Source organism: Roseobacter sp., from assembly GCF_024639605.1.
In the GTDB taxonomy this organism is placed as follows: domain Bacteria; phylum Pseudomonadota; class Alphaproteobacteria; order Rhodobacterales; family Rhodobacteraceae; genus Roseobacter.
On record NZ_JAHEHZ010000013.1, the window covers coordinates 1 to 41,819 of the forward strand.

The 41,819-nt window shown below is 59.1% G+C and carries 42 protein-coding genes and 1 pseudogene; 16 read left to right on the plus strand and 27 right to left on the minus strand.

Annotated features, from left to right (window positions below; translation table 11 throughout):
• Nucleotides 1–124: 124 nt before the first annotated feature.
• From Q0M35_RS03075 to Q0M35_RS03100, 6 genes are read right to left on the minus strand one after another with little or no spacing between them, the layout of a single operon-like run.
• Nucleotides 125–895, minus strand: a complete 771-nt coding sequence (locus Q0M35_RS03075; RefSeq protein WP_295312064.1) for an N-formylglutamate amidohydrolase — start codon at nt 893–895, stop codon at nt 125–127.
• A 45-nt stretch (nt 896–940) separates the two neighbouring features.
• Nucleotides 941–1,828 (minus strand): branched-chain amino acid ABC transporter permease, encoded by an 888-nt coding sequence (locus tag Q0M35_RS03080; protein WP_295312066.1) that lies wholly within the window; start codon nt 1,826–1,828, stop codon nt 941–943.
• 3 nt (nt 1,829–1,831) lie between these two features.
• A complete protein-coding gene (locus tag Q0M35_RS03085) occupies nt 1,832–2,545 on the minus strand; it encodes an ABC transporter ATP-binding protein (protein ID WP_295312068.1) in 714 nt (237 codons plus the stop codon).
• Nucleotides 2,546–2,555: 10 nt separating this feature from the next.
• Nucleotides 2,556–3,707 (minus strand): ABC transporter substrate-binding protein, encoded by a 1,152-nt coding sequence (locus Q0M35_RS03090; protein WP_295312070.1) that lies wholly within the window; start codon nt 3,705–3,707, stop codon nt 2,556–2,558.
• A complete protein-coding gene (locus Q0M35_RS03095; protein ID WP_295312072.1) occupies nt 3,704–5,584 on the minus strand; it encodes a branched-chain amino acid ABC transporter ATP-binding protein/permease in 1,881 nt (626 codons plus the stop codon). Before Q0M35_RS03095 ends, Q0M35_RS03090 begins: the two co-directional genes overlap by 4 nt.
• Before the next feature lie 34 nt (nt 5,585–5,618).
• Nucleotides 5,619–6,272: an isochorismatase family cysteine hydrolase gene (locus tag Q0M35_RS03100; RefSeq protein WP_295312074.1), complete on the minus strand. Its 654-nt coding sequence runs from the start codon at nt 6,270–6,272 to the stop codon at nt 5,619–5,621.
• 197 nt (nt 6,273–6,469) lie between these two features.
• Here Q0M35_RS03100 and Q0M35_RS03105 point away from each other — a divergent pair, with 197 nt between their 5' ends.
• From Q0M35_RS03105 to Q0M35_RS03120, 4 genes are all read left to right on the plus strand, one after another.
• Nucleotides 6,470–7,318: a MurR/RpiR family transcriptional regulator gene (locus Q0M35_RS03105; protein WP_295312076.1), complete on the plus strand. Its 849-nt coding sequence runs from the start codon at nt 6,470–6,472 to the stop codon at nt 7,316–7,318.
• The gene (locus Q0M35_RS03110; protein ID WP_295312077.1) at nt 7,315–8,625 is read left to right on the plus strand and encodes a glutamine synthetase family protein; all 1,311 of its coding nucleotides are present in this window, start codon (nt 7,315–7,317) and stop codon (nt 8,623–8,625) included. The genes Q0M35_RS03105 and Q0M35_RS03110 overlap by 4 nt, the downstream gene beginning before the upstream one ends.
• A gap of 88 nt (nt 8,626–8,713) precedes the next feature.
• Nucleotides 8,714–9,697, plus strand: coding sequence for an acetamidase/formamidase family protein (locus tag Q0M35_RS03115; protein ID WP_295312080.1), 984 nt, complete (start codon nt 8,714–8,716; stop codon nt 9,695–9,697).
• Nucleotides 9,698–9,709: 12 nt separating this feature from the next.
• Nucleotides 9,710–10,471: an SDR family oxidoreductase gene (locus tag Q0M35_RS03120; RefSeq protein WP_295312085.1), complete on the plus strand. Its 762-nt coding sequence runs from the start codon at nt 9,710–9,712 to the stop codon at nt 10,469–10,471.
• 238 nt (nt 10,472–10,709) lie between these two features.
• Here Q0M35_RS03120 and cls read toward each other — a convergent pair whose 3' ends face one another.
• Together cls and Q0M35_RS03130 are read right to left on the minus strand one after the other, a co-directional pair.
• Nucleotides 10,710–12,143: a cardiolipin synthase gene (gene cls, locus Q0M35_RS03125; protein WP_295312087.1), complete on the minus strand. Its 1,434-nt coding sequence runs from the start codon at nt 12,141–12,143 to the stop codon at nt 10,710–10,712.
• A complete protein-coding gene (locus tag Q0M35_RS03130; RefSeq protein ID WP_295312100.1) occupies nt 12,137–12,823 on the minus strand; it encodes an endonuclease/exonuclease/phosphatase family protein in 687 nt (228 codons plus the stop codon). Before Q0M35_RS03130 ends, cls begins: the two co-directional genes overlap by 7 nt.
• Before the next feature lie 310 nt (nt 12,824–13,133).
• Between Q0M35_RS03130 and Q0M35_RS03135 the strand changes: the two genes are divergently transcribed.
• The 3 genes from Q0M35_RS03135 to Q0M35_RS03145 all read left to right on the plus strand — a co-directional run bounded on the left by Q0M35_RS03135 (nt 13,134) and on the right by Q0M35_RS03145 (nt 16,219).
• Nucleotides 13,134–14,045, plus strand: coding sequence for an MBL fold metallo-hydrolase (locus Q0M35_RS03135; RefSeq protein ID WP_295312103.1), 912 nt, complete (start codon nt 13,134–13,136; stop codon nt 14,043–14,045).
• Nucleotides 14,045–14,992: an MBL fold metallo-hydrolase gene (locus tag Q0M35_RS03140; RefSeq protein WP_295312105.1), complete on the plus strand. Its 948-nt coding sequence runs from the start codon at nt 14,045–14,047 to the stop codon at nt 14,990–14,992. The genes Q0M35_RS03135 and Q0M35_RS03140 overlap by 1 nt, the downstream gene beginning before the upstream one ends.
• 180 nt (nt 14,993–15,172) lie before the next feature.
• A complete protein-coding gene (locus Q0M35_RS03145) occupies nt 15,173–16,219 on the plus strand; it encodes a YeeE/YedE family protein (RefSeq protein WP_295312107.1) in 1,047 nt (348 codons plus the stop codon).
• Between the two features lie 125 nt (nt 16,220–16,344).
• Here Q0M35_RS03145 and hemA read toward each other — a convergent pair whose 3' ends face one another.
• From hemA to Q0M35_RS03200, 11 genes are all read right to left on the minus strand, one after another.
• Nucleotides 16,345–17,562 (minus strand): 5-aminolevulinate synthase, encoded by a 1,218-nt coding sequence (hemA, locus tag Q0M35_RS03150; protein WP_295312108.1) that lies wholly within the window; start codon nt 17,560–17,562, stop codon nt 16,345–16,347.
• Entirely contained in the window at nt 17,562–17,990 is a 429-nt protein-coding gene (locus Q0M35_RS03155; protein ID WP_295312110.1) for a DUF302 domain-containing protein, read from the minus strand. Before Q0M35_RS03155 ends, hemA begins: the two co-directional genes overlap by 1 nt.
• A gap of 129 nt (nt 17,991–18,119) precedes the next feature.
• Nucleotides 18,120–19,412: a c-type cytochrome gene (locus Q0M35_RS03160; RefSeq protein ID WP_295312112.1), complete on the minus strand. Its 1,293-nt coding sequence runs from the start codon at nt 19,410–19,412 to the stop codon at nt 18,120–18,122.
• Nucleotides 19,396–20,670 (minus strand): sulfite dehydrogenase, encoded by a 1,275-nt coding sequence (gene soxC / locus Q0M35_RS03165; RefSeq protein WP_295312114.1) that lies wholly within the window; start codon nt 20,668–20,670, stop codon nt 19,396–19,398. The genes Q0M35_RS03160 and soxC overlap by 17 nt, the downstream gene beginning before the upstream one ends.
• 18 nt (nt 20,671–20,688) lie before the next feature.
• Entirely contained in the window at nt 20,689–22,386 is a 1,698-nt protein-coding gene (gene soxB / locus Q0M35_RS03170) for a thiosulfohydrolase SoxB (RefSeq protein WP_295312116.1), read from the minus strand.
• Between the two features lie 87 nt (nt 22,387–22,473).
• The gene (gene soxA / locus Q0M35_RS03175; RefSeq protein WP_295312118.1) at nt 22,474–23,316 is read right to left on the minus strand and encodes a sulfur oxidation c-type cytochrome SoxA; all 843 of its coding nucleotides are present in this window, start codon (nt 23,314–23,316) and stop codon (nt 22,474–22,476) included.
• A 40-nt stretch (nt 23,317–23,356) separates the two neighbouring features.
• On the minus strand, nt 23,357–23,686 hold the full coding sequence (gene soxZ, locus Q0M35_RS03180) for a thiosulfate oxidation carrier complex protein SoxZ (RefSeq protein ID WP_295312121.1): 330 nt from the start codon (nt 23,684–23,686) through the stop codon (nt 23,357–23,359).
• A 25-nt stretch (nt 23,687–23,711) separates the two neighbouring features.
• Nucleotides 23,712–24,134 carry a thiosulfate oxidation carrier protein SoxY gene (gene soxY, locus Q0M35_RS03185; protein WP_295312123.1) on the minus strand — a complete coding sequence of 141 codons (423 nt, stop codon included), beginning with the start codon at nt 24,132–24,134 and terminating at the stop codon, nt 23,712–23,714.
• A gap of 24 nt (nt 24,135–24,158) precedes the next feature.
• Nucleotides 24,159–24,635 carry a sulfur oxidation c-type cytochrome SoxX gene (soxX, locus tag Q0M35_RS03190; RefSeq protein ID WP_295312125.1) on the minus strand — a complete coding sequence of 159 codons (477 nt, stop codon included), beginning with the start codon at nt 24,633–24,635 and terminating at the stop codon, nt 24,159–24,161.
• 158 nt (nt 24,636–24,793) lie between these two features.
• Nucleotides 24,794–25,372 (minus strand): thioredoxin family protein, encoded by a 579-nt coding sequence (locus Q0M35_RS03195; RefSeq protein WP_295312127.1) that lies wholly within the window; start codon nt 25,370–25,372, stop codon nt 24,794–24,796.
• An 18-nt stretch (nt 25,373–25,390) separates the two neighbouring features.
• Entirely contained in the window at nt 25,391–26,131 is a 741-nt protein-coding gene (locus Q0M35_RS03200; protein ID WP_295312128.1) for a cytochrome c biogenesis protein CcdA, read from the minus strand.
• A 157-nt stretch (nt 26,132–26,288) separates the two neighbouring features.
• Between Q0M35_RS03200 and Q0M35_RS03205 the strand changes: the two genes are divergently transcribed.
• The 4 genes and pseudogenes from Q0M35_RS03205 (at nt 26,289) to Q0M35_RS03220 (ending at nt 29,758) form a co-directional block, all read left to right on the plus strand.
• Complete coding sequence (locus tag Q0M35_RS03205; RefSeq protein WP_366519632.1) at nt 26,289–26,579, plus strand: hypothetical protein; 291 nt, start codon at nt 26,289–26,291, stop codon at nt 26,577–26,579.
• Nucleotides 26,580–26,660: 81 nt separating this feature from the next.
• Nucleotides 26,661–26,972: a metalloregulator ArsR/SmtB family transcription factor gene (locus Q0M35_RS03210; protein WP_295312158.1), complete on the plus strand. Its 312-nt coding sequence runs from the start codon at nt 26,661–26,663 to the stop codon at nt 26,970–26,972.
• 43 nt (nt 26,973–27,015) lie between these two features.
• A complete protein-coding gene (locus Q0M35_RS03215; protein ID WP_295312130.1) occupies nt 27,016–28,071 on the plus strand; it encodes a YeeE/YedE family protein in 1,056 nt (351 codons plus the stop codon).
• 157 nt (nt 28,072–28,228) lie between these two features.
• A pseudogene (locus Q0M35_RS03220) lies at nt 28,229–29,758 on the plus strand (fused MFS/spermidine synthase).
• Between the two features lie 90 nt (nt 29,759–29,848).
• Here the strand turns inward: Q0M35_RS03220 and Q0M35_RS03225 are convergent.
• From Q0M35_RS03225 to Q0M35_RS03245, 5 genes are all read right to left on the minus strand, one after another.
• On the minus strand, nt 29,849–30,157 hold the full coding sequence (locus Q0M35_RS03225; protein WP_295312131.1) for a hypothetical protein: 309 nt from the start codon (nt 30,155–30,157) through the stop codon (nt 29,849–29,851).
• 45 nt (nt 30,158–30,202) lie between these two features.
• Nucleotides 30,203–30,553 (minus strand): chaperone modulator CbpM, encoded by a 351-nt coding sequence (locus Q0M35_RS03230; RefSeq protein ID WP_295312133.1) that lies wholly within the window; start codon nt 30,551–30,553, stop codon nt 30,203–30,205.
• A complete protein-coding gene (locus tag Q0M35_RS03235; RefSeq protein ID WP_295312135.1) occupies nt 30,550–31,482 on the minus strand; it encodes a DnaJ C-terminal domain-containing protein in 933 nt (310 codons plus the stop codon). The genes Q0M35_RS03230 and Q0M35_RS03235 overlap by 4 nt, the downstream gene beginning before the upstream one ends.
• Nucleotides 31,483–31,574: 92 nt before the next feature.
• On the minus strand, nt 31,575–32,315 hold the full coding sequence (locus Q0M35_RS03240) for an STAS/SEC14 domain-containing protein (protein ID WP_295312137.1): 741 nt from the start codon (nt 32,313–32,315) through the stop codon (nt 31,575–31,577).
• Between the two features lie 63 nt (nt 32,316–32,378).
• Nucleotides 32,379–32,786 (minus strand): universal stress protein, encoded by a 408-nt coding sequence (locus Q0M35_RS03245; protein WP_295312139.1) that lies wholly within the window; start codon nt 32,784–32,786, stop codon nt 32,379–32,381.
• A gap of 460 nt (nt 32,787–33,246) precedes the next feature.
• On the opposite strand from Q0M35_RS03245, the gene Q0M35_RS03250 reads away from it, so the two are divergent.
• Entirely contained in the window at nt 33,247–34,893 is a 1,647-nt protein-coding gene (locus Q0M35_RS03250) for an alpha/beta fold hydrolase (protein WP_295312141.1), read from the plus strand.
• Between the two features lie 5 nt (nt 34,894–34,898).
• On the opposite strand, the gene Q0M35_RS03255 is transcribed toward Q0M35_RS03250, so the two are convergent.
• A complete protein-coding gene (locus Q0M35_RS03255; protein ID WP_295312143.1) occupies nt 34,899–35,243 on the minus strand; it encodes a phasin family protein in 345 nt (114 codons plus the stop codon).
• Nucleotides 35,244–35,373: 130 nt separating this feature from the next.
• On the opposite strand from Q0M35_RS03255, the gene Q0M35_RS03260 reads away from it, so the two are divergent.
• Nucleotides 35,374–37,950, plus strand: coding sequence for a cation-transporting P-type ATPase (locus Q0M35_RS03260; RefSeq protein WP_295312145.1), 2,577 nt, complete (start codon nt 35,374–35,376; stop codon nt 37,948–37,950).
• On the opposite strand, the gene Q0M35_RS03265 is transcribed toward Q0M35_RS03260, so the two are convergent.
• Entirely contained in the window at nt 37,938–38,975 is a 1,038-nt protein-coding gene (locus Q0M35_RS03265; RefSeq protein ID WP_295312147.1) for a hypothetical protein, read from the minus strand. The genes Q0M35_RS03260 and Q0M35_RS03265 overlap by 13 nt on opposite strands.
• An 81-nt stretch (nt 38,976–39,056) precedes the next feature.
• Here Q0M35_RS03265 and Q0M35_RS03270 point away from each other — a divergent pair, with 81 nt between their 5' ends.
• The 3 genes from Q0M35_RS03270 (at nt 39,057) to Q0M35_RS03280 (ending at nt 41,578) form a co-directional block, all read left to right on the plus strand.
• Complete coding sequence (locus tag Q0M35_RS03270) at nt 39,057–39,773, plus strand: VIT1/CCC1 transporter family protein (protein ID WP_295312148.1); 717 nt, start codon at nt 39,057–39,059, stop codon at nt 39,771–39,773.
• Between the two features lie 78 nt (nt 39,774–39,851).
• Nucleotides 39,852–41,003, plus strand: coding sequence for a site-2 protease family protein (locus Q0M35_RS03275; RefSeq protein WP_295312150.1), 1,152 nt, complete (start codon nt 39,852–39,854; stop codon nt 41,001–41,003).
• Nucleotides 41,000–41,578, plus strand: coding sequence for an NAD(P)H-dependent oxidoreductase (locus Q0M35_RS03280; protein WP_295312152.1), 579 nt, complete (start codon nt 41,000–41,002; stop codon nt 41,576–41,578). The genes Q0M35_RS03275 and Q0M35_RS03280 overlap by 4 nt, the downstream gene beginning before the upstream one ends.
• A gap of 19 nt (nt 41,579–41,597) precedes the next feature.
• Here Q0M35_RS03280 and Q0M35_RS03285 read toward each other — a convergent pair.
• The coding region (locus Q0M35_RS03285) for a hypothetical protein (protein ID WP_295312154.1) at nt 41,598–41,819 on the minus strand (222 nt) is incomplete at its 5' end.

A 41,819-nucleotide genomic window follows, 5' to 3' on the forward strand; every position in this document is an offset into this window, starting at 1 on the left:
CAAAGGACAATATTCTGAAAATCCGCCCGCCCCTGACGATCGAAGCCGATGATGTCGATATGATCGTCGAAACCCTCGATACAGTTCTGGCAGAAGTTGCACTCTGGCAAAGCTGAGCGCTCGCTCAGGTCCTGAGCACTTCGTCGATTGCACGGGCAAGCAGACCGGCCCACTCCGCGACCGCCTTTTCGCTGTGCAACTGGTCGTTACAGACCTCGATAAGGCAGTGACGGATGCCGCGCGGCTCGGCATGGTGCGGGATAAACCAGTCGCCGTCTTCCTCGATCTGATAGGGCTCATTGATGGCAAGGTTCAGGTCCGGGCGAGCGCGTTTCAACGCATCCGGAAAGACCCGCGCTGTTTCCAGGTCGCGACGGCAGAGAAACCCCGCATCCCATTCCCGCCGGTCGCCCCGGCACATCTGCCGGGTGAAACTGTGGACTGAAAACGCGGCACGGCGCGGGTTCTGCGCAAACCCTTCGGCGATTGCCTCGTTCAGCGGGTCAAAGATCAGCTTTTCCCGCTCCCTGCGCGCCGCAGGGCTGAGATTGCTGTTACCCGGAATGACGACATGATCGCTGATCTCGGGGACCGACCCCGGTGTGCCAGGCGGTCGGTTGCAGTCAATTACAAGGCGGCTGTAACGTTGCAGGATAAGCGGCGCGGAGAGTTTGGCCGCGAGAGACCGCGCAAGCCGCTCCGCGCCGATGTCCCATCCGATGTGAAGATCCACCGCCCCCTGCGGCAGCCCCAGCCCATCAAGCTTTGCCGGGATCGCCTTACCTGCATGTTCACACAGAAGCAGAACGGGGGCCGTGCTCTCGCGGTTCACCCATTCCACGGGCGGCGGGTCACTTGGTGTCAGCAGCATTTTTCCACAATTCAGGTCATTCATTTGATTGTCCCGCGCATGCCGTTGCAGACCCTGCGCGACGGCGCCTCACGACCGGTTGGCATTCTGAGCGGGCAGGAGCCCGTCGGGTCTCCAGAGCAACGCAGCAATCACCAGCGCCAGCACGATCGCATCGCGGTACGGAGAGAGCCCGTCAGGCAGAAACGCCTGGGTCAGCACTTCAAGCACGCCGATTACAAAACCGCCGAGCACCGCGCCTCCGAGGCTGCCCAGGCCGCCCAGAACCGTGGCAATGAAGGCCTTGAGCACCGGGAAGAACCCCATCATCGGATCGACCGATCCGCGCTGCGCTGTCCAGATCACCGCCGCGATACCCGCGAGCAGACCTGAGAGCGCAAAGGCCATCGCCACGACGCGGTTGGCCCGCACACCCAGCAGTTTCAGCATCTCCAGATCCTCGGCTGCGGCACGCATAGCCATGCCGGTCGCTGTACGGCGCAGGATCAGGGTCAGCCCGAGCAGCGAGACGAAGGCCACAATGATCGACACCGTCGGCACGACCCCGATGGTGGCCCCGCCGATCTCATAGGTGCCGGACCAGGCCGCGGGAAAGGAAATGGGTACGGGACGCGCAGAAATCGTGTTCTGAAACAGAACCTTGAGGATTTCGGAGACGGCAAAACTGGTGATCAGCAGGGTGACCACATCAGCCCCGCGCATCGCCCGGAAGGCTGTGCGTTCAAGCGTCAGCGCCATGACCACTGCCGCACCGATACCAATGGCCAGAGCCGCCACCGGCGACATGCCAAACGCCAGCGACAGGAAAATTCCATAGCCGCCAAAGGTCATGATATCGCCGTGGGCGAAATTAATCAGCCCCACGATGGAGAAGACGATGGCAAGGCCGAGGGCCAGCATCGCATAAACACCGCCGAGGCTGATTGCGTTGATTGATTGCTGGATGATCAGGTCCATGTCTCAGGCCGCCAGATAGGCTGCCTGGAGCAGCTTGTCATTTTTCAGGTCATCCGGCGCGCCGGCAGCCGCGACGGCACCGTTTGCAAGAATGACCGCATGATCTGCCACATCGAGCGCCAGAGTGGCGTTCTGCTCGACCAGCAGGATTGAAATACCTTCGTCGCGCAGTTCTTCGATGATGGCGAAAATCGCGTCGACCATCTGCGGGGCAAGCCCCAGCGAGGGCTCATCCATCAACAAGAGCCGCGGCCCGCTCATCAGCGCCCGCGCGACAGCCAGCATCTGCTGCTCACCGCCGGACAGAAGGCCCGCGAGTTGTTTGCGCCGTTCGCCAAGGATCGGAAAGCGCTGCATCATCGCGTTCTTGCGGTCGAGTGCTGTGGCAGTGTCAGCCACGACCGAACCTGCGAGTGTCAGGTTGTCCTCGACAGAGAGCGCAGAGAAAACGCGCCTGCCTTCGGGAGAGATGGCCACGCCCGCGCGCACAATGGCGTCGGGCGCAGCCCCTGTCATGTCCTGGCCGAAAATGGAAACCGACCCACCGGAGATCCGCAACGCACCGGCAATCGCCATCACCGTAGATGTCTTGCCGGCGCCGTTTGCCCCCAGAAGGGCTGTGACGCCGCCCACGGCCGCCGTCAGGTCCACGCCCCGCGTGGCCTGAACCGGTCCGTACCGGACGTCGAGCCCCCTGATGGTGAGTGCGGTTTCCATGCCCGCGTTCTTACGGCTTTGGCAGGGTTGCGGGATCGGCTTTGGTCCGTTTCACGAACTCCTTCTCGCCGTCGCCTGTAATCCGCGCCACAACCACGTCACGCAGCGGCATCCGGTCTGTTCCTTTGAATGTAAAATCAGACATGATGCCCTTGCCGTTCTCGATCTCTGCCATGGCTTCGGTCACCGCCACAGGATCTGTCGAACCGGCAGCCGCGACGGCCTGTTCAATCATGTTCACGATGTCACAGCCGTTGACGTAGTAGTTGTTGTCCGGTGTCGTGCCGGTCGCGGCTTTGAAATCGTCGATGAATTTGGCATAATCCGATCCTTCATCCGGGAAGCCGCCGGAGGTATGCACCACCCCGTCCACCACATCACCAAGGCCGCGGACCGTCGGCGTGTCGAGCACATCGCCGCCCATCACCTGCGTGTCGAGACCAGCACCACGCAGCGCTTTGATAAAGGCCGGGAAGTCCGGCTCCCAGGCCCATGTGACGATAACGTCAGGCTGCGGTTCAGCGGCCTTGATGGTTGTCACGATGGCGGAAAAATCGGGCTGGTTGAGAGAATAGTTCGACGTGCCGACGATGTTGCCACCCAGCGATTCAAAGACTTCACCGAAATACTCAGGCCCGCCCAGTGTGTAGGCACTGTCCGGCGATTTCACCAGATAAACGTTTTCCAGACCCTGATCACGGGCGTAGGCTGCCAGTACGGCACCCTGCTGGTTATCCGCCGGATAGCTGCCAAAAACATGCGGACCCACCTGCGTCAGCACCGGCGCTGTACCCGCAAATGTCATGGTCGGGATGCCATCTGCCATGGTGATCTGGGCCGCGGCGATCGTGGGGTCGGCGTCTGCCGAGGAGACGATGAACTGTGCGCCGTCATCCAGCATTTCCTGCACCACTTTCACGCCTTCGGCGATGTCGGAACGTGTGTCTTTGACGATGGTTTTCACCATGTATTCGCCGTTCAGACCGCCGGCTGCGTTTTTCTGGTCGACGCAGAACTGAAAGCCCGCATAAGCCGGTCCGTCGTAGGGGGCCAGATAGCCCGATTGCGCCGACATCACGCCGATCACATAGTCTTCGGCCTGTGCCGCCCCGGTGAGCACCAGTGCGCTTGTTGTGGTCAAAAGCAGTTTCTTGAAAGTCATGGTCTTACTCCTTGTTGCGGTAAAGTTTCTTCTTTGGTTGTTCTGGTTATGGCCGCCGCTGTGCGACCACGACCGATATAGGCCTCGATGACGGCCGGATCGGCGCGCACCTCGTCAGGGGCGCCTTCGGCGATCAGCGTGCCACGATGCATTACCACCGTCCAACCCGAGAGCCGGTTGACGAAGTGCAGGTCGTGATCGATGAGCAGGATACCGATGCCACGCTCGTCGCGGATCTGCATCAGCCGGTCGGCCAGATCATCGGTTTCGGCAGGGTTCATACCGGCTGCGGGCTCATCCAGCAGCAGGATGACCGGCTCCTGTGCAATAGCGCGGGCAATTTCGAGCCTTTTGCGGGCTCCGTAAGAAAGCGCATCCGCGCGCGTCGCGGCAAGATCTCCCAGATCAAAGGCCCGGAGTTCGCGCAGTGCTACAGCGGCGGCCTGTGCGCCGCGATGACCGGCGGCCAGGGCGGAGACAAGTACGTTTTCATAAACTGTCAGCCCCTGGAACAGGCGCAGGTTCTGAAAACTGCGCGAGATCCCGGCGCGGGCCACGTTTTCGGCAGACACCGTGCTCAGATCTCGTCCGGACAGAAGGGTTTTACCACCGTCGGCATGGTACTGGCGCGTAATAAGATTGACGAGCGTGGACTTTCCCGCGCCGTTCGGGCCGATCAGCCCGGTGACGCGACCTGTGGGAGCGGCAAACGTCATGTGGTCCACTGCTTTGACCCCGGCAAAGCTCTTGGAAAGCTGCTCTGCCTCAAGGATTTCTTCGGAGACACGCGCCGGCGCCCGGGCCGGGCTGGTCTCCCGTGAGATCCGCTCGAAGATGCGCGCACCAGCCCCTGGCCCGAGCTCGAACCGGCCCACCAGACCCGTGGGTCTCAGCCATATCACCAGCAGGATCGCCAGCCCCAGCGACACTGTGGTGAGGCCGAACACTTCCGGCAGGGCCACGCCGAATACCTCCACGCCACCCTCGAACTGTCGTACGCCGTCCTGAAGCAGCGTGATCCCGATCACCCCGGTGACCGCGCCGCCAACCGAGGCCATGCCCCCCACGATCATCATCGCCACATGGGCAAAGACCAGCGACAGGTAGAAAGAGGCCGGCGAAAACGCGCCCAGCATATGCCCGTAAAGAGCGCCGGCGACGGTGCACATAGCGCCCGAAAGGCACCAGCTGACGAAGCGCGTGCGCCGCGGATTGATCCCGAGGGCCGCCGCGGCGGCATCATCATCGCGCGCGGCCCTTGCGAACAGGCCTGCGGGGCTTTCGCGATACGCGCGCGCCAGAAGAATGAAGACGACCGCAGCTCCGAAGGCCAGCGACAGATCGACAACCCGTGGCACCCCGAAAAAGGTCTGGCTGCCGCGGGTGATCTCGCGGGCGCCGACGGCCACACCATGGGTGATGATCAGCAGGCCAAGCGATGCAATCGCGGCCGATGCCCCCATGAGCCGTGCTATGGCGGTGCCGCTGATGGCGGCAAAGACGAGGCCCGTAAGTGCCACAACAGGCAGGGCCGTCCAGAGCGACAGCTCGTGCCCGGCCAGAAACGCGGGCAGGTCCGGCAGCGACGTCCGCTGGATCCCCGCAGGCATTGTCAGAATGCCCGAGAGATACGCACCGATCGCCATGAAAGCCCCGTGGCCGAACGAGACGATGCCGGTGTTCCCGCAGAAGACGCCCAGCGCTACGACTGCCGCAACATTGACGCACATCTGCACTGCGATACGCTCTCCGGACCGTCCGAAGACCAGAGTCAGTACCGCCACGGCCACAGCCAGCACCACCAGGCAGACCAGCGTCCGCACCAAGTTCGCGGCACGCAGCCGCGCGGGAAACGTCAGAAGGTTTGCGTCACCCATGCGGCGGGCCTTGCTTTGACGTGCCTCGTGTCATCTAAGACAGCTCATCCAGTAACTCCTGCGTCGTGACCTGACGGCAGTAGCCTTTGATCGCGCGCAGAGACTGATCATGCCGTTCCTGTGAATAGGTCAGGCAGGCATCCGTGACCTGCGTCACCAGATAACCAAGATCACAGGCGTCGCGAATGGCACTTTCCACGCACTGATCGGTAATAAGACCGCTCAGCACGATCTGTTTTACGCCAAGGTTGCGCAGGATGTAGTCGATATGAGTTGAGACAAAGACCGACGAGGAACTCTTGGGCAAAACGATCTCGTCATCCCCGGGTGCAATGTCGTCGAGCACCTTACCGTCCCAGGATCCTTTGGGCACGTTGAAGCCGGAGATTTTGTAATCAAGGCTCCGGTCGCGGCCGTCTCTGGTCAGGCTTTCGATGGTCGTGTAGAGCACTTCAACCCCAGCCGCGCGGCATCCGGTTTGCAGCTTTTGCATGTTCGGGACCACGCGCGATTTCAGCTCTTCGAAAAACCAGCCGTATTTTTCGGTGAATTCCGCATCCGGCATGTCTTTGAATTCCGCTCCGTCGCGTCTGGCGCTGAAATTCTGAACATCAATGAAAAGAAGCGCCGATTGTTCGGGCACAAGCGGCACTTCCCGCGTCAGAACACTCTCCGGGATTGCTTTCATTTCCTGCGTATTCCTTATGAAGCGAATGGTTGCCGGATGAGGGGCAGCCGCGAAAGGATCACCCGCGCGAGCCCCCGCCCCTTCAGGAGGCACCCGCCTTCAGGAAACGAAATAAGAATTTCAGAGTCAACAATATTAGTTGACGTGAAAGCTGAGTTCACACAACCTTGCCCAAACACAAGGCACCCGGACCCCGCATGATCATCCGCGAACGCATCGAGAAAGCTGCTGACACTCTCACGATCCGCGAGCGCAAACTGGCCGCCACTATTCTGTCAGACTATCCGTTCTCCGGGCTTAACCCGATCCACGAGCTTGCCCGCCATTCGGAGGTATCGGCCCCGTCCATCTCCCGTTTCGTGACCAAGATCGGCCTTGAGGGGTATCAGGAATTTCAGCGCGAGCTGATCTCAGAGCTCAAGCAGGGCCTGCGCTCGCCGCTGGATCTGCATGCGCCGGACCGCCCTGTCGAGGGCGGGTTCCTGAAGGATTTCATTGCCAAATCCACCTCGCAAATGGCCATGGCCGCCGATGCCATCACAGAAGAGCAGTTTTTGCAGATCTGCACCCTGCTGACAGATCCGAAGCGGCGCATCTATGTGCTGGGCGGGCGTATCAGCGACACGATCGCCAGGCATCTGACCTTTCATCTGCGGCTCATTCGTAAGGATGTCACCCATCTGCCGACCGATCCGGAAATCTGGCCCGACTACCTGATGCGCATGCGACAGGGAGATATTCTCTATCTTGTGGACTTCCGGCGCTACGAAAAGCGGCTGGAACGCCTTGCGTGCAGCGCCGCGCGCAACAGGAACGCCCGGATCCTGCTGATGACGGACAAGTGGATTTCGCCTGTCGCGAAACACGCCCATGAAGTCCTGCCGGTGCCTATTGACAGCGGCACCCTGTGGGACACCTATTCCGCAGCTCTCGCGGTTACCGAAGCGATTGTGACGCAGATTGCCGAGCATGACTGGGACAAAGCACGCGCCCGTATGGAAGCGTGGGAGAAACTGAGACAGCCCTCAAAGGACGATCTGACATGACTGAGGTTCCGCTCATATTTGCCGCTGTCTGCGACATTGCCGGAAAGGTGCGGGGAAAGGCTTTCCCGGCCGACCAGCTGGAACGCCGCCTTAAGCGGGGGCTCGGCTGGACGCCCACGAATGTACAGATCACCTGTTTTGACCGGATCGCGGAGACCCCTTTCGGCGCTCTGGGAGATCTGCTTCTGATCCCGGACCGGGAGGCATCTGCCGATGTGACGCTGCCGGGAGGACGCACTGAGCGTTTTATCATGTCTGACATCACCACGCTCGAGGGCGCGCCCTGGGATTTTTGCATGCGCTCTGTGCTGAAATCCGCACTGGACCGGTTGCACAGAGTTGCGGGCGCAAATCTGGTCTGCGCCTTTGAACACGAGTTTCAGATCAAAAGCGAAGCGCCGGTGCCAAACCAGGCCTACACCCGTGAGGGGTTTGAGCTGCAGCGCGACCTGTGCGAAACACTGATGGCCGCACTGAAATCGGCCGGGCTGGAGCCTGACAGCATCATGAAGGAATACGGGCCCGATCAGTATGAGGTGGTCGTGGGACCGGCCCGGGGTGTCCGGGCCGCCGACGAAGCCGTCGTGCTGCGTGAACTCACCCGCTCTGCCGCGCGTGCGACGGGCACAGTGGCGACCTTCACACCGATCCGCGATCCGGCCAGTGTCGGCAACGGCGTGCATATCCACATGAGCTTTGTGGATGATAACGGCGCACCCCTTACCTATGACGAGGAAGGCCCCTGCGGAATGTCTGAAATGACCGGTGCTTTTGCAGCAGGTGTGCTGAAGTATCTGCCGGATATCGTCGCGCTGACCGCGCCGTCGGTGATTTCCTATGAGCGTCTGACCCCGCATCGCTGGTCCGCTGCCTATAATAATCTGGGGTTTCGCGACAGGGAGGCCTCGCTTCGGGTCTGTCCGGTGACGGCGAAAGACCCACAGTCAATCGCCCGTCAGTTCAATCTCGAATACCGCGCGGCGGATGCGGCAGCCTCGCCCTATCTGGCGCTTGCCGCGATCATTCATGCGGGCGCGCAGGGCGTTGAAGAAGGTCTGAAAGCGCCTGCACCGACCGAAGAAGATCTCTCGCTTCTGCCGCCCGACGAGCTGGACGCCAGAGGATACGTGCGCTTGCCGGAAACGCTTGAGGCGGCCCTGTCGGTTTTTGAAAAAAATCCGGTTGTGACGGGGTGGTTCCCGGATGCTTTCGCCGCTGTCTACTGCGCGCACAAAAAGGCCGAAATCACACACCTGGCGGAGATGGATACGCCGGCACGCTGCGCGGCCTATGAAAATACTTACTGAAAGGGCGCTGTGTCGCCTGCCCTGTGCTTTCGCCGCGGGAACACTAGCTCAGCACTGAAGTGACACCAGCCAGAGGAGGCAGAACGCCATGTCCTGGATTTCAACATCGTTTATGGGCCGCACGGCCGCTGCAAAGGGCGCCGCCGGAGCAAAACACCGGCTGAGCGAGGAGGACCAAGGTACTTTCCATTATGTCTACGGGCCCTATTCCGAGCCGGTACTGCGGATTTCTCCCGGAGATGTGGTCGAGGTGGAAACGCTGGATGCCTTCGGCGGTGCGATCACCAGCGAGGAAGATCTGCCCTCCGACGTGCTGAACATGCCCTTCGTCAATCCGCAGAACGGGCCCATTGCCGTCACCGGCGCGGAAAAAGGCGATGTGCTGGCCGTCCATATCCACTCGGTCCTGCCACGCGGGCCGCAACCTGCAGGCACCACAGCGCTGATTCCCAGCTTCGGCGCTCTGGTTGCTGATGCCAGTATGATGCTCAATCCGGCCATCACTGAGCGCGTCAAGAAGATGGATGTGACTGAAGATGGTGTCCGTTTCTCTGACCGCATCACGCTGCCGTTTGAACCTTTCATCGGGACCATGGGCATCAGTCCGGAGATCGAGGCCGTGTCCTCGCTGCAACCTGACTACTGGGGCGGTAATATGGACCTGCCCGATGTGGCCCCGGGTGCAGTGGTCTATTTCCCGGTGCAGCGGCAGGACGCGCATTTCTTTGTCGGTGACTGTCACGGACGCCAGGGTGATGGCGAGCTTTGCGGCGTGGCGGTTGAGATCCCGGCGACGGTCGTGCTGCAGATCGATCTGATCAAAGACTGGGCGATCCCCGGCGTACGGCTGGAAACCGAAGACTTTATCATGTCGGTCGGATCAGCCCGGCCGATGGAGGACGCTGCCCGCATGGCCTACCGTGATCTCGTCCGCTGGATGGTCGAAGACTACGGCTTTGAGGAGTCCGAGGCCTATTTTCTGGCGACACAGGCCGGGAAAATGCGCGTCGGCAATATGGTTGACCCCAAGTACACCCTCGGAGCGTCAATGTTGAAAAAATATCTGGTCTGAAGGAGTTACGTGATGGATCTGGGATTAAAGGAACGCCGCGTTCTGATCACCGGTGGCACCAAAGGCATCGGGCGCCACTGCGCTGAGATTTTCGCAAATGAGGGCGCGCATGTGGCGATCTGTGCACGCGATGCAGAAGCAGTCACAGACTGTGTCGATGCGCTGAAAAGCAAAGGCGTCACCGCATACGGCGCAGCCGTCGATGTTGCTGACAAGGCCGCGCTGGAGGCCTGGGTCGCGGATGCTGCCGGTGCCCTCGGTGGCATCGACATGATCGTGGCGAATGTCTCGGCGCTCGCCGTTGCTGATGACGAGGCCGCCTGGGAAGCTGGGTTCGCCGTGGACATGATGCATTCGGTACGGCTGGTGAATGCAGCGATGCCCTGGCTGGAGAAATCCGATGCGGCCTCGATCACGCTGATTTCATCTGTCTCCGGACGCGAGATCGACTTTACCGGGCCGGCCTACGGCGCGTTTAAGGCAGCCCTCGTGCACTATGCCCAGGGCCAGGCGATGAAACTGGCACCACAAGGCATCCGCGCCAACACGGTTTCGCCCGGCAATACGTACTTCGAAGGTGGCATCTGGCAGTCGATTGAGCAGAATAATCCTGAGCTTTTTGCCGAGGCCATGAGCCTGAACCCGATGGGGCGTATGGCGAGCCCGGAGGAGATTGCCCGTGGTGTGGTGTTTCTCGCAAGCCCCGCCTCAGCCTTCACCACGGGCACCAATCTGGTGATTGACGGCGCCCTGACAAAAGGGGTGCAGCTTTAATCTGCTCCCTGAACCGGCTGAACCGTCAACTGATATGATGGCGGGTCGTGGTACACATAACAGTTGACCAGGGCCGGCGACCCTGTTGTGAAACGCCCGGTTGCGCGTTGGTCTGTTGGGGCGGTGCGCCGGATCCATGTGATTTTTCCGGCAACTTCACCTGCTCTGTTTCAGTCTGCCCTGAGTGCTCCGGCATGCGCGCGGCCCTGTCTGTTCAGGCCGGCTCTTTTGCCGGGCATCACAGAATCGGTCCGACCGTCGCAATGACGTTGTTCCAGATCCGGCGCTGCGGTGACCAGGCAAGAACCTGCGACAGATCAACCTGCACTGCGCTGGAAATATATTCTGCCTGCCGCGCGCAGACGGCATCTGTGACAGTCTCATCCTGAAGTATGATGTTGTTTTCATAATTCAGATCAAAACTGCGCAGGTCGAGATTGGTCGATCCGATTACAGATACCTTCCGGTCCATGGTGAAGGTTTTGGCATGGAGCAGGCCTCCCTCGAACTCATAAATAATGCAACCTGCTTCCAGAAGACGGCGGTAATAGCTGCGGCTTGCTGCCGCGACAACCCAGCTGTCATTGCGCGCCGGGAAGATCAGGGTCACCCGAACACCGCGATGCGCAGCAGCGCAAAGCGATTCCAGCAAGGTCGCATCGGGTACAAAATAGGGGGTTGAGATTGTGATCCCGCTCCGGGCACAGGAAATCAGGCTGGAGAAAAGCTGTGGTGTTGCCCCACGGCGCATTGTCGGACCGTCGCCCACAACCAGCGCAGGGAACCCGCCTTTCCGCGCAGACTCCCCGTTTGGCAGTTTATCGAATTTCTCGCCCGTCGCCGCCGTCCAGTCGAGAATGAAAAGTAACTGGTTCTGCGCGACGACGGGCCCTTCAAAACGCAGCATAATATCGATCCACGGCGCAAACCTGGGCTTCACCCGGAACTCCGGATCGGCGGCATTCCGGCTGCCGCAATAGGTTATCCGGCCATCAATCACGGTTATCTTGCGGTGATTGCGCATGTCGAGGCGGCTGGTCAGGATCGTGCGAAGAGGATTGCTGAGCGACAGCGATACGCCTGTGTGCACGCCGGCTTCTGCCATCCGCTTCCACAATGGCGAGGCGACGAATTTGCGCGATCCCAGACCGTCGGCCAGCGCGCGACAGGTAACGCCGCGACCGCTTGCGCGGATGAGCGCCTCTGCAATGCGCGTCCCGGTCAGGTCATCAAGCCAGATGTAGGTTAGTATATGCACATGCTCTGTCGCGCCGTCGATATCCTGCACCATCCGGTCCAGCGTCTCGTCAGGCGTGCCCATCAGTTCCGCGCGATTATCCGGCACAGGATGCAGCCCGTTTATCGAAGCCGCGTATCTGAAGGCCGGCGTATATGCGGCCTCGATCAGGCCGGAACCGATTTCCGGGTCGCCCGGGACATCTCCGGCAAGCAGCCTGAGTTCTGCCAGGATCTTTTTGCGTTCGTTACTTGCCCGGTGCCCGATTTCGACCTCTCCGAACAGAAAATAAGTGGAACTGCCGACGTAGGGCACGACATTGATCACGATGAACCAGGCAAGCCTCGCCGGCGGTGACAGGTCATCACGCAGCAGAATCCGGATCGTGAATGCGACGACCAGCAAAGCATGGCCGGTGGTCAGTAAAATCAGCACGTTCTGCGGTCTCCCGGGATGTCAAAATCCAGAACGACCGGCAAATGATCGGAGGCACGGCGCGCTTTCAGCGATGTGTGGACGCCAAAGGTCAGGGCGGTCACGTCGCCGCATAAGACAAACCTGTCCAGCGCGGCCACACGACGGCTTGCGTGAAAGCTCAGACCAGGAGTTATCACTTCATGTCCGCCCACCGGCAGTTGCCGGCCCCAGTGGTTGAAATCCCCCGCGATGATGGTGGGAATGCCTGAGTTGCCGGCGTGGGCGCACAGGGCGTGCAGCTGTTGCTTTCTGATCCCTGTGGTCAGCGCCAGATGCGCGCCCACCACGGCAAAACCGTTGACATCAAAGTGTGCAGCAATCGCGCCGCGCGGCTCCCGTGCGGGCAGCGGAATGCGCTCCGTGCCCGGCGGCCGGAAACGGCCCGCCCTGTAGAGAATGGCATTGCCATGCCAGCCATGGCTCTGACCGGTCAGGGAATGTCTGGCAAGAATAAAACCGTGCTCATCACGCAGCCGGTCCAGCGGCAGGACGCCGGGGCGCTGGCCAAGGCGTTTATCCGCCTCCTGAAGCACCACGATATCCGCATCCATTTCCCCGATGACATCCACGATCCGGTGCGGATCACGGCGCCAGTCCAGTCCGACAGCTTTGCGAATGTTATAGCTTGCAATTCTCATCCGTGACCTGGTGCTCTGGTCCTTGTGTCCCTCGTCATTCTGGCAGGACGCGCGGGGACATGGAAGTGCTTCGCCGCAGCGCGCGGTAGGGTCGCCTGCGAAATCCTGCTGCCGGCCTTTGCGCAGCCGGGTTCTGACCTTGCACAGCCTTTTGCAGGAGAAAATCTGATGCCCGCACGGACGGCCACACCAGGCCCGGGGGCCAGGCGCGCGCTCCGGTCGCATGAGCCGTTCTGCAAGGGCATATTGCAGTTGCACCAGTCCGCATTTGCGTTCATATTCTAAAAAATGAATTTGTAAGGATGACGCTATGCTGACGCGCAGAGGTATAATGCGATCTGGTCTTTCATTGTCCGCTCTGGCGGCTTTTCCCGGTCTTGCCCGGTCGGACCTGAGCCTCGGGGAAGCGACGTTGACGACAGTCAGTGACGGAAACCTTGTGCTGCCCGGAGATTTCATATTCGGGCCGATGCCAAAGGATGAGCTGGCGGTTGTACTCCGCGATTTCGATGTGTCGCAGGAACGGCTGACACCTGAATGCAATGTGACCCTCTACCGCGACGGTGAAAATATCGTTCTCTTCGATGTGGGTGCCGGGCCCGACTTTATGCCGACGGCGGGCACTGTAACTGCGAGCCTTGATGCTCTGGGTCTTGCACCAGCGGATATCACCCATGTCGTTTTCACCCATGCCCATCCCGATCACATATGGGGGCTGCTGGACGATTTCGATGAGCCGCTGTTCTACGAAGCAACTTACATGATGGGCCGGGCCGAATGGGATTACTGGTGGAGCCCGGACACGGTGAACACAATACAGGAAGAGAGGGTCGCGATGGCCGTTGGCGCAAAGCGCCGGATGGAGGCCATCGAAGGGTCGGTGCAACTTTTCGGGGACGGCGAGGAAATACTGCCCGGGATCAGCTCTGTTCTCAGTGCGGGGCACACGCCCGGCCATATGGCCTTTGAGGTACGAAACGGGTCCGAAAGCGCAATGATCGTCGGCGATGCGATCGGCAACCACCATGTGGCCCTGCGGCGGCCGGAGTGGCTGAGCGGATCTGACCAGGACCCCGAAACGGCGGTCAGGGCACGAAAAATGCTGATCGACAGGATCGTCTCCGAACAGCTGCCGGTGATCGGCTTCCATCTGCCTGACGGCGGCATGGGCCGCATTGAGCAGGCACCGGACGGCTATACTTTCCTTTCCGGAGATATCTGATGCACAGGGTAATCGCTGCTTTCTTTGCTTTTCTCCCTGCCGTGCTGCAGGCGAGCGAGGATATTCCCGATCAGTACCCGGGCTCGCCGCTTTACGCCAAGCCCGTCGAGGTTATCCCGCATGTCTGGTCTGCCATTGGCGCCACCGCCCCGCCGACCTATGAAAACAGCGGTCACAACAATAACCTCAGCTTTATCGTCACCGGAGACGGTGTGATCGTTATCAACGGCGGTGCAGCCTATATTCTGGCAGAGGCTTTGCACCAGGAAATCCTGAAGGTGACCGACCAGCCCGTGAAACTGGTCATCGATGAAAACGGCCAGGGCCATGCCATGCTCGGCAATTCCTACTGGTCCGAACAGGGAGTGCCGATCCTGGCGCATGTCGATGCAGCACACGAAATCGAAGAGAACGGGCCACGCATCCTCGAGAGTATGAAACGGTATAACCAGGATAAAGCTGAAGGCACCTTTGTCGCCGCCCCCACCGAGACCTTTGAAGACAAGCGCATCATAGAGATGGGCGATTTCCGCATCGAAGTGCTGCACCTGGGACCGGCGCATGGACCAGGCGATACCCAGGTCTGGCTGCCGGAGCAGGGTCTTGTTATTGCCGGCGATATGGCCTTTCACGAGCGCATGCTGCCGATCTTTGATGACACCGTCGCGCTGGACTGGATCGAGACCTGGGAGTGCTGTTTCGAGGCGCTGAACGCGACCTATGTCATTCCAGGGCACGGACACCCCACCAATATGGCGCAGGTCAGGCGGTACACGCGGGATTATCTGGTCTATCTGCGCGAAAAAATCGGCGAGCACCTGGAAAACGGCGGTGACCTGAAAGACGCCTATTACGTCGATCAGACCCCTTTTGCCCATCTCGATACCTATGAGGAGCTGGCGACCCGAAACGCCGGCCGGATTTACGAACAGATGGAATTTGAGTAATCCTGAATTAGGAACGCTATAGCGAATTCCGGAAAGCCGGTGTTACTACGGCGTTGGCACAACCGCGCAACCGGAATTCTGTTCTCCCGCAGGAAGCATCGGCAGAACAATCTGACCGGCGGCCGCGCTTGACAATCAGCCTCAGAAGCCCAATTTCCAGCGCTCTGAGGAGTGCTGCTGATGCTGCTTGAATTATATGACCTGTCGCTGCCCGTTCACACATTGCACCTGCTGTTCGCTTTGGCGATCGGTGCAGTTTTCGGGGCCTGTGCTCAGATTTCACGCTTTTGTCTGAGACGTGCGGTCGCCGGTGAAGGCGGCCCGGATTCATCGGCGGCATCGGTCTGGATTTCAGCGCTCGCCGTGTCGGTCGGTGCGTTTGCTGCGGCCCGCTTCACCGGCTTTGTGGAGGTATCAGATCACCGGCTGATGTCCGCAAACATTCCGGTACTGGCAATCGTAACCGGCGGGGTGCTTTTCGGGGCCGGGATGGTACTGACGCGGGGCTGCGTATCACGCCTGACAGTGCTCAGCGGCACCGGAAACCTGCGCGCGGTGGTTGTTCTGGCGGTCTTTGCTCTTGTCGCGCATGCAACACTCAAGGGCGTGCTGGCGCCCCTGCGCACGGCACTGGGGTCGGTGTCTGTCGATCTGCCGGTTGGAACGCTTGCCTCCGCACCCGGCGTCGCGCCTGCGCTGAGCATTGGTCTGATGGGTCTCGCGCTTTACCTGGCCCGATCCAGCGGCACGCGCCCTCTTCACATCCTGCTCGGCGGCGTGATCGGGATGGTTTCGGTCGCCGGATGGATGACCACGAGCGTGCTGCTCTTTGATGAATTCGATCCGCTGCCCGCACAATCTGCTGCCTTTACACTGCCCTGGTCGGACACGCTTTTCTGGTTCATTGCCTCCTCTGCGATCCCTGCAGGCTTCGGCGCCGGGTTCATCGGTGGTGTGGTGCTGGGCAGCTTTTCAAGCGCCGCGTTGCGCGGTGAACTGGCCTTGCAAAGCTTCACCGCACCCTCAGAGACACTCCGTTACATCAGCGGTGGTGCCCTGATGGGACTTGGGGGCGTGCTCGCGGGCGGCTGCACTGTGGGTGCCGGTCTGAGCGGTGGGGCCATGCTGAGCGTTTCGGCCCTGCTGGCACTCGGATCAATCATCGCCGGTGCCGCTCTGACCCGGCAGTTCCCGGCATTCCGACGAGGCGCCCGGGCTCTTGCCTGATAACGCCCCGGCCATCATCAGATCTCTCCGAAACAGTGAGGCGGCGGGCCTGACGGACCGCTTATTCCGCGACCCTGAGACAAGGCCCGCTGATCACATCATCCCGGATCAGCGCCCATAGAAGGCTACTGGGCGGCCATCGGCCGTCTGGCGAGTGCACATTGCGTCCAGAGTTCGGCCAGGGCGGTCACAAGGTGGTCTGTGTCCGCATCGGAATGAACCGGTGATGGCGTGATCCTCAGCCGCTCGGTGCCTTCGGGTACAGTCGGATAATTAATCGGCTGGATATAAATCCCGTAATCACGCAGGAGAATGTCGGAGATGTATTTGCATTTCACCGGATCACCGACAACCACGGGAATGATATGGCTCTCGTTGTCGATATGCGGCAGACCGATATCGTCAAAGCGCGCGCGCAGATCCGCGACCTGTTGCTGGTGCGCGATCCGCTCTGAGCTGCTGCTCTTGAGATGACGCACTGCAGCTGCTGCACCCGCTGCGACGGCTGGTGGCAATGCGGTGGTAAAGATGAATCCGGACGCAAACGAACGGACAAAATCACACAACTCCGGAGAGGCGGCGATGTATCCGCCCATGACACCAAAGGCCTTTCCCAGCGTTCCCTCAATAACGGTCAGCCGGTCCGTTAATCCCTCACGCTCCGCAATACCGCCACCGCGCGGACCGTAAAGACCGACCGCGTGAACCTCGTCCAGATAGGTCATCGCGCCATAGCGGTCCGCCAGGTCACAGATCCCGGCAACCGGCGCAATGTCGCCATCCATCGAATAGACACTCTCGAACGCAATAAGTTTGGGCTGGTCGAGCGGCAACGCCTGCAGCTTTGCTTCGAGATCTGCAAGATCGTTGTGCTTCCAGATCACCTTCTGCGCACGGGAATGTCGGATACCTTCGATCATCGACGCGTGGTTTGATGCATCCGACAACACAACACAGTCCGGGATTTTCTGCGCAAGCGTTCCGAGAGCCGCCCAGTTCGACACATAACCCGAGGTGAAAAGCAGCGCAGATTCTTTCCCGTGCAGATCGGCGAGTTCGGCTTCCAGCAGCACATGGTCATGTGTGGTTCCTGAAATATTCCGGGTGCCACCGGCACCGGCGCCGGTGCGGTCCAGCGCCTCGTGCATGGCCGCAAGTACTGCAGGGTGCTGCCCCATGCCCAGATAATCGTTAGAGCACCAGACTGTCACATCGCCCGCACCGCCATGACAACGTGCTTTGGGGAAAGCCCCTCGATACCGTTCAAGTTCGGCAAATTCGCGATAGTTGCCGCTGTCTATGAGGTCTTCCAGACCCGCGCGGAAAAACTTCTGATAGTCCATCAGAAAGCGGCGGCCTCTGCGACCAGGTCCGCAAGGAACTCCTCGACCTTGTCCATGGATCCCTGAGGATAATCGCGGTGGCCGATGATGACCTCACCGTCCCGCGAAGCCACAAAGATGTTATAGGGACAATGCACGATGTTCATCGGATCGGCCTCCATGACTTCCCGCGACAGAACGGCAGAACAGAACAGAAAGACATCCGCCGCCTCAAAGATTACCGTATCGGATCCGAGATCTGCGCCGGTTCGCGCCAGCATTTCGCCCACGTGACTGACATGATCGATGACGAGCCCCTTTGCTACGATCGCGCTTTCAACGGCAAAAGTCGCATCTTCAAAGCTGCCATCATAAGGCGTGATCACTGCTTCCTGTGCGGTAGCGGTGCCCGCTGCGATGGCAAATAGTCCTGAAATCAGATGTTTCATATTTCCTCCCGGTAATGTGCCTGCCTGCAGCGTCAGCTCTGTGTTGCTGCCGGCCGGTCTGCAACGCCCGGCTTTCACATACTCCGGGCTCAGGCAGCCCTGACAGGCTGCCCGGATCTGCGCTTAATGCTATCCGTCAAAGCTTTTCAGGTACGCAATGACAGCTGCGATATCCGCATCATCTTTAAGGCCGGGAAAGCTCATCCGTGTGCCCGGCATATGCTCTTTGGGGTTTTCCAGAAACGCCACCATTTCTTCTTCGGTCCAGTTACGGCCTTCGGTGGCAGCTTCCTCAAAAGCGTCGGAATATTTGAAGCCGTCAACAGCGCCGAAGGTGCGACCAGTGACACCGGTCAGTAGCGGGCCGGAACGGTTTTTTGCCCCCTCCCCGATCTGGTGACAGGCTTTGCACTTCCGGAACACCCGCTCACCCGCTTCGATCATTGCATCGTCTGATGCCGAAGCTTCTGTTCCGGCGGTGGCATCCTGCGCGGGCTCTGCCGAAAAGACCGGGCCATCGCCGGTTGAGGCGTCGTTCATCACGGACTCGCCCCCGTCCTCGGGGGTCACATCAAGGAAAGTCGATCGCATCGTGATCGACACCGATTCCTTACAGTTCTCCATGCACGGATCCAGACGCCACGCGCTGTATTCCCGCTCAGGGCGGTCATCGACGACAAAGCCGTCGGCGTTGTACATCTCCACGTCGCCAAAATTCTCGTGGCTGAGTTCAAACTCTTCGTCGACGAGGTCATTTGAATAAAGAATATAGGCAACGATCGCATAGACATCATCATCGCTGAGCGTCTGCGCCTGACCAAACGGCATGGACCTGTGCACATAATCCCACACCGTTGAAAGATACGGCCAGTATGAGCCGACCGTCTTGACCGGATCCTTGCGGGCCAGTGTGTCAAAGCCGCCCGCGAGCACCGGCCAGTTGCCGACACCCTCGGCAAAATCACCGTGACAGGAAGCACAGGCCTCCGCGAATTTTTCCTCGCCGGTAAACACGTCGCCGCGGCCTTCGGGCAGACCGCGACCGTCAGGCAGCACATCCACGTCCCAGGCGGCGATCTCTTCATCAAGCGCGGTTCGGCCGAGGCCGTATCCGTCACCCCGTTGCGGGGCCGGTGCCGTCAGTGACAGACCGCCGGTTCCGCGTTCCGCCGTGGCGGCCTGAATTTCGCTGACCCTCGCCTCAAGGGCTGTGGCACGGGCAGTTTCGGCGTCCGCCTCCTCCCGGGCCGTCGCGGCGGCACCAGTGGCCTCGTCGATACGTGTTTCGATCTGCGCAATCCGACCCTGCAGAGCGGCGACTTCGGCGTCTTCGTAATTACGCGCTGAGAAGACGGCGACTGCCCCGAGCACAATTCCTGTGACACCCAGTGCGGGCAACAGAATTTCAGGAGACTTCGACATTTTCAGCAACCCCTTCTGCGTTCACATACCAGGTCTGGATGCAGTTGTTGTGATAAACTGAGTTCTCTCCGCGCTGCTCGCGCAGCTGCGTTTTTGTTGGCTGCACATATCCGGTCTCATCCATTGCGCGCGACTGAAGAAGCATCTCTTCGCCCGACCAGGTCGTATCAAGGTAGAAACGTGTGAGAGCCTTGCTATCGCCCTGCTTGCCCAATCGCGCTGTTTCCCATGACATGCCGCCGTCTTTGGAGACATCAACGCGTGTGATCTGTCCGTGTCCTGACCAGGCCAGACCCGAGATGACCATCGGCCCGTGCCCGTGTCCGATCGGCGATTGCGGGCTGGGTGATGTGATCACCGATTTTGCGTCCATCACCCAGGTCCATTTGCGGGCGATACCATCTTCGTAGACATCGGTATATTTTGACGTCTCTTCACGGCTGCCCACGGCCATATCGGTTACCTCTATGCGGCGCAGCCATTTGACCCACATGTTGCCTTCCCAGCCGGGTACAACAAGCCGTACCGGGTATCCGTGCTCCATGCGCAGGGCCTCGCCGTTGGCTTTGAAGGCGACCAGAACGTCATCCAGCGCCTTTTCCATCGGAATTGACCTGCCGTTAGAGGATGCATCCGCGCCCTCGACATACACCCATTTGTCCGCAAGATCACCCGCTGCCCCGAGCCCTGCCTCGTTCAGCAATGTGCGCAGGGGAACGCCGGTATATTCCATGTTGTGGATCATCCCGTGCGTGAACTGCACGCCGTTGAGCTGGGCACCTGCCCATTCCATACCGGTGTTTGCCGCGCACTCACAGAAGTACACGTGATTTTCGCGCGGAAATCTTTCTATGTCGCTGTAATCAAAAACCAGCGGGGTATCGACGAGACCGTTGATCATCAGCCGGTAGTCTTGCTTGCTCAGCTCAATTGCCCCCGAATGATGCCGCTCAAAGGCGCAGCCCTGCGGGGTGATCGTGCCGTCCAGCGCATGAATCGGGGTAAAGTTAATCGATGAGATCGGGGACGCCGTCAGCCACTCCACATTGCGTCGTACCACGTCTTCCTCAAACCGGATCGGCAGGCCATAGGGCGTTTCATCAACACCCGCGCCGGTGTAGATCGCCCAGTCCTGTGTCTCGGTGATCAGCGGATCCGCGCCGTTGGCACCGGCAGCACCCGCCAGCCCTCCGGCGGCCATTGCGGCACTGCCCCTCAGGAAAGCACGTCTGGATGTATTGGTCAGCTTACGGTTCATGCTCCAGGATCTCCTTTCTCAGATTCCGGTCACTTCGACGCTGTTGTTGGGCCCGACCACAACAGTTCCGAGCTTGCGGATATGGCTTTCCACAACGTCCCATATCTGTGGTCCTTCGGTATCTTCATTGACCGACGCCCAGCCCGAGACGACATAGGCGCGTTGCGGATCAATTGCCTCACCGGTGGAGAGCAGCGTCATATTGCTGATACGCTCACCCTGTGGCTTGCTCACATCAATGCTGTAGCCAAGACCGCCGGTTCGCACCATGTCACCCCCCTGCTGGTAGTAGGGATCGGGATTGAAGATATTATCGGCCACGTCTTCAAGAATGACCTTGAGGAATTCACCTGTCATCTCACTGCGGTAGGCTTTGCCGTACGACATGGATGTCACGTTCCAGATATCTTCTCTGGTGATCTCCTGTCCCGGGATAAGCGAGGGCCCCCAGCGCACACCGGGGCTCAGAGCGATCTCCGCATCCCGCTCCGAGAGCAGCGCATCACAAATCAGGTCATCCCAGCTGCCGTTGAAATTGCCCCGGCGGTAGAGAAGGCTGTCTGTCTTGCCGATCACTTCCGACATCTCCGCCTCATACGGCGCACGCTGCTCAGCAATGAGCGACGTGATCCCGGCATCGGGTTCGATAACATCCGAGAAAACAGGAATCAGTTTCGAGCGGTAGCCCATCATGCGTCCGTCGCGGATATCGAGATCAAGACGGGTCACGAATTTGCCGTTGGACCCGGACGGCAGGATGATTGTGTCTCCGACCACGACAGGCTCCGGCAGAGCGTCATGAGTATGCCCGGAGAGGATCACGTCAATGCCGGGCACGATGCCGGCCATCTTCTTATCCACATCAAACCCGTTATGGCTTAGCACAACAACGCATTCTGCGCCGGCGGCACGGACTTCATCAACCATGGCGGCCATGTTTTCGTCGCGGATGCCAAAGGAATATTCCGGAAACATCCACCCCGGATTGGCGATCGGCATATAGGGGAAGGCCTGCCCGATGACGGCGATCTTTGTCCCACCCCGCTCGAACATCTTATAAGGTTTGAAAAGCTCCGCGGGCTCGTCCCATTCGGCATCGAAAATGTTCTGCCCCAGGGCTGCAAAGGGCAGGCTTTCCACAATCTCCGCTACCCGGTCACTGCCGAGCGTGAATTCCCAGTGGAAGGTCATCGCGTCAGGACGCAGAGCGTTCATCACATTGACCATGTCCTGACCGGCGGTCTGATGGCAGGTGTAAGACCCGTGCCAGGTATCACCGCCATCCAGCAACAGGGCATCCGGTCTGTCTGCGCGGATTGAATTGATTACCGTCGCCACCCGGTCCAGCCCGCCGACCCTGCCATAGCCTTTCGCAAGGGCCGAGAAATCACCGGAAGACAGCGCGTAGTGAGACGGCGATCCGTCTTCGATCCCGTAGAGTCTGCGGAAATCAGCGCCGGTGACATGCGGGACCTCTCCCTTGTTTTCACCGACCCCGATGTTGACTGAGGGCTCGCGGAAATAGACCGGTTTCAGCTGCGCGTGGATATCTGTGACGTGGATCAAAGAAACGTTGCCAAAGGTTTCAAACGCCAGCAAATCGTCCTGCGTCAGCGCCTGCTGCGCCGCCAGTCGCGCCCAGTTGCCGAACCCGGAGCCGCCATAGAGTGCGGATGCCGCCATGCCAACCTGCAGGAAATCACGTCTTGAGATCATTTCGGATATCTTTCATTACATATGCGCATGTATGAATGTAATGCGCCGAAAAAGGGCCCTGCGCCGGAACGCAGGGCCTTGTTGCGATCAGTTGCGTACCGACGGGCCTTCAACGCTTAACCCGTTGCCGCGTGAAGCAACATAGAGCTCAAGCGCTACAAACTCGGGCGAGCCTGGCTTGAAGGTCTCGGCGCGGGTATCTCTCACGCAGCCCTTAAAGCGCGCATGTACCGCGTTCAGCTTGGTATTCTTCAGCCGGTACGTCGGAAACCCGTTGATCTGGCCCTGGCTGAGGTGATCTGCCCGGATCATATTGCCGTAGTTATCCTCGTGACAGTTTGCACAGGACATTTCCAGCTGGCCGAAACGCGTATAGTAGATGTCCTTACCCTGTTCCCAAGTGGACTGTGCTGGTCCGTCGATTGCAACATTTACCGGCATGCCGCGGGAAACGCTCGCGAGAAGCGCGATCATATTCGTCATATCGCCGCCGTCATACTTCCACGCTTCAGCTTCCATACGCTCTTCGCGGCAGTTATTGACCTGCTGTTCAAGTGTGACAACTTTACCGGCGGCATCGCTCCATTTGGGATAGACAGCTTTGATGCCCGCCATGCTTTCGACGCCTTCATGGCAGGAGGAACAGGACTTGTCTGCTGCGCCCTCCGGCGTTTCCCAGACCTCCTGTGCCGTTTCGACCCAGATCATCGACGGATTGTCAAAATCATCAATCTGAAAGGCCTGTGTCTCATCTGATCGGAACCGCCAGCCGGAATAGATCGTCTTTACGCCCTCCATATGCTCTGGAGCGGCCGTTTCTGTGACCATTTCGATTTCACCATTGACGACCAGTCTGTCATCATCCGGCTCTGCGCTTGCGCCAAAGGCTAACGCACTTATTGCCAACCCCAGTGCAACCTGGTTACGCATCCTGTCTTTTCTTCGCATGTTCCCTCCCTACGCTTCCGGCTTAAGAGACCGTTACAGCCTTAGTTTCTTCGTACACAGATCCATCATCATCATACCATTTGAAAAGAAATTCTCCGGTTTCAGGAACAATCGCTTCAAACTGGAAGTACGGGTTCGTCGAAATTGCAGGCTCGAGCGTCACATCAATGACGTTCTGGCCGTTAAATTCAGCAGTAAACCGGTTGATGATCGACCGCGGGATGACGTTGCCGTCACTGTCCTTGCGCTGACCGCTTTCCATCGTGTGACTGATCAGCGTTTTGATCTCGATGGTCTCGCCTGCAGAAGCCGTTTTCGGGACTTTGACGCGGGGTTTAACACCAGATGCCATTATTATCTCTCCTCGTCCGTTCGGATCAGCCGCCGCAGCCGCCGATTGTTACTTTGATATTAGCCGATGCCTTCTGGAACGAACCGTCTTCCATTTCAGCGATTGCAATCACGTTCTGCGTTCTTGCAAGTCTGATCCGTGTCGATGCCGTTCTGGACCCGCTCAGCGGCCCGAATTTGAATGTTGCGACATTCGGCACCGGGTTTCCGTCTGCAAAGAGCACGATGGACACAGCACCCGGAGCACTCACGCCGATCGGCACGGTGTTCCCGTTTTCGGCAATTTCAGGAGCATCCAGTGTGATGGCACCTTCGCCAAGTTCGGCACCGCCTGTGATTTTTGCGATTTCGTCATCGGTAAGCGACGCGAAGGCAGGAAGTGATCCCATTGCCAAGGCGGCCATACCGGCAGAGCTTGTAATCAGCAGATTACGTCGTGTCAGTTTCATTATGTTCTCCTCGAAAACACGAAGTTATTCTTCTTTGAGCGTCATCAGATATGCGACGACGTCTTCAATCTCTTGCCCTGTCAGCAAAGGCGTGACCTCGCCGCCGGGGTGAGCATCGCCGGTGTAGTCGTCGCCAAGCCGCGTGAAGCCTGAAACCTTGTAGAACGAAGGCATCATGGTCCCTTCAAACATCTGCTTGGCGTCCGCGACGATCCCGCGGAGTTCCTCCTCGGTCCACCTATCCGCAACTCCGTCCAGCGGCGGGCCGATTTCACCATGGAATGCCAGATGTTCGAGCTCAGTTACTGCATGACAGGCTATGCAGTTGCCGGACCCTTTGTTCATCAGTTCAGCACCAGAAACCGGATCGCCGGCAACACCTGTCAACGAAGCGGCAATAGCGCCATCTTCAAACTGAACCTGCTGAGGCGCGATACCCTCGGCGCAAGCAAGGGATGCTCCGAACACCACACTAGCAGAGATAATTGCGAAACGTATCATGAACCCTCCCGACTGACCGTTTCCGGTACACTAGCGCACACAATTGAAATAACGCAACATCAAATTCATTTTCGTGAATTTATTCGTACGCACCCGGCGCGCAAATCGCCTCACCGGATACAGTACAGCGCTTTGATTACAGTAACTTATCCGGGATATTATCGCGTATCGCCGTCATCACGCTCACGGATCATTCTTGCATGATAGCGCTGGAAATCTTCCTCCGAAGTATCGAGATAACGCTCTTCTTTTACCCAGGTCATCAGGTCGAGAGTCGTGCCGGCAGAAAAGGCGCCGGGCATGACGGCGACGGCCTGCTGTTGCGCTGACTTACTCTCGTCCAGCGTGGTATCCATAAAGATCATCGTCGGCGTGAAGAGCACACCCCATTTGCGCAGGACTTCTTTTTCTGAGAGTTCTTCGCCGTCGGTGTCCACCACTTCGGTGTCACCGTGCAGGTTCAGCTGCACCGTATAATAGTCTTCCTGCAGAAGCGTATTCACCCGAGGGTCGGGAAAGGTATTCTCATGCATATCGCGACAGTACAGGCAGCCGCGTTGCTCCACCAGAATCAACATCCGTTTGCCTTCCGCCTGCGCTTCGGCAAAGTCTTCCTGCAGATCCTTGAAGGTATCGCGCATCCAGTCCGCTTTATGCAGACCATCGTCGCCCATTTCGGCAGCATGGGCCGTCAGCGTCATGCCGGCCAGAGCCAGACCAAAGAGTATCGAACGCATAATTTTCCTCCTCCGGATTTATCCGATTGAACTGAACCACGGAATGTTTTCGAGCATCCATTGTGCGATGATATTAATCGTATCTGTCGCGATCAGAATGCCGAAAATGATCAGCAGAACGCCCATCAGCTTTTCGACAATGCCCAGATGGCGCCTGAACCGGCGCATCCAGGCCATGAAGGGACCGACAAAAAGAGCGGCCCCGATAAAAGGCAGTGTCATACCCAGACCGTACACAAAGAGCAGGATGGCCCCGTGGGAGGCAGTTTCCTGCCCGGCTGCGGTAAACAGGATCGCCGCCAGAACCGGACCCACGCAGGGCGTCCAGCCGAAAGCAAATGCCAGCCCGATCACATAGGCCCCGACCAGGCCGACCTGGCCTGAACCTGCGCCGTCGGCCCGGAACTGCCGGTAGAGAATTCCGATTTTCAGCACCCCCAGAAAGTGCAGTCCCATCGCAATGATTACCACAGCCGCAATCCAGCGCAGGATATCAAAATACTCGCGGACCATCTGCCCGAAGAGCGTGGCCGTGGCCCCGAGACCCATGAAAACGGTAATCACACCGAGGGCAAAACACACCGACGCCAGAACCGCCTGGCGACGCACCGCACCGGTGATGGGTGCATCTTCCGATATCTGGTTCATCCCGACACCGGCGAGGTAGCTCAGATAGAACGGCACCATCGGCAAAATGCAGGGTGATAAAAAAGACAGCAGACCCGCGAGTAAAGCGCCCAAAAATGTCACATCGAACATCCGATCGAGGCTCCCCGCTTGAAACATTCAAACATTAGATTATGATTGAAACACTCCAGGCGTCAATGCAGGGCTGCTCGTGTTCAATCTTAAATCCGCCGTTGTTTGTATTTTCATGTGTCTGCCCGGATCCGCCTGGGCGGAAACATATCTGCTTATGGCTGAGGAACAGGGCTGTTTCTGGTGTCAGAAGTGGGATGAGGAAATTGCCGCGATATATCCGAAGACAGCGGAAGGACGCACTGCACCTTTAAGGCGGTACGATCTGCATGCTGATACTCCCGAGGTGGAATTCGACAGACGTGTAAGCTTTACACCAACGTTTATTCTGGTCAGGAATGGTCAGGAAGCTGGGCGCATCGAAGGGCATCCGGGACCGGACTTTTTCTGGGGCCTGTTGCAGATATTGTTCAATGAGGCGGAAATTCCGCTCGACGGAACCGGATAATCAGACATGGCACCTCAGGCAGACGCGCAGTATGGTACCGGCGATGAGAGCACATCCCGTTTGCCGGTTTTTGACCCCGAGATGTGTGCGGAAGACATCGACAAAATGATGCAGAACGCGCAGCACGCTGCAAATTTTCTCAAGGCGATCAGCCATGAAGGGCGGTTGATGATATTGTGTCATCTGGCCACCGGCGAGAAATCTGTCACCGAACTTGAAGATCTTCTTGCCGCGCGTCAGGCCGCGGTATCTCAGCAGTTGTCGCGGCTGCGGCTTGAGGGTCTCGTGAAGCCGCGACGCGAGGGCAAGGCGATCTACTACAGCTTGACAGACGACAGGCCGAAGCAAATCATGGAAGTGGTATATGATCTCTTTTGCCGGGACGCAGACTGACCGTCCTGCGTCCACGTAAGCCGGTCCCGGGGAGGAAATCGGCATGCTGGATATTTTCGGAGAAGCCGGCTCTGCCGCGCTGATCGGTCTTCTGGGCGGTATCGCCCTTGGCCTTGCGGCCCGGATCGGGCGCTTTTGCACGCTGGGTGCAATCGAAGACGCTCTTTACGGATCTGATGACCGGCGGCTTCGCATGTGGGGTATTGCGATCGGTGTCGCCATTATCGGCACGCAGGTCGCGATCTCGCTGGAGTATCTTCAGGCAGCGCAGACAACTTATCTTGACCGCGTCTGGAATCCGGCGGGCACCATCATCGGCGGCCTGCTCTTCGGGTATGGAATGGCCCTGAGCGGAAACTGCGGGTACGGCGCGCTTGCGCGACTGGGCGGTGGTGATCTTCGCTCGTTTGTCATCGTGCTCGTAATGGGGCTGTCGGCCTATTTTGTTATGTCAGGACCGCTCGCACATGCCCGGGTATGGCTGTTCCCGGTTCAGGACGGGGCAACTGCGCCGCAGGGGTTCGGGCAGCTGGCAGAGCAGGTCCTGGGCGTCGATCCGGCTGTCAGCGGGCTGGTTCTGGGGGGCTGCGTTATTCTGCTCGCGCTAAGCAGCAAGGCGATGCGGGCCTCACCAAAGCACATTTTCTGGGGGGCCGTGGTGGGTCTTGCGATTGTCTCAGGATGGATCGGCACCTACTGGATTGCAAATGCCGGATTTGACGCGGAACCGGTCGAGACACATACCTTTGCAGCTCCTATCGGGGATACGATCTTTTACACGATGACAGCTTCCGGCACTGACCTGTCGTTCAGTGTGGGATCGGTACTCGGCGTTATTCTCGGTGCGGTTGCGGGGTCGTGGTCCAACGGGCATTTCCGCTGGGAAGCCTGCGATGACCCGCGCGAGCTGAAACGGCAGATCATGGGGGCCGCGCTGATGGGCCCGGGCGCGATACTTGCTGTCGGGTGCAGCATTGGTCAGGGAGTATCGGCCTTCAGCACCCTGGCCTACAGCGCACCGGTTGCTTTTGTTGCGATCTTTATTGGTGCCAGCCTGGGGCTGAAACAGCTGATCACAGGGTTCGCGCCGGCTGAATGATATAATCTGGCTCCGATGTGCGACCGCTCCGGCGGCACGGGATTATCAACCAGACGCCCGGTCTCAACATACCTTCTGCCGCGTGGCGACGGACTACTCATCGCGCAGAGCGACAACGAGGATTGACCATCCTGCCTGCAGGGCCAAAACTCGACGGATGAACACTGAAACGCCCGCTGAAGTGAACCCGCCCTTCTGGTTGCTGATCACGCTGCAAACCGGAATTTCCGCCGCAGGTCTTGTCGTCGAAATTGTCGCCGCCCGGATGATCGCGCCATATGTGGGGATGAGCCTTTACACCTGGACCGCCATAATTGCAGTGGTTCTGGCGGGCTTTTCGCTTGGTCACTGGTGGGGCGGCAGGCTGGCTGCATTTCCCACGCGCGCGGCCATGATGCGGATCGGATGGGTGCTCGCTGCAGCGGCGGTATTCACTGCCGGCGCCAGCCTGATCCTGCGCCTTGTGGCGCTGCCTGTTCTGCAATCCGTTGAAAACCCGCTGACGGCCATATCCTTCATTGCCATCGCCGCATTTTTTCTCCCGTCATTGTTTGCCGGCGTGCCGGCGCCGGTGCTTGCCGTTGTGGCGATGCGGGGGCGGCAGCGGTCGGAAGAGGCTCTGGGGGTGATGTTCGCCGCCGGCGCGATGGGTGCGATTGTCGGCACCCTGCTGGCGGGGTTTCTCTTTATCTCCTGGATCGGGTCAACGGCGACGCTGCAAATCATGGCGGGGTTTTACGCAGTATCCGCGCTGATTGTCATGCTCTCCGGACGGGGCGAAAAAGCGACCCGCGCCGGGGCCGCCGGCACCATTGCCCTCACCGGGTTACTGGCCTGGCACGCCCTCACGACAAACCCGGTCTGCACCGTTGAAAGCAGCTATTTCTGTATCCGGAGCGAGACCCTCTCTGCGGACGAGGAACCTCCTGTACGGGTCATGATCATCGACCATCTCGCGCATGGCATCTCTGCGCGCGACCATCCCGGGGTGATGTACACCGACCACACCGCGATGCTCGATGCGCTGCCCCGGATGAGGATGGGTGACCGGCCTTTCAGCTCTTTCCATATCGGTGGTGGCACATATTCGGTGCCGCGCGGGTGGGCGTCGCGCGGCCTCGATAACATCGTTGTGTCAGAGATCGACCCGGAAGTCACAAGAATGGCAACCGATGCCTTCTGGTTCGACCCCGGCACGGCCACTGTCCTGCACGAAGATGCCAGACGCGTGCTTTTAACCACGGAAAAAGAGTATGACGTGATCGTAGGCGATGCCTTTACCGATATTGCCGTACCCGCCCATCTCGTCACACTGGAATTCTTTCAGCTTGTCTCTCAACGACTGTCGGGGGGCGGGGTTTTCGCGATGAACGTGGTCGATAACGTGGACCGCCTCGCCGCTTTGTCTGCTGTTTACAAAACGCTTCTGCAGGTTTTTCCCAGCGTAGAAGTCTGGACCAAAGCGTAACCGCCGAGACCCGGGGAAAGAAGGGTCTTCGTGATACTCGCCGGACAATCCGACAGCCATGTGTCCGAGATCACAACCGGCACACCTGAGCCTGCAACTTTTGCGCCACTGGCGGACGCGTTTCTGAACGAAACTGTCGCGCGGACAAACGCGCCGTTGCTGACGGACGATTTTGCGCCCGTGGACCGGTTGATGGGGCTCGGCTCCGTGCTGGACTAGCCAGACTGCCTGCTGATCTGCAAAATCCTGCAGGGTGTCGTTCTGCGCCCAGCCGGTCCGGCGGGAGGCGTCGCAGCAAACCGGCGGTTTTTACATCTGCGCGGCGATAAAAAGTGTCGCGCGGGGCTGTTCAGAAGAACGCCGCCCGATCATCCGCTGGCGCGCCACCTTCAGTTTCAGATAAGCCACCTCGAGCTGCATTCTTGCACGTTCGCGCTTTTCATACAGTCTCCGGACACTTGAGCCGGGGTCTCCGATGACCCACCGCCCGGGCTTGCTCTCTGCCGGAAACCACGCCCTCACGTTACGGACCGCCATGACCCAGGCCTGATCGGCCGCCTGATACCGCAGGTAGGCGCGCTGCAGAACGCGTCGTCGCAGGGCTATATCGGAATGCATTTTTCCCTCCTTTGTCGTCGGCACTAAGATCAGATGCGGACTGCGTCAGCCGCCTCTTTCTTTCGTGGCACCGTGAATGTCCCAGAATGTCGCAACGACCGTCTGTCTGATCTCTTCGGGTTGCTGTTCGACAGCTTCAGACAGTGATTTCAGTTCTCGCCGGGTCTGGTGCAGACGGTCCAGCAACGGCAGGATCACAGGCAAAGCATCTGTCGGAAGCGACATGTCTTTTCTCAGATCACACAGAAGCCTGATGCGCGCGATATCGACGTCATCGAACACCGGCCCGCGCTCGCTCTGAGCCGGACGCACCCAGCCCTCCCGGACCCAGACACGCAACTCTCTCAGACTGAGACGCCTGACCTGTGCCACGACCGTTTTTTCGTCAAGGCTCATTTTGTCCTCCGCAGGTTCTTGCGCGGATCAAAGCCGCAGTGATCGCGCCATTGCCCCGCGAGCTCCTCCATCCGGGTGTCTGTTTTATCGGGCAACACGATCCGCAGACGCACAAACTGATCTCCCCGGCCACCTTTGCTTTTTGCTGTGCCCCTGCCTTTCAGACGGAGACGGTGACCGGAAGAAACCCCTTTGGGGATCGTCACGGACACAGGACCATCGATGGTTGGTACGCCGACCTTGCCGCCGAGGACCGCTTCATCGAAAGTGATGGGCAGTTCGACTTCGATGTTATCGCCGTCGCGCACGAATTCAGGATGCGCAAGCACAGAGACCGTTACGAACGCATCGCCCGCCGGACCCTGTCCGAAACCGGGAGACCCTTTGCCACGCAGGCGCAGCGTCTGCCCGTCCCTGATGCCCGGCGGGATCGATATCTCGATCCCCTTGCCGTCCGGCATTGTCACGTTGCGTTTCGCACCGCGGGCGGCATCAAGGAAATCCACATCTATATGATAGCGGACATCAGTACCACGCGCGTGAAACTCCCGCCGCCCTGCCCCGCGGCCGAAACCGTGACGTCCGAACAGCCCCGAAAACAGATCAGAGTCGGCATCAAATCCGCCGAGGTCCGCATCCGGGTCGTATCTGCGGCCACCCTCCTGTCCGGCATACTGGTGGTAATACTGCCTCTCCTGGCGCTCCTGGCCGCTGGCATCGATTTCACCCGCATCAAAGCGTCTGCGTTTTTCCGGATCACCCAGTAGATCATTCGCGGCGGCAACCGCCTGGAATTCAGCCTGCTTTTTCGCATCCCCCGGATGCAGATCCGGGTGCAGCTTTTTGGCGAGCCTGCGGTACGCCTTTTTGATGTCATCCTGTGTGGCAGTCTTAGCAACGCCAAGGATTTTATACGGATCGTCACTCATCTTTCAGGGTCCATCCAAATTGCTCAAACTCACCGCGCCGGGCAGAGAATGTGATCCGGCATGCGACGCTGTCCGGTGCTGCGGCTGCCGGATTATTCCGAAATCCAGGCCTTTGCCTCCTCCAGATCAGCGAGGTCAAAGACCATAACTTCGGTCGGCATCAGCATCCCGAAAAGCTTCGCGGAATGCCTGATCCATTCCTGATCGGTCACCAGCGCAAGTTTAGAAAACGTCGTCAGGTGTGAAAATCCGAATCTGAGATCATCCCACATCGCGCCGGGAGAATACCCGTCAAACCAGGTACCAAGAACGCAGATCATTTTCAGTTTGTCATGCCCTTTCGCACGCCGCTCAATCAGCGGAACAAGCATGCCGGAATAGTCCTGCGAGGTGATCAGCCCCCTGATATCAATGCCCACGACATCGCGCGGGAGACCTTCTAATTCGATGATGGCACCGGGGTGATCGTCTTCGGTCTGCGCCCAGGCGACCGCGTCATCTGTCGCGTCCTTGTTGAAACGCCGCACCTTCGCCTGAACAAAATGATCGACAAGAAGCCGTGCCAGCCACAGCAGTTTACTGTCGCTTACAATGGCAACCTTCCGGACGAGACTATGGTGTCCCTGCACAAATTTCAGGTGCTTTTTCAGCGCACTGAAATCCGCCCAGAAGGGCGCACTTTTCGTTTGCAGAACGAGGTTGGGGACCCGGTCGGTTTCATTGATGTAGTCATTGATCTTCCGGCTGAGCTCATCAATATCTTCAGCGCGCAGAAGTCCTTCCGGCGTGATCACCGCAATGTTCTCACGTGGACGGATGTCTGTCGTCAGCATACCGGTGTCTCCCTTTCGTCAACGGGTGGCTTTGCCGGAAAGACCGGCGACCGGGGCGGGCCCTTATCTAACCACATGCACAGCGCAGGACGCATGTCTCACGACATGTGATGCTGTTGATCCGAGAAAATAGTCCTTCACGCCCGGACGGTGAGAGGCGATTATAATGAGATCATTGCCGTACTGCCCCGCATAATCGAGTATTGTACGTCCCGGATGCCCTTCCAGAATGACGCCTTCGGCGCCCGTCAGATTCTGTGCCAGACGGTCCATTTTCTGATGCAGTGTGACACGCAGTTCTTTTTGCAGATCTTCCGTTATATAGGACTTTGCATAGCCGGGCAGACGCTCAATCACATGAAGCAAAGTGATTTTCGCGCCTGGCGTGGCAAGCAGGCCGGCCAGCTTTACAGGTGCGCTTTTGTCGTGGTCGTCATCGAATACGACCGGCACGAGGATGTTGTTATACATGATGTTTTCCTTCCCGATATTCGCCTGTTATTGCGCAAAAAACCGCCCCGGCATTGTTCCAGATCAATTCACCGGGCCGGGCACCTTCAGATCGTGCGGTTTTCGGGCCCTGATCGACCTGATTTCGGTGGCCGCGATGACGGGCACCGGGGATTGAGATTGATCAATGCCAGTCCGTCCGTGCCCTGGTACCCTTTTATCAGCGGGCGGCCCGGATATCTGCAACCACTCTGATTACCGGACGGTGTAAAATGCTGAAGGACTTGAGGGGGGGAGATCACGGTTCTCTCTCCGGGGAAAGGCTCTGCCTTCGCGAATAATTCTGCGTCGACCGCGCGAAAGGGGAGATTATGCGGGGCTCACAGCCCGCCGCAGAAAGCAGCGCACATGACGCTTCACATTGCAGGAAGGCCGGGGGACAGGATTTCACCGGCACAGGTTTCACCGAAAGGCTGAGAGTATGACAGACCCGGAACGAAAACGCCTTGATCCGGCGTGGCACTCGATGCTCGGCCAGATCACGGGCGGTATCTCTCCGGCCGCGCTGATCAATGCCGGTGTCGACTGGGCGCTGCACCTGGCCGCATCGCCGGACAAGCAATCGGATCTGCTCAGAGAGGCTCTGACCGGCCTTGCGGCGACAGACCCTGCCGAAGACCCGCGATTTTCGGACCCGGCCTGGACGAGATTTCCCGCAAACGCCATGGCACTGAACTATCTTGCGGCGCAAAACTGGTGGGACCTTGCCACGAGGGATGTCCGCGGCGTGGATCCTAAACATGCGAGTATCGTGAATTTTGCCACGCGGCAGTGGCTGGACATATTTTCTCCGGCGAATTTTGCGCTGACCAATCCACAGGTGCTGCAACGCACCTTCGAGGAGGCCGGACAGAACCTGATCCGGGGCGCGCGATACTGGATGGAAGACCTGAACCGCCTGATCTCGCATCATCCCCGCAGGCCGAGCACCTTCACAGTCGGAGAGGATCTGGCCACGACACCCGGAGACGTGGTGCTGCGCAACGACCTGATTGAGCTGATCCGGTACCGCCCGACGACAGCCAACGTACACGCCGAACCGATCCTGATCGTGCCTGCGTGGATTATGAAGTACTATATTCTGGACCTCACGCAGCAGCGTTCGCTGGTCGCTTATCTGCGCGATCAGGGGTTCGAGGTTTATATCATCTCCTGGAAAAACCCCGACGAAGAGGATGCCGCCCGGTCGATGCAGGACTACGTCGATCTGGGCATCAGGGCGGCGATTGAGACCATACGGTCCCGTGGAGCCTCTTCTCTTCATGCGGTCGGATACTGTCTGGGAGGCACGTTGCTGGCAATTGTGGCCTCCGCCATGGCGCGCGACGGCGACAAATCCCTGTGCTCTGTCAGCCTGCTGGCCTCACAGGTCGATTTCTCCGAACCGGGGGAACTTGGCCTGTTCATGAACGAAAGCCAGGTCACCTTTCTGGAAGACATGATGGCAACGCGCGGCTATCTCAGAGCGGATCAGATGGCCGGCGCGTTTCAGCTTTTGCGGTCAAACGATCTGATCTGGAGCCGCGTGATCCGGCATTATCTGCTGGGAGAGCGCACGCCTGATAACCCGCTGATGGCATGGAACGCGGATGCCACCCGCATGCCTGCGCAGATGCATTCAGAGTACCTGCGGCGCCTGTTTCTGCACAACGATCTGGCCAAGGGGCGGTTTATGGTGGACACCGCTTCGGTGGCGCTCACCGATATCCGCTGCCCGCTTTACTGCGTGGCGACCGAAGAGGATCATGTCTCGCCCTGGAAATCGGTCTACCGGCTTTTGCTGCTGACGGACACGGACGTTACTTTTGTGCTGACCAACGGCGGGCATAACGGCGGGATTCTGTCCGAGCCCGGTCAACCTGGCCGATATTTCCGGACAGGTCACAAAGCGGAAGGTGATCCCTACGTCACCGCCACAAACTGGCTCGATCGTCATGCACCGCAGGACGGGTCGTGGTGGGACAACTGGTCAGACTGGCTTCGCAATCACAGTCATGGACGGAAAAGCGCCCGTCCGTCGCCCGTGAAGGCTCTGGGCGCTGCACCGGGCCGCTATGTCTTCGGATAACCGGCTCAGTTCTTGTCTGAGCCGGCAGAAGCCAGGGCATCGTTACTCATCCGGACCAGTTTGCCGGTTTCCGCGCTGTACTGCTCCAGCGCCTTCTGAATGAATTCGGCCTGTATGTTCTGAAGCTCAGAGACGTTTTTGCAATGCAGGATCGCGTGTTGTGTTTTCACGTCCTCTTTGACCCGCTCCGCCATAAAACTCAGGACCTCGCTGCCGATATCCCCCAGTGCTTCCAGCCATGCCGTACTCAGACCGACCATATTTCCAAATCCGGCTTCCTGCAGCTCTGCAAGTTTCTGAAGTTGTGCGCCTTGCGGAAGGTCGGACTGATTTTCTGTCTTGCTTGCCATAATCTATGCTCCGGTTGCTGTTTGCGGCGCGATTATATCAGTTTGAATCCGCCCGATCTTGATATCGCTCAATCCGCAGTGCCGGCATGAACGGCTATCACGGGCGGGCATACAAAACCGGAGAAAGCTGGTGACGGCAAGTACGCGTGACAAGGGGCTTACTGATACTGAAGTCCTGACAGCCCGGCAGACATCAGGCTGGAACGAACTGCCGGCTGTGACACCGGTTAAGCCGGTCGTGGTCTTTTTGCGCCAGTTCACCAGCTTTCTGGTGGTCATCCTGATCATAGCAGCGGGTGTCGCTCTGGTGCTGGGAGAGGTGATTGACGCCATCACCATCGGGCTCGTCGTGATTCTGAATGCCGTTCTGGGCTTTGTGCAGGAATGGAAAGCAGAAACCGCGCTTACCGCATTGCGCAACATGCTGGCCCCGATGGCCATGGTTCTGCGCGACGGACAGGAAAAGATAATCCCTGCCCGCGAAATCGTACCCGGAGATATCCTCGTGCTGGCGCCGGGGGCGAAAATCGCAGCGGACGCGGTCGTCATCCGCAGCGCAGAGCTGACAGTTGACGAAAGCGTTCTGACCGGTGAATCCCTGCCCGTCGCAAAATCAGACGGGGCGACGACCGGCGAGGTTTTTGCCGGAACATCCGTCACGTCGGGGCGCGCAGAAGCCCGGGTGACAGCCACCGGCGCGCATACCGAATTCGGCCGGATCGCGCATCTGACCGGGTCAGTGGGTACCGGCGTTACAAACCTGCAATCCAAGCTGAGCGGTCTGGCGCGCCAGCTTGGCATTGCGGCGCTGCTTGTGGCCGCGACCGTAGCCGGACTGGGTATCGCACTCGGGCGTGACCTTGTGGAAATGGTCATGACCGGACTGTCGTTGTCGGTTGCCATGGTACCTGAGGGGTTGCCGGCGGTCGTGACCATCACGCTGGCTCTGGGCGCCACGGCAATGGTGCGACACAAGGCGCTCGCGCGGCGCCTGCAGGCGGTCGAGACACTTGGTGCGGCATCGGTCATCTGCACCGACAAAACCGGAACTCTTACCGAAAACAAAATGACCGCCACACTGATATGGACCGCTGATCGCAGCTATGACGTGACCGGCACCGGCTATGATCCTGCCGGCCACATCGCCTTTGGCGGTGCACGGGTGCGGGCCGGGGACGATCCGGTTCTTGCGGCTGTTCTGCAGGCCGGGCTCTTTTGCAGCCATGCACAGCTGCGCCGTGAAGGGGAAAGCTGGCACATGACCGGCGCCCCCACAGAGGGCGCACTGATCACGCTGGCTTACAAAGGATGGTGCGACCTGCCCGACGAACGCGGGCTGCTGGCCGAAATCCCTTTCAGCAGCGCGCGCAAACGGATGAGCGTGCTTTATCTGACCGGCGACGGGTATTGCGTGCTCACCAAAGGGGCTCCTGAACAGATCCTCGGGATCTGCACGGAGGTGATGACCGGGGCCGGTATCCGCCCGCTTGCGCCCGGGGACATCGAAGAGATAACCCGGGCCTACACCGAAATGGCCGGGAGAGGATTGCGGGTCATCGCACTCGCCCGCCGCCGCACCGACACCCCGCAGATCGTCGAAGAGAACCTTACATTTCTGGGACTGGTCGGCCTGATTGATCCGCCGCGCGCCGAAGTGCGGAGCGCGATTGCCTCGGCAAGGTCCGCCGGCATCCGCGTGATTATGATTACAGGAGACAGCCCGGTCACCGCCGCCGCCATCGCAGAACAGCTCTCCCTTACTGTGACGCAGGCGCTGACCGGGCAGGAGCTCGACGCGCTCGATGAGGCGGCTCTGCTGGAAACACTTTCAGGTGACGTGCTCTTTGCCCGCACGCGGCCCGAGCAGAAAATGCGGATCGTCGCAGCCCTGCAGTCACAGAACCAGATCGTTGCCATGACCGGTGACGGGGTCAATGACGCGCCCGCCCTCAAACAGGCGGATATCGGCGTGTCGATGGGCATCCGGGGTACGGATGTGGCGCGCGATGCCTCGGATCTGGTGCTGCTGGACGACAACTTTGCCACCATCGTCCGCGCCATCGGCGAGGGCCGTCGCCAGTTCGCCAACGTCCGCAAATTCGTACGCTACCTGCTGTCGTCAAATGCAGGCGAGGTGATCGCCCTGGTGGTCAATATCGCAATTGGCGGCCCGCTGGTATTTCTCGCCACCCAGATCCTCTGGATGAACCTTATCACCGACGGGGTGACAGCCGTGGCGCTGGGTCTGGAAAAGGCTGAACCGGATCACATGCAACACCCGCCGCGCGACAAAACTGATGCCATACTGGGCTACCGCGGCATTGCCACGATCATCGTGCTGGGCCTCTATACCGGACTGTCGAGCCTGTGGATTTTCTTTCACCTTATGGATCAGGGAGTGGATCTGGCGCGCACCACCGCCTTCACTGGCATGGTGGTTTTTGAAAAGGCGAGCGTATTTGCTTTTCGCTCACTGCGCCTGCCCGGATCGCGCATCGGCTGGTTCAGCAACCCGTTTTTGCTCTGTGCTCTTGCCCTGACACTGGGCGCGCAGGTGCTGGCGATCTACTGGCCGCCGCTGCAGACCCTGTTGCGCACCGTGCCGATCGGGCTTGCGGAATGGCAGTGGATTGCTCTGTTCGCGCTGCCGGTCCTCATCCTGCCCGAGGCTTTCAAACTGCTGCTCATGCGCGGTCAGCGCACGTAATAATAGGCGATCAGGCTGCAACCAAAGGTCAGCAGCACAAGGATCGAATCGAGGCCAACACTGCCAAACCCGGGCTTGCGCCGCACGATCAGACCGGAGAGAAAAATCGCCGTCACCGCGATGCCGAAAGCCAGCGACAGTGTCACCGTGCGCGAGACATCCTGCAGGATCGGGCCTGAGCGAAACAGGATATCGGCGGGAAATACCAGCACGAGCATAATCAGGTTGCTGCCGAAAATATTCGAAATTGCCATCGTATAGGCTCCGATGCGCACGGCCGTAATGCTGGTCGTCAATTCCGGCAGCGATGTCGCGCCGGCAAGCAGTGTCGCGCCGATGAACCCTTTGCCAAGCCCCGACTGCTCTGCAATCCGCTCCGCAAAGACCACCAGCAGCAGCCCGAAGATCAGGATCCCGGCACAGGCACCAACCGCCTGGCTGATAAGAAGCCGGTTACCCGTACCGGCCAGACCGGAGGGTGCGGGAAAGGGCAGCGGTTCCGGATCCGGAAGATCGACCGGAACCCAGTCGCTGGCCCCATCGTATTTGCGCAGCAACCAGATCGACCCGGCATAAACCACCGCAATCAGCACACTGCCCGGGCCGATCTGATAAAACGAAAACGTTTCGCCGAGGTTGATTACGATCAGTGTCACCGCAAGCAACATCACAAGAAGCGTGGCTTCGAGGGCATGATTGGCCTTGCGCGGATACCCGGTAATCGCCTGCTTTGCCCAGAAATCCGACATCGCGAGAATTGCGGTTTGCAGGGCAATCCCGCCAAAGAGGTTATTGAGCACCAGATCGCGGGATTGCTGCACGGCGGCAGTGAGCGTCGTGGCAACCTCCGGAAGGGACGTGGCAAGCGACAGCACCAGCAACCCCATAAGCGATTTGGCGAGCCGGTACCTGTCAGCCAGCGCGTCGGTCAGATACGCCAGCCGCGCCCCGGCCACCCAGACCACGCCTGCGCAGAGCGCAAAGCACAGGATGCTCAGCAGAAAGGAGGTGGCGGGAACCTGCATGACGGCCTTTTATCAGAGGCATGCCGGGATAATTTGACATGCCTCAATGCAGATCAGATGCGCGGGCGTCAGAGTGTTCAGATGACACCCGAACACGGACACAGCCCTCAGGAAGTCGCAGCCCGCCTGTCTGCAGGCAGCAACAACAATTATCTCAAAGATATGATCTATGGCGGGATTGATGGCGGGGTCACGACCTTTGCCATCGTTGCCGGTGTCGCGGGCGCCGGCCTCTCTCATGGTATCATCGTCACGCTGGGGATTGCCAACATTCTGGCCGATGGATTTTCGATGGCGGCCAGCAATTATGCCGGCACCAAGGCCGAAGCTGATGACCGCAAGCGGATTATCCGCATCGAAGAACGCCATATTGAACAGCACCGGGAGGGAGAGCTGGAGGAACTGCGCCAGATCCTGGCACAGCGCGGATTGTCGGGTCAGGTCCTTGACGAGGCGACGCGGGAAATCTCGGAGAACAAAGAAAAGTGGGTCGCGCTCATGCTTACCGATGAATATGGGCTCACGCGTGATGCGCCCCACCCGATCCGCGCGGCGCTGGCGACCTTTGCCGCGTTTTTGCTGGCGGGCTCAATCCCGCTCATACCTTTTGTCACCGGGATGGAACCCGCTTTCGAAATATCCGTGTTCGCCACGCTGCTGACCTTTTTCCTGATCGGAACAGGCAAAAGCCGCTGGTCCCTGTCGGCCTGGTGGTGGTCGGGCGCGGAAACACTCCTGATCGGCGCACTCGCCGCGCTGATCGCTTATTTCGTTGGCGGACTTTTTGCGCATGGCTGAGCCCGACGGGTTCCGATTGAGCAGGATCAAACCGGAGGTCTGCCGGGCCGCTAAAATTCTCTTTGCGACGAGGATTATATGTTTTCAGATTCGATCAGACTGTTTTCACTTGATGGGTTCGAGATCAGGCTGGATAAAAGCTGGCTGCTGATTGTGGCTCTGATCACCTGGAGCCTTTCACAACAGTACTTTCCCCAAACCTTCCCGGATCAGACACCAGGCACTTATCTCGCTATGGGGCTCTTTGCCTGCATCTGCTTTTTCGGCTCACTGCTGCTGCATGAACTGGCGCATTCCGTTGTGGCCCGGCGCTTTGGCATCCGGGTAAAAAGCATAACTCTGTTTCTTTTTGGCGGCGTTGCGGAACTGGCCTCCGAACCTGACCGGCCACGTGCCGAATTCTGGATCGCCGTTGCCGGCCCGGCGATGAGTCTTTTTCTGGCATTCGGGTTCTGGGTTTTTGCGGCCTTCACAGATGTTATGCTGACACAAAGCCCGATACCGGTTGTGCTGCACTATCTTGCGCTCATCAATTTTATTCTGGCCGTATTCAATCTTGTACCGGCCTTTCCGCTGGATGGCGGACGGATTCTGCGCGCAGCCCTCTGGCACCGAACCGGCGATGTCCTCGGGGCAACCGAAACAGCGGCGCGCTCCGGCACATTCTTTGCCTTTTTGCTGATGACACTCGGCGTTCTGTTTCTCTTTCAGGGGGCGCTCCTTGCCGGCTTCTGGTACATCCTGATCGGCGGTTTCGTACTGATGGCCGCCCGGTCGAGCTATCAGAAGCAACTGGTCCAAACAGTTTTCGACCACAAGACAGTACAAATGCTGATGACGCCGGATCCGGTGACCACGGCGCCCGATGTGACACTTGATGACTTTGTAAATCATGTCATGATCGACCGCCGTGCCAGCTTTGTGCCGGTCGTCGAAAACGGCGTCCTGCTCGGTCATATGGACCACCGCGTGCTGGAAGGGACCGATCGGGAAAACTGGCCCGGCATGCGTGTCGATGACATCTTTGAGGGGCTCACCGCAGAGGCCTCGGTCGCGCCTGACATGCCGGTCAGAGACCTGATGGCGCTGATCACAAAGACCGGGCGGCGCAAATTTATGGTGGTAGACGATCACCGGTTGTGCGGCGTGATCACACTGTCTGATATTGTCCGCTATCTGAGGGTCAGTGATTTTCTCATGCACCAGCAGAACCAGGTGACAAAAAAATGACGAATGTGCTGATCGTGCAGGGCCATCCGGATGGCGCAGAACAGCATCTGTGCCACGCGATTGCACAGGCTTACCGGTCGGCCGCAGAGGCTGCCGGGCACGGTGTGACCGTCATCAGTATTGCCGGTGAAGTCATTCCCTATCTGCGGTCAAAGGCTGAGTGGGAGGGGGTTGATCTTCCGCAGGTTGCGGTCACCGGGCAAAAGGCGGTTCAGGACGCGGAACACATCGTTCTGATTTACCCTTTGTGGATGGGTGATGTGCCGGCGATGCTGAAGGCATGGCTGGAGCAGGTGCTGCGCAAGGGATTTGCATTTGAACTCTACGGGCGGACCTGGCGCCCGGCACTCGCAGGCAGATCCGCACGGATCATCGTCACGACGGGCATGCCCGGAGCCGCCTACAGGTGGTTCTACATGGCGCATTCTCTGCGCAGCCTTGAGCGCAACATCCTCAGGTTCTGTGGTATCCGGCCGGTCAGACGGAGCATCTTCGGGAACGCCGAAGACCCTTCCGGCAAAGCTCAGGCGAGGATGCTGACGACGGCGACGCGTCTTGGCGCGCGTGCGAATTAGTGCTACGTCCTGTGGCGCCTCACATATCCGGGGAAAAAACCCGGCTGTGCACGCCCGGATCGGAATAAAGAGGCCGCTTGCGTCCCACGGGGTGCGATACGACGCCTGACACCCACTCGAGCAGTTCGGGCTTGCCCGACCGCAAGAAAAACTGGCAGACACAGTGCAAAGAAAGAAAGACATGCACAGCGATCCAAATGACGGCGCAATCCTCGACACTCTGCTGAAGGCCGCGCCGGAC

Coding starts and splice junctions, on each gene's coding strand:
- Q0M35_RS03075 (WP_295312064.1), bottom strand. CDS start 895: ATGAATGACCTGAATTGTGGAAAAATGCTGCTGACACCAAGTGACCCG.
- Q0M35_RS03080 (WP_295312066.1), bottom strand. CDS start 1,828: ATGGACCTGATCATCCAGCAATCAATCAACGCAATCAGCCTCGGCGGT.
- Q0M35_RS03085 (WP_295312068.1), bottom strand. CDS start 2,545: ATGGAAACCGCACTCACCATCAGGGGGCTCGACGTCCGGTACGGACCG.
- Q0M35_RS03090 (WP_295312070.1), bottom strand. CDS start 3,707: ATGACTTTCAAGAAACTGCTTTTGACCACAACAAGCGCACTGGTGCTC.
- Q0M35_RS03095 (WP_295312072.1), bottom strand. CDS start 5,584: ATGGGTGACGCAAACCTTCTGACGTTTCCCGCGCGGCTGCGTGCCGCG.
- Q0M35_RS03100 (WP_295312074.1), bottom strand. CDS start 6,272: ATGAAAGCAATCCCGGAGAGTGTTCTGACGCGGGAAGTGCCGCTTGTG.
- Q0M35_RS03105 (WP_295312076.1), top strand. CDS start 6,470: ATGATCATCCGCGAACGCATCGAGAAAGCTGCTGACACTCTCACGATC.
- Q0M35_RS03110 (WP_295312077.1), top strand. CDS start 7,315: ATGACTGAGGTTCCGCTCATATTTGCCGCTGTCTGCGACATTGCCGGA.
- Q0M35_RS03115 (WP_295312080.1), top strand. CDS start 8,714: ATGTCCTGGATTTCAACATCGTTTATGGGCCGCACGGCCGCTGCAAAG.
- Q0M35_RS03120 (WP_295312085.1), top strand. CDS start 9,710: ATGGATCTGGGATTAAAGGAACGCCGCGTTCTGATCACCGGTGGCACC.
- Q0M35_RS03130 (WP_295312100.1), bottom strand. CDS start 12,823: ATGAGAATTGCAAGCTATAACATTCGCAAAGCTGTCGGACTGGACTGG.
- Q0M35_RS03135 (WP_295312103.1), top strand. CDS start 13,134: ATGCTGACGCGCAGAGGTATAATGCGATCTGGTCTTTCATTGTCCGCT.
- Q0M35_RS03140 (WP_295312105.1), top strand. CDS start 14,045: ATGCACAGGGTAATCGCTGCTTTCTTTGCTTTTCTCCCTGCCGTGCTG.
- Q0M35_RS03145 (WP_295312107.1), top strand. CDS start 15,173: ATGCTGCTTGAATTATATGACCTGTCGCTGCCCGTTCACACATTGCAC.
- hemA (WP_295312108.1), bottom strand. CDS start 17,562: ATGGACTATCAGAAGTTTTTCCGCGCGGGTCTGGAAGACCTCATAGAC.
- Q0M35_RS03155 (WP_295312110.1), bottom strand. CDS start 17,990: ATGAAACATCTGATTTCAGGACTATTTGCCATCGCAGCGGGCACCGCT.
- Q0M35_RS03160 (WP_295312112.1), bottom strand. CDS start 19,412: ATGTCGAAGTCTCCTGAAATTCTGTTGCCCGCACTGGGTGTCACAGGA.
- soxC (WP_295312114.1), bottom strand. CDS start 20,670: ATGAACCGTAAGCTGACCAATACATCCAGACGTGCTTTCCTGAGGGGC.
- soxB (WP_295312116.1), bottom strand. CDS start 22,386: ATGATCTCAAGACGTGATTTCCTGCAGGTTGGCATGGCGGCATCCGCA.
- soxA (WP_295312118.1), bottom strand. CDS start 23,316: ATGCGTAACCAGGTTGCACTGGGGTTGGCAATAAGTGCGTTAGCCTTT.
- soxZ (WP_295312121.1), bottom strand. CDS start 23,686: ATGGCATCTGGTGTTAAACCCCGCGTCAAAGTCCCGAAAACGGCTTCT.
- soxY (WP_295312123.1), bottom strand. CDS start 24,134: ATGAAACTGACACGACGTAATCTGCTGATTACAAGCTCTGCCGGTATG.
- soxX (WP_295312125.1), bottom strand. CDS start 24,635: ATGATACGTTTCGCAATTATCTCTGCTAGTGTGGTGTTCGGAGCATCC.
- Q0M35_RS03195 (WP_295312127.1), bottom strand. CDS start 25,372: ATGCGTTCGATACTCTTTGGTCTGGCTCTGGCCGGCATGACGCTGACG.
- Q0M35_RS03200 (WP_295312128.1), bottom strand. CDS start 26,131: ATGTTCGATGTGACATTTTTGGGCGCTTTACTCGCGGGTCTGCTGTCT.
- Q0M35_RS03205 (WP_366519632.1), top strand. CDS start 26,289: ATGGCTGAGGAACAGGGCTGTTTCTGGTGTCAGAAGTGGGATGAGGAA.
- Q0M35_RS03210 (WP_295312158.1), top strand. CDS start 26,661: ATGTGTGCGGAAGACATCGACAAAATGATGCAGAACGCGCAGCACGCT.
- Q0M35_RS03215 (WP_295312130.1), top strand. CDS start 27,016: ATGCTGGATATTTTCGGAGAAGCCGGCTCTGCCGCGCTGATCGGTCTT.
- Q0M35_RS03225 (WP_295312131.1), bottom strand. CDS start 30,157: ATGCATTCCGATATAGCCCTGCGACGACGCGTTCTGCAGCGCGCCTAC.
- Q0M35_RS03230 (WP_295312133.1), bottom strand. CDS start 30,553: ATGAGCCTTGACGAAAAAACGGTCGTGGCACAGGTCAGGCGTCTCAGT.
- Q0M35_RS03235 (WP_295312135.1), bottom strand. CDS start 31,482: ATGAGTGACGATCCGTATAAAATCCTTGGCGTTGCTAAGACTGCCACA.
- Q0M35_RS03240 (WP_295312137.1), bottom strand. CDS start 32,315: ATGCTGACGACAGACATCCGTCCACGTGAGAACATTGCGGTGATCACG.
- Q0M35_RS03245 (WP_295312139.1), bottom strand. CDS start 32,786: ATGTATAACAACATCCTCGTGCCGGTCGTATTCGATGACGACCACGAC.
- Q0M35_RS03250 (WP_295312141.1), top strand. CDS start 33,247: ATGACAGACCCGGAACGAAAACGCCTTGATCCGGCGTGGCACTCGATG.
- Q0M35_RS03255 (WP_295312143.1), bottom strand. CDS start 35,243: ATGGCAAGCAAGACAGAAAATCAGTCCGACCTTCCGCAAGGCGCACAA.
- Q0M35_RS03265 (WP_295312147.1), bottom strand. CDS start 38,975: ATGCAGGTTCCCGCCACCTCCTTTCTGCTGAGCATCCTGTGCTTTGCG.
- Q0M35_RS03270 (WP_295312148.1), top strand. CDS start 39,057: ATGACACCCGAACACGGACACAGCCCTCAGGAAGTCGCAGCCCGCCTG.
- Q0M35_RS03275 (WP_295312150.1), top strand. CDS start 39,852: ATGTTTTCAGATTCGATCAGACTGTTTTCACTTGATGGGTTCGAGATC.
- Q0M35_RS03280 (WP_295312152.1), top strand. CDS start 41,000: ATGACGAATGTGCTGATCGTGCAGGGCCATCCGGATGGCGCAGAACAG.